This is a genomic window from Serratia quinivorans (assembly GCF_052113645.1).
Classification (GTDB): domain Bacteria; phylum Pseudomonadota; class Gammaproteobacteria; order Enterobacterales; family Enterobacteriaceae; genus Serratia; species Serratia quinivorans_B.
In genome coordinates, this window is record NZ_JBIEIU010000001.1 from 171,714 (window position 1) to 228,848 (window position 57,135).

The window sequence follows — 57,135 nt, forward strand, 5'->3', positions numbered from 1 at the left end:
GTGGTTAAAGGCGTCACCATTTACCGTTATCCGTCTTCTGTGGCGTAAGGAATCTCCATGTACCTGATATCCAACCGCGAAATGCTGCAAAAAGCGCAGCGCCAGGGTTATGCCGTGCCGGCGTTCAACGTCCATAATCTGGAAACCGTCCAGGTGGTAGCCGAGACCGCCGCCGAACTTCGCTCACCGGTGATCATGGCCGGTACCCCCGGCACCTTCAGTTATGCCGGCACCGACTATTTGATCGGCATCTGCCAGGCGGCTGCGCACCGTTACGATCTGCCGTTGGCGCTGCATCTGGATCACCACGAAGAGATGGACGATATCGAATACAAGGTCAAAAGCGGCATTCGCTCGGTGATGATCGACGGTTCACACCTGCCGTTCGAACAGAATATCGCCAAGGTTGCCGAGGCCGTAGCCTTGTGTCACCGCTATGGCGCCAGCGTTGAGGCCGAACTCGGCCGCCTCGGGGGCCAGGAAGATGACCTGATTGTCGATGCCACCGACAGCTTCTTTACCGACCCGGCCGCCGCGCGCGAATTTGTCATCGCCACCGGTATCGACTCGCTGGCGGTGGCCATTGGTTCCGCTCACGGGTTGTACCACGGCGAACCCAAGCTGGACTTCGATCGGCTGGCGTTGATCCGCGAACAAGTCGATATCCCGTTGGTGCTGCACGGCGCCTCCGGGATCCCTGAAGCCATGGTGAAACGTGCCATTTCGCTGGGCGTGTGCAAGGTCAACGTGGCGACCGAGCTGAAAATCGCCTTTGCCGACGCGGTGAAAAGCTACTTTTCCCAGCATCCGGACGCCAATGACCCGCGCAAATACATCGTGCCCGGCAAACTGGCGATGAAGGAAGTGGTGGCGGAGAAAATCCGCATCTGCGGCAGCAGCGGCATGCTGTAACTCAGCATAAACCACCAGGCCTGACCGCAGTTTCAGTTTCAACTGCGGCCAGGACCCATTTTCTAACGTGATACAGTTCACAGTAAAACCGCCGTTCCCCCTCGCGACTCATTAAGCCGACTTCACGATGATCTAAATCATGGTTTTGCCAACCCTCCCTCTCTATTATCAAATTCGCCAAGACTAGTAATTAAGAATAGTATATAAACCATTCAGTAAGGAGGACGTGACTAATTCGTATTTTGGCTATCATCAACATGTCTGAATGATCTTTGTTCAATTGGAATTTTTTATTTTCCTGTTTCATTTTAAAAAGGAATTAATAATGAACCATTCTCTCATGGCATTGACGTTATTGGCCCTGCTCCCTGCCACTTTGCAGGCCGCACAAAACACGCGCCACCACGTGGCATCCGGCATGATACGCTTTACCGGCGAGATCACGTCGCCGGCGTGTTCCATCAAGCATCGAAGTGAAGGGATCATTTCACACTGCTTTGGTCTAACATCGTCACAGGGTCAGCGGCCTATCACCACTTCATTGAACAATATGCCACCTGAATTAGTTTCCAACGTGACCACTGAGACAATCAATAATAACGAGCGGTTTAAAAACATCACGATCAGCTATAAGTAATCCGATACACCTTTTATTGTCAATTCTGGTCTGCTGGATAAAACAATATTGATATATTATAAATTTATTTTATAAATGGTTTTTATCGCTTCCCCTCTCAGTATTCCGTCCGGGCAACCCTGGGTTGCCCATCTTCATGTCCGGAATCCGCCATCGCCCCGCCGAATTTCGTGCAATAATCTGCCCATCAAACGAGAGGAGTGATCAAAATGCAGACTTTTTTTATTGATCGTATGGCGACGCCGGTAGGCGAGCTGGTGCTGATTGCCGATGAGCAGAACCGCTTACGCGCTATCGACTGGACAGAGCATGAAGCACGCCTGATGAAGCTGCTGAATACCCATTACCGGGCCGATCGTTTCCAACTGATAGACAAACGTAACCCCGGTGGCCTTACCGAGGCCATGCAACGCTATTTTTCCGGGGAACTGGACGTGATCAACGACCTGCCGGTCATGACTGCCGGTACCGAGTTCCAACGTAGCGTCTGGCAGCAACTGCGCCAAATTCCGTGCGGCGAGATCATCACCTACGGTGAACTGGCCAAGCGTATCGGACGTCCAACCGCTTCACGCGCGGTGGGTATGGCCAACGGCTCCAACCCCATCAGCATCGTAGTGCCCTGCCACCGGGTGATTGGCTCACAGGGCGCATTGACCGGCTATGCCGGTGGCGTTCAGCGCAAACAGTGGTTGTTGAAACACGAAGGTTACTTGCAGAACGATCTGCTTTAGTTCAAACAAACTGGCGGGATAACGCCGACCACTGACGTTATCCCGTCTACAGCGCGGCAAAAAGGCGCTCAAATACCAGGGTTAAATATCGCTTACTAAAAAATACGCTGCGCCAGCCCTCATTTCTTGCCGGTGCGGGGCCAATACTGCGGCCAACGCCGGCTGATGTAAGTGACAAAGAAATCAAAACATTTCAGGCAACTACAGAATAATCGGCGGTATCATTGTCTAATATTCGCACAGAATGCCCCCGTTCTTATTAATGCTACCCTTATCACCTGCCGGAAAAGATGTTAAAATTGACGCATATCAATTATTGAATGAGCGTAATCTATGATCCCGGAAAAACGCGTGATTCGTCGTATCCAGTCTGGTGGTTGTGCGATCCATTGTCAGGATTGCAGTATCAGCCAGCTGTGTATTCCTTTTACTCTTAATGCGCACGAGCTGGACCAGCTCGACAACATTATTGAAAGGAAAAAGCCTATCCAGAAGGGCCAGACCCTGTTCAAGGCAGGCGATGAACTGAAATCGCTGTACGCTATCCGCTCCGGGACCATCAAGAGCTACACCATTACCGAACAGGGCGACGAGCAGATCACCGGCTTCCACCTGGCGGGCGATCTGGTAGGTTTTGACGCTATCGGCGGACTGAAACACCCCAGCTTCGCACAGGCGCTGGAAACCTCGATGGTCTGCGAGATCCCGTTCGAAACGCTGGATGACCTGTCCGGTAAAATGCCTAACCTGCGTCAGCAAATCATGCGTCTGATGAGCGGCGAGATCAAAGGCGACCAGGACATGATCCTGCTGTTGTCGAAGAAAAATGCCGAAGAGCGTCTGGCGGCGTTCGTCTATAACCTGTCGCGCCGCTTTGCGGAACGAGGTTTCTCACCGCGTGAGTTCCGTCTGACCATGACCCGCGGCGATATCGGCAACTACCTCGGCCTGACGGTAGAAACCATCAGCCGCCTGCTGGGCCGCTTCCAGAAAAGCGAAATTCTCAGCGTCAAAGGCAAATACATCACCATCGAAAACGTCGATGCCCTGTCTGTACTGGCCGGTACGCCACGCATTAACGTGACCGTAAACGCCTGATCCTATGCTGGGTTAGTTATTCAACCGAATTATTGACCCAGCACACTTCTGCCGCTGTTCTGTTTTTCAATGTTGGGTTACTCTGTAAATTGACAGACTGTTGATTTTCAGCTGTAAGGAGGCCCTATGGCGAAGTATCAGAATCTTCTGGTGGCTATTGACCCCAATCAGGACGACCAGCCGGCGCTGCGCCGGGCGGTGTACCTGATAAAACGCAATGGCGGGCGCATTAAGGCCTTCCTGCCTATTTATGACTTCTCTTACGAGATGACGACCCTGCTCTCCCCGGACGAAAGAACGGCGATGCGACAAGGCGTTATCAGCCAACGCGCGGCCTGGATCACCGAGCAATGTCGTTTTTATCTCGACGAAGGCGTGCCCATTGAAATCAAAGTGGTCTGGCATAACCGCCCTTATGAGGCGATTATTCAGGAAGTGATCGCCGGCAAGCACGATCTGCTGCTGAAAATGGCGCATCAACACGACCGCCTGGAATCCGTCATTTTCACCCCGACCGACTGGCATCTGTTACGCAAGTGCCCTTGCCCGGTATGGATGGTCAAAGATCAGCCCTGGCAGGAAGGCAGCAAAGCGGTAGTTGCGGTTAACCTTTCCAGTGAAGAACCCTACCACGATCCTTTGAACATCAAACTGGTGCAGGAAACCGTCGAACTGGCGCACAACGTCAACCAAACGGAAGTGCATCTGGTTGGCGCCTACCCGGTTACCCCTATCAATATCGCCATCGAACTGCCTGATTTTGACCCCAGCGTCTACAACGACGCCATCCGCGGGCAACATCTGATTGCCATGAAGGCGCTAAGACAAAAATTCGGGATTAACGAAGAGTTTACCCACGTTGAAAAAGGCTTGCCGGAAGAGGTGATCCCCGACCTGGCCGAGCATCTGCAAGCGGGTGTGGTGGTGTTGGGTACGCTGGGCCGCACCGGCATCTCGGCGGCGTTTATCGGCAATACCGCTGAACATGTGATCGATCATCTGAAATGTGACCTGCTGGTGATTAAACCGGAAAACTTCAACTGCCCGATCGAGATTGACGAAGACGATGAGCACGACGACGAAGATTGATGTGTGACGCATAAAAAAACGGGCCCTCGGGCCCGTTTTTGTTCGCTTGAGCGTTACGCCTGAAGCGCACGCAAAATCGCTTCCACACTCTCTTTGGCATCGCCAAACAGCATCTGGGTGTTCTCCTTGAAGAACAGCGGATTCTGCACACCGGCATAACCGGTATTCATCGAACGCTTAAAGGCGATCACGTTCTGTGCTTTCCACACTTCCAGTACCGGCATGCCGGCGATTGGGCTGCGAGGATCTTCCAGCGCCGCCGGGTTCACCGTATCGTTAGCGCCAATCACCAGCACGGTGTCGGTATCCGCGAAATCGTCATTGATTTCGTCCATCTCCAGCACCACGTCATAAGGCACCTTGGCTTCCGCCAGCAGCACGTTCATGTGCCCAGGCAGACGCCCGGCAACCGGGTGAATACCGAAGCGCACTTTGATGCCGCGCGCACGCAGTTTTTCGGTGATTTCCGCCACCGGATACTGCGCCTGCGCTACCGCCATACCGTAGCCTGGGGTGATGATCACCGAAGTGGAGTTCTTCAACTGTTCGGCAACTTCTTCTGCGGTTGTTTCGCGATACTCGCCCATTTCTTCCGCATTGCCGGTCGAAGAACCGTCGGTACCGAAACCGCCGGCGATCACGCTGATAAACGAACGGTTCATCGCCTTACACATAATGTAAGACAGGATGGCACCCGAAGACCCCACCAACGCCCCGGTCACGATCAGCAGATCGTTGCTCAGCATGAAACCCGCCGCCGCCGCCGCCCAACCTGAATAAGAGTTAAGCATCGACACCACCACCGGCATGTCGGCACCGCCGATGGAGGCCACCAGATGCCAACCGAACGCCAGTGCAATAACGGTCATCAGCACTAATGCCACCGCCTGCCAGCCCACGCTGTCGGCGCGAACAAACACCACCAGCAACAGGAAGGAGACGACCAGTGCCGCCAGGTTCATTTTGTGGCGATTGGGCAGCGCCAAGGGTTTGGATGAGATGATGCCACGCAATTTACCGAACGCGACAATCGAACCGGTGAAGGTGACCGCACCGATAAAGATGCCGAGGAACACTTCGGTCAGATGGATATTCTCCATCACCGGCTCCATCGGCGCACCGTGATCCAGGTAGCTGTTTAACCCCACCAGCACCGCCGCCAGGCCAACAAAGCTGTGCAGCACCGCCACCAGCTCCGGCATTTCGGTCATTTCGACCTTTTTCGCCAGATAGACACCGATGGAACCACCAATAATCATCGCGATGATGATCCACCCCACGTTGCCGGAATCCGGCCCGAGGATGGTGGCGATCAGCGCGATGGCCATCCCGGCGACGCCAAACAGGTTGCCCCGCTTGGACGTTTCATGGCGCGATAAACCCGCCAGGCTGCAGATAAACAAAATAGCGGCAACAATGTATGCAGCTGTAACTAATCCTCCAGACATGTGCTACCCCTTAGTTCTTGCGGAACATCTTCAGCATGCGCTGAGTGACGGTGAATCCACCAAAAATGTTGATGCTGGCGATCAGCACGGCGATAAATGAGAGGAAACTCACCCAACCGCCGTGGCCAATCTGCAATAACGCACCGACCACGATAATCCCTGAGATCGCATTGGTGACCGACATCAACGGGGTATGCAATGCATGGCTGACGTTCCACACCACGTAGTAACCCACCACGCAGGCCAGCGCAAACACGGTAAAGTGAGACAGGAACTCTTTCGGCGCAGCGTTGGCCAACCAGCCAAACAGGATAATCGCCAACGCCATCAGGCCATATTTCAGCCAGGGTGAAACCGGTTTTGCCGCCGGTTTGGCCACCGGTGCCGCCGCCTGAGCCTGTTTCGGTTGAGCAGAAACCTGGATTGGCGGTGCCGGCCAGGTGACTTCGCCACTGCGCACCACGGTCACGCCGCGGATCACGGTATCTTCGAAGTCGACGTCGATCTCGCCATTTTTCTCTTTCGATAGCAGCTTCAACAGGTTAACCAGGTTGGTGCCGTAAAGCTGCGAGGACTGGGTCGGCAAACGGCTCGGCAGATCGGTATAGCCAATGATTTTCACGCCGTTGTCGGTCACGGTCACGCGGTCGGCCACGGTCAGCTCACAGTTGCCGCCGTTTTGCGCGGCCAGATCGACGATCACGCTGCCCGGCTTCATCGAAGCCACCATTTCTTTGGTAATCAGCTTCGGTGCCGGTTTGCCCGGGATCAGCGCGGTGGTGACGATAATGTCAACCTCCGCCGCCTGGGCGGCGAACAGCGCCATCTCTGCTTTGATAAAGGCTTCGGACATCACTTTGGCGTAGCCGTCGCCACTGCCCGCTTCTTCCTCGAAATCCAACTCGAGGAATTCCGCGCCCATGCTCTGCACCTGCTCTTTAACTTCAGGGCGGGTGTCGAAGGCACGAACAATCGCCCCCAGACTGCCGGCGGCGCCGATGGCCGCCAAACCCGCTACGCCGGCACCGATGATCATCACCTTGGCCGGCGGAACCTTGCCAGCGGCGGTGATCTGGCCGGTAAAGAAGCGGCCGAACTCGTGTGCGGCTTCAACAATCGCGCGGTAACCGGCGATGTTTGCCATAGAACTCAACGCGTCCATAGACTGTGCGCGAGAGATACGCGGCACTGAGTCCATCGCCATCGCGGTGACATTGCGTTCGGCCAGCTTCGCAATCAGTTCAGGGTTTTGCGCCGGCCAGATAAAGCTGACCAGAGTGCTTCCCTCACGCATTAACGCAATTTCGTCCTCAAGCGGCGCGTTAACTTTTAAAATCAGATCCGACTGCCAAACATCGGCAGTGTCGGCGATTGTCGACCCAGCGGCTTCATAAGCGCCATCGTCAAAACTTGCCAGTTTACCCGCCCCGCTTTCAATCGCGACGGTAAAGCCCAGCTTCAGCAGTTGTTCCACCGTTTTCGGCGTTGCTGCAACCCGGGCTTCATTGGCCAACCGTTCTCTTGGTACACCAATACGCATAATGTTCCCTTCTCACCTGTCTTTGATGATGTTTATTATCGTCTTACCCATAGCGATGGCACCGGCTGACAGGCTTTTGATAACACTTGTCGGCATCGAATTAAGGCACCATCTATAACCTACTGAAAATATGATCGATGATCCATAATTGCTTACGCATTCAGGTCTGTTTTTACATAAAAACTCAGGTAACGACATGACAAATCGCAATTTAAAGTTAAAAAGCCTGCTGGAATGCCGTTTTAGCCACCAGATTGCACTAACGGGCAGCACAGAGAAATCTGGCGCGGCGCGGCCGAGGCGCATAAAAGTTATAAAATTGTGAATAATTAACACTTATGACATCAAAGGCTTTATTATTGAAACTTATGGCGATTCTGCGCAAAATGATGAACATCATTCTTCAGGGAATTTGTCTCATGGGATAACATAAAATGCTGAGACACTGCTCGAGATTACATGTAATAATCGGCGGCTGAATTACACCTAAACAGTTCAGCACGTTATAAACGTTAATGCGCTAGGCGAAAGGATTTTTTATGAAGCTGAAGAACACGATCATCGCGTCAGCCTTGTTATCACTCACTGCGCTGTCTGCTCACGCGGCGCTTGAGTTAACTCCTGAAAAAGCAGCGGCGTTGAAGCCGTTTGATCGCATCACGATTACCGGCCGCTTTAATGCCATCAATGAAGCCGTTGATGCCGTATCCCGCCGTGCAGACAAGCTGGGTGCAGACTCCTTCTACATCCAGGACAGCAACAACAGCAACAACGGCGGCAACTGGCGCGTCACCGCAGATCTCTATCATAAAGATGCGCCGGAAGTGAGCAAAGAGCCGAAATACCGCGTGATTAACGGGGTTACCGAGCTGCCGAAAGAACAAGCCTTCCTGCTGGAGCCTTACGATACGGTGAGCGTCAGCGGTTTCTACCGCAGCCAACCGGATATCAACGACGCCATCACCAAAGAAGCGAAAAAGAAAGGCGCAGCCTCCTTCTTTATCGTGCGTCAGGTTGATGCCAACCAGGGCGGCAACCAGTTCATTACCGCTTACATCTATAAAGCCGATGCGCCCAAGCGTGCCGTTCAGAGCCCGGATGCCATCCCGGCCGATTCTGAAGCAGGCAAGGCCGCCTTGGCTGCCGGCGGTGCCGCTGCCGCCAAAGTTGAAATTCCGGGCGTAGCCTCTTCAGGCTCACCAAGCCGCGACGTAGGCCGTTTCTTCGAAACCCAGTCTTCTACCGGTAAACGTTATACTGTCACGCTGCCTAACGGCACCAAGATCCAGGAAGTGAACAACGTGACCGCCGCGCAGATGGTGCCGTTTGATTCTGTGACCTTCACCGGCCACTTCAACAGCATGACCGACGTTTCTACCGAAGTGGCGAAACGCGCGGCCGAGAAAGGCGCCAAGTTCTACCACGTGACCCGTCAGTGGCAGAACAAGAGCGGCGGTAACCTGACCGTCAGCGCCGATCTGTTCAAATAAGTTCCACTTTGCGGTTTACCAGCGGGCAGCCTTTGAGCTGCCCGTTTTTTTTGCCTCGCACCTCTCCCGCCAGTTGAATAATTTTTTGTAAAATTCGCATATTCAATCATTGCATCCACAAGGATCCATCCGTAGAATTTGCGCGAATTTTTAGGGCTATTGTCTATTTGTTCAGTAATTACCATTACGTTGTTACTGCCGAGCAGTTCCCTCCCAGTTGTTTATTCTGTGTTCAGGATCCGTCATTGGAAAAGAAACTAGGTCTTACCGCGTTAACCGCATTGGTGCTCAGCTCAATGCTGGGCGCAGGGGTTTTCAGCCTGCCGCAAAACATGGCGCAGGTCGCCAGCCCGGCCGCCCTGCTGTTGGGTTGGGCGGTTACCGGCGTCGGCATCCTGTTTCTGGCATTTGCCATGCTGTTGCTGACCCGCCTGCGGCCCGATCTGGACGGCGGTATCTTCACCTACGCGAAAGAAGGCTTCGGCGAACTGGTGGGCTTTTGCTCCGCCTGGGGCTATTGGCTGTGTGCGGTGATCGCCAATGTCTCTTACCTGGTGATCGTGTTTGCCGCACTGAGCCTGTTCACCGATCGCGGTGGCGAGGTCATTTTGGGTGACGGCAATACCTGGCAGGCTCTGCTGGCGGAGTCGCTGCTGCTGTGGATCGTACATGCGCTAGTATTGCGCGGCGTACAAACAGCGGCCAGCATCAATTTGGTCGCAACGCTGGCCAAGCTGTTGCCGCTGGGAATGTTCGCCGTATTGGCGGCGGTCGCGTTCAAAATGGACGTTTTCACGCTGGATTTCCACGGCGTCGCACTCGGCAAACCGGTGTGGGAACAGGTCAAAAATACCATGCTGATCACCCTGTGGGTGTTTATCGGCGTGGAAGGTGCCGTGGTGGTTTCGGCGCGGGCACGCCATAAAAAGGATGTCGGTCGTGCCACCATGCTGGCCGTGGTCTCCGCTTTGGCGGTTTATCTGCTGGTCACATTGCTCTCGCTGGGCGTGGTGCCGCGCAGTGAATTGGCCGAGATGCGCAACCCTTCAATGGCGGTGCTGATGGTCGATCTTATTGGCCCTTGGGGCGATGTGATTATCGCCGCCGGCCTGATCGTTTCAGTGTGCGGTGCCTACCTGAGCTGGACGATCATGGCCGCCGAAGTGCCGTTGCTGGCGGCACAACACGGCGCTTTCCCCAAAATATTCCGCAAGCAGAACAAGAATCACGCGCCTTCGGCTTCGCTATGGCTGACCAACATCGCGGTGCAGTTCGCTCTGGTGTTGATCTGGCTGACCGGCAGCAACTACAACTCGTTGCTGACTATCGCGTCAGAAATGATCCTGGTGCCCTATTTCCTGGTCGGCGCTTTCCTGTTTAAGGTGGCGATCCGTCGTCAGGACAAACGACTGATGTTTGCCGCGACCGGGGCTTGCCTGTACGGCATTTGGTTGCTCTACGCGTCAGGGTTGATGCATCTGCTGATGTCGGTGCTGCTGTATGCGCCAGGGCTGCTGGTGTTCATCTATGCACGCCGCGGACATGGTGATGTCAAATTGCTGAATCAGCTGGAGAAAGGCAGTATTTTACTGTTGCTGGTGGCCACGGTACCGGCCGGCTGGTTTATGTTGCAGTAGTGAAAACGGCCGGGTGGATACACCCGGTCAGTTACTTTGGGTCAGGCCCAGACTGATGCTCATGCGTTCACCCACCTGAGAGATAATCACACCCTCGACGCACTCTTGCCGGATGGCTGCCAACTGCTGCGTATCCAGCGCGTACGGCAGTTTGATGTCAAACACCGCCAGCCCCTGCTGCTGCGCCAGGTCAATCAGACGCACAATGTTGGTTTCGTCGCTGACCTGGGTGGAAACCACCTGCAGCGCCAACGCCTTCAACTGCTCTTTCCGCGTTTGTGAAGCGGAAACCTGCGATTTCAATACCATGCCAAAAAATGGCATCACGCCATAGATTGCATCTACAAAGCGCCAGTGCTTCTTGCACGATGCGGACAGAAAATCCATGTAATCAAAACAGATTTTCTCACTGCGGGCGACGGGTGCAAGGTGACTACTGTTCATCCCTTCCTCTCATTGCCGGTGTATTACATCCTGAAATGGATAATCGATGCGAAGCTTTAACGAATTTCCGCCGTATAATGGCATAATTCCCCTATTGTTTGCCAGTCTGTCCAGGAGCTTTAATCAATGGAACATCACAACTCAGCACCGGTACTGATCACGGGCGGCGCACGTCGGATTGGGCTGGCCTTGGCCCGCTCATTCTTGCAGCGCGATATCCCCGTGATCATTGCGTATCGCAGCACTTATCCGGCGCTGAGCGAGCTGAAAAGACTGGGGGCAACCTGCATACAGGGTGACTTTGCCACCAATGACGGCATTTACCGTTTTGCCGATCAGGTTCGCCAAACTGCCCCCAAGCTGCGCGCGGTGATCCACAACGCCAGCGCCTGGCAAGCCGAATCCCCGGAGGTAGCGCCGGAGCAGGTTATGGCGGCGATGCTGCAAATTCACGTTTATACGCCTTACCTGCTGAATCAACTGCTGGAACCCTGCCTGCTGGGCCAGGGCCAGGCCGGTGCCGATATTATTCACCTGACCGATTATGTGGTGGAAAAAGGCAGCGACAAGCATATCGCCTACGCCGCCAGTAAAGCCGCCCTGGACAATATGACCCGTTCATTTGCCCGCAAGTTGGCGCCGGAGGTCAAGGTCAACGCTATCGCGCCGGCGTTGATCATTTTCAATCCGGGCGACGACGAGCATTATCGTCAACAGGCCCTGGCAAAATCACTGATGAAAGTCGCCCCCGGCGAGAGTGAAGTGGTCAATCTGGTGAACTACTTGCTGGACAGCCGTTACGTCACCGGCCGTACCCATGGCGTGGACGGCGGAAGACCACTGCGCTAACGCATGATCTGCATGGCGTATCGCGCAGCCCCGCGCTATGCTGAATTTCGTTATTCTGATAAAACCGCTGAATATGCATAAAATTGTTTTTGTAGAAGACGATCCGGAGGTCGGCAAACTGATTGCCGCCTATCTGGGCAAACACGATATTGAAGTGTTGATTGAGCCGCGTGGCGACAGCGCGCAGGCTCGTATTGAGCTGGAACAGCCGGACTTGGTGCTACTCGACATTATGCTGCCCGGCAAAGACGGCATGACGCTGTGCCGTGATCTGCGCCCCACCTTCCCGGGCCCGATCGTGCTGCTCACCTCGCTCGACAGCGACATGAACCATATCCTTTCGCTGGAAATGGGCGCCAACGATTACATCCTGAAAACCACGCCCCCGGCGGTGTTGCTGGCACGTTTGCGTCTGCACCTGCGCCAGCACGGTCATCAGCCAAAGGAAGAATCGACCCAGCCGCTCACCCAGCACAATGCCCTGCACTTTGGTTTGTTGTGCATCGATCCGGTCAACCGCCAGGTCACGTTGGGCGAAGAAGTCATCACCCTTTCCACCTCGGATTTCGATCTGCTGTGGGAACTGGCTACCCATGCCGGGCAAATCATGGATCGCGAAGCCCTGCTGCAAAACCTGCGGGGCGTGAGTTATGACGGCCTCGACCGCAGTATCGACGTCGCGATTTCCCGCCTGCGTCGCAAACTGTACGACAACGCGCTGGAGCCCTTCCGCGTCAAAACCGTGCGCAATAAAGGTTACCTGTTCGCCCCGAATGCCTGGGAGTTCGTGCAGCAATGAGAAAGCTTTTTGTGCAGTTCTTCCTGCTGCTGTTCGTTTGCTTCCTGGTGATGGCGATGCTGGTGGGGTTGGTGTACAAAGTCACCGCCGAACGCGCCGGCCGCCAGTCGATGGACGACCTGATGAAAAGCTCACTGTACCTGATGCGCAGCGAACTGCGGGAAATCCCGCTGAAAGACTGGAACAAGACCATCGCCACGCTGGATTTGAACCTGTCGTTTAAGCTGCACATTGAGCCGCTCGGCAAACAGGATCTGAGCGAAGACCTGAAGAAACGGTTGCGCCTTGGGGAAATTATCGCGCTCGACGATCAATACACCTTTATGCAGCGCATTCCCCGCAGCCACTATGTGCTGGTAGTCGGCCCCATTCCTTACCTGTTCTATCTGCATCAAATGCGGCTGCTGGATTTGGCGCTGCTGGTGTTTATCGGCATGTCGCTGGCGCTGCCGGTGTTTTTGTGGATGCGCCCGCACTGGCAAGATTTGCTCAAGTTGGAAAATGCCGCGCAGCGTCTGGGGGCCGGGCATCTGGATGAACGCACCCATTTCGATCCCACCTCCAGCCTGAACCGGCTTGGCGTCGCGTTTAACCAGATGGCGGATAACGTCAATACGCTGATCGCCAGCAAGAAGCAGCTTATCGACGGCATCGCCCACGAGCTGCGTACGCCGCTGGTGCGGCTGCGTTACCGGCTGGCGATGAGCGATAACCTGTCCGATAGCGAGCAGCAGGCATTAAATCGCGATATTGGTCAATTGGAGTCGCTGATCGACGAACTGCTGACCTACGCACGGTTGGATCGCCCTCAGGTGGCACTCAATATAGAGCCTCTCGATTTGCCAAAATGGTTGGAAGACAAGGCGGATGACCTGCGCCTGATCCACCCGGAAAGAGAAATTCAACTGGATATCCCCCACGTCGGCGATTTTGGCGGCGTCGATTTACGGCTTATGGAGCGGGTGTTGGATAACCTGGTGAACAACGCCCTGCGTTACTCCGAGCAACGCCTGCGCATCGGCCTGTGGTTTGACGGCGACCAAGCCTGCCTGCAGGTAGAAGATGACGGGCCAGGTATTCCACTGGAAGAACGCGAACGGGTATTCGAGCCCTTTGTGCGCCTCGACCCCAGCCGCGATCGCGCCACCGGCGGCTGCGGGCTGGGCCTGGCCATTGTGCATTCCATTGCCGTGGCCTATCAGGGGCAAGTCTATGTCGATGCCAGTTCGCTCGGCGGTGCCAGCTTCCGTTTCTGTTGGCCGATCAAACCCACTTTCAATTTAAAAGCAGACCCGGTGTAACCTTGTCTCCGCGCAGCTCGAACACGCGAAAGAGTGATCCGGATTACAATAATATGGAGCTAAACGATGACATCTGCACACTCCCCATCCTCATACGACGAACTGCGCGCCATTTTCACCCGGCTGTCGCGCTTTGGTCACCTTTCCGCCATTGCCGGCTGGGACATGCAAACCATGATGCCACCGGGCGGCAGCAAAGCGCGTTCGGAAGCGCTGGCTGAACTGAGCGTACTGCAACACCAAATTTTGACGGCGGAAAAAACCGGCCGTCTGTTTGAACGCGCGCAGCAGGAAAAGCTGGATGACATTGATCAAGCCAATCTGCTGGAAATGCGCCGTCAATATGACAATGCGGTGCTGGTACCGGAGTCACTGGTCGAAGCTAAATCGCTGGCCGGCGCACGTTGCGAACATGCCTGGCGCGCCCAACGCCCGGCCAACGACTGGGAAGGCTTCGCGGAGAACCTGCGTGAAGTAGTCAAACTGAGCCGTCAGGAAGCGCAGATCCGTGCCGAAGCGGCAGGCACCAATCGCTATGACGCCCTGCTGAATCTGTACGAACCGGGCATGCGCAGCAGCGACATCGACCGCATCTTTGGTGACCTGAAAACCTGGCTGCCTGACCTGTTGCAGAAAGTAGTGGCCAAACAGGCTCAGGAACCTTGTCTGATCCCGCAGGGCCCGTTCAATGTGGATACCCAGCGTCAGTTAAGCTTGAGCGTAATGAAACTGCTCGGCTTTAATTTCGACGGCGGCCGTGTGGACGTCAGCGCGCACCCATTCTGCGGTGGCGTACCTGAAGATGTGCGTATTACCACCCGCTATAACGACAAGGAATTCCTGACCGCGCTGCTCGGTATCGTGCATGAGACCGGTCACGCCCGTTATGAACAGAACCTGCCGCGTGACTGGCTGGGCCAGCCTGTGGCGCAGGCGCGATCCACCGCCATCCATGAATCTCAAAGCCTGCTGTTTGAGATGCAACTGGCGCGCGGCAGCGACTTCCTGAAAATTCTGCGTCCGCTGGTAACCCAACAATTCGGCGAGCAACCGGCGCTGGAGGAAGCCAACTTCATCCGCCTGAATCAGCGTGTGAAACCAGGTCTGATCCGCGTAGATGCCGACGAGGTGAGCTACCCGGCGCACGTGATCCTGCGTTATGAGATCGAGAAAGCCCTGGTCGAAGGCGAGATCGAAGTGGAGGACATCCCGGCACTGTGGAACGAAAAAATAAAGGGCTACCTCGGCCTGGATACCGTAGGCAATTACCGGAATGGGTGTATGCAGGACATTCACTGGACTGACGGTGCCTTCGGCTACTTCCCGACTTACACCCTGGGTGCGATGTATGCCGCGCAACTGTTTCACAGCGCACGCGAAGCGATGCCATCATTGAGCAGTGACATTGCCGAGGGCAACCTGAGCCCAGTGTTCCATTGGCTGAAGCAGAATATCTGGCGTCACGGTAGCCGCTTCCCTACCGATACGTTGATCGCCAATGCGACCGGCGAAACGCTCAACCCGGCTTATTTCCGCAAGCATCTGGAAAGCCGCTACCTGTAATGCATTTCCCAGGCATGTCTTGCACGTGCCTGGGCCTTTTTCCCCCTGCTTCGCCAGCGCTATTCCATAACGCACTGCCCCTCCCACGACACCCTGGTCGCAGAGTGCGGGTCGACCGCGCTCCATATGTATGTTGTAACTAAAGTGCGAAAATACAGCCTCCCTGAACATCAATCGCGAACATCCTTCTCGCTTGCCGGCGCTTTGATTTGGCCCCCGCTGCCGGTTCGTACATTAGGTTACACGCCGAAACCAATCACTCACGGAAAGCATCACGGCGTTTGCCTACTATCTTTACACCGGCCCCGCAGTGGGCTTGATACATGATGAGTCATTTGAGGAATCTACAATGAAAAAAGTATTAGCTCTGGTTGTTGCCGCTGCAATGGGTCTGTCTTCTGTTGCCTTCGCTGCTGACGCTGCCACTACCCCTGCTGCTCCTGCCGCGACGGCGACCACCACCACCGCAGCTCCGGCTAAAACCACTCACGTGAAAAAACATCACGCGAAGAAAGCGCCAGTTCAAAAAGCGCAGGCGGCTAAAAAGCACCACAAAGCGACCGCCAAAAAAGCCCCGGCTCAGAAAGCCCAGGCCGCCAAGAAACACCACAAAAAAGCCAGCCATAAGAAAGCCACCAGCACGCCAGCGGCGTAACAGCACAGTGAGGCTCCCCTCACCAGTCCAGGCTTGAGTTGTCCAACACCCGGTTCGCCGGGTGTTTTTTCATCGGGGGTTCTCAACATGCTGCGTCGCTACCTATTTGAAATCATTCTGGCCAGCCTGATCCTTTGCGGGCTGATCGCCGCCTTTTTTTATCTGTAGCCGCTTAGCCCTTTGGGATGAGAAATTATCGAAAAATCAATCACTGCCCATCTACACGGCGACTAAATCAGTCTATAGTTACCATTCAGTGTGTTTATGGATGACCCGTAATTTCCAGGCAAGAAACCTATGCGCATAACCGTTTTGCTGTTGCTGTGCTCATTCCCGCTCGCACTCTCCCTCTCAGCAAGGGCCGACAGCCCTTCCGACACCTCGGCCGCTGAGCAAACCCGCTTATTTTTTGGCAAAGACGAACGCATTAAGGTCACGGAAACCCACGGCTGGCCGTGGCAGGCGATTGGGCAAGTGGAAACCGCCAGCGGCAATCTGTGCACCGCCACGCTGATCTCTCCGCATTTGGCACTCACCGCCGGCCACTGTGTTCTGGCACCACCGGGCCAATTGGACAAGGCTATCGCGTTACGCTTTGTGGCCGGCAACAAGAGCTGGCTGTACCAGACCGACAATATCGAAACGCTGGTTGACCGCAAGCTGGGTAAAAAGCTCAAGGCTGACGGCGATGGCTGGATCGTGCCGCCTGCCGCCGCGGCTTATGACTTTGCCCTGATCCGTCTGAAGGACAAAAAAGCATTACCCATTAAGCCACTGCCGCTGTGGCAAGGCGACAGCAAGGCACTGACCCAGGCGATGAAACAGGCCAAACGGCTGATTACCCAAGCCGGTTACCCGGAAGACCACCTCGACGATCTCTACAGCCATCAGAACTGTAAAGTGACGGGCTGGGCGCAACAGGGTGTGCTGTCGCACCAATGCGATACCCTGCCCGGCGATAGCGGCTCGCCGTTATTGCTGAAAACGGCCGATGGTTGGCGGCTGATCGCCATTCAAAGCTCCGCACCGGCGGCGAAGGATCGTTACCGTGCCGATAACCGCGCACTGGCGGTGACCGGTATCCGCGATGCGCTGGACGCATTGGCCGCCGGGAAATAACCGGTTATTCCCCGGCGTGGGCTCCCGCGCCGGCCTCCATTGAAAGCTTTCCTGCCATAAACCGCTGATGGGTTTGGGCGGTGCTTAACCCGAAAGCTGATCCATAGTCTGCAGGATACGCTTGTCCGAGATCGGATAAGGCGTGCCCAGTTGTTGAGCGAACAGGCTGACGCGCAGCTCTTCGATCATCCAACGTACCTCCTTCACCTCTTCATCCTGACGGCGCTTCGGCGGCAGTTTATTCAACCACTGCTGCCACGCCTGCTGTACCTGCTCCACCCGCAACATCTGCGCGCGGTCACGGTGCGGATCGGTGGCCAGCTTCTCCAGGCGACGCTCAATCGCTTGCAGATAGCGCAGCGTATCCGGCAGACGCTTCCAGCCGTTGTTGGTGACAAAGCCACGGTATACCAGGCCGCCGACCTGAGCCTTGATGTCCGACAGCGCCAACGCCAGGGAGATATCCACCCGACCCTTCAGCCGTTTGTTGATGTTGAACACCGCCGTCAGGATTTGCTCGACCTGTTTGGCGACACCCACCACCGTTTCGTTCAGCTCGCCGCGCACCCGCTCCTGCAGGCGGGCAAAATTCTCCTCCTGCCACACCGGCCCGCCATATTCGGCGATCAGTTTGTCGATACCGCACGAGATGCAGTCGTCGATCAGATCCAGCACCTTGCCATAAGGGTTAAAGTACAGCCCCAGCTTGGCTTTGTTAGGCAGCTTTTCGTGCAGATACTTGATCGGCGAAGGAATGTTCAGCAACAGCAGGCGGCGCGTACCCTGCCACATCGCCTGTTGCTGTTCCTGCTCGCTGTCGAACAGGCGGATCGCCACACTGTCTTTTTCGTCCACCAGTGCCGGATAAGCCTTCATCGAATAGCCGCCGCGTTTCTGCTCATAAAACGCCGGCAGGTTGCCGAAGCTCCAGATATGCAGATTGCTTTGCTCCAGCCCATCGTCGGCCACGGCGGACAGCGTTTCCTGCACCTTGTCCTTCAGTTGCAGCTTCAGCGCCGTCAAGCTTTTGCCTTCGAGCAGGGTTTTGTGTTTTTCCCCCACCACCCGGAAAGTCATCTTAAGGTGATCGGGCACCTGTTCCCATTGCCAGTCATCACGTGACACCGTCACGCCTGTCATACGGCGCAGTTCCCGCTCCAGCGCATCCAGCAGCGGCAATTCCAGTGCGGTCACTCGCCCCAGGAAAGCCTCGGCGTAGTTGGGTGCCGGGACAAAGTTCCGCCGCACCGGCTTAGGCAGCGACTTGATCAAGGCGATCACCAGCTCACGACGAATACCGGGGATCTGCCACTCAAAGCCCTGATCTTCGACCTGATTCAGGATCGGCAGCGGAATATGCACCGTCACGCCGTCGGCATCGGTACCCGGCTCAAACTGATAAGTCAGGCGCAGCTTGAGATTGCCCTGGTACCAGGCATTCGGGTAGTCCAGCGCGCTGACCTTATTGGCACCGTCCTTGATCAGCATCTCTTTTTCAAAGCTGAGCAAGTCCGGGTTCTGTTTAGCGGCGTTTTTCCACCAGTGGTCAAAATGACGCCCGGAGACCACCTCGCTCGGGATGCGTTGATCGTAGAAGCTGAACAGGGTTTCGTCGTCGACCAAAATGTCACGGCGACGCGATTTATGTTCCAGCTCTTCCACTTCAGCACGCAGTTTCAAATTGGCATTAAAGAAGGCATGCCGCGTCTGCCAATCGCCTTCCACCAGCGCGTGGCGGATAAACAGCTCGCGGCACAGCAGCGGATCCAGGGTGCTGTAATTGACCGGCCGCGCAGCGACGATCGGCAGCCCGAACAGCGTCACTTTTTCGGTGGCCATCACCGCCCCCTGGGATTTCGACCAGTGAGGTTCGCTGTAGCTGTGTTTCACCAAATGCTGCGCCAGCGGCTCAATCCACTCGGGTTCGATACGCGCGGCAATACGGCCCCACAGGCGACTGGTTTCCACCAGTTCGGCCACCATGGTCCATTTCGGCGGCTTCTTGAACAGGCCGGAACCGGGGAAGATGGAGAATCGCGCGTTGCGGGCGCCGGTGTACTCTTGCTTATCCGCATCTTTCTGGCCGATGTGCGACAGCAAACCGGTCAACAGCGCGGTGTGTACGCTGCGGTAATCGGAAGGCTCGCTGTTCACCGACAGCCCCAACTCTTTCACCACCTGGCGCAGTTGCGTGTAAATGTCCTGCCATTCACGCACCCGCAGATAGTTAAGGAAATCATTGCGACACAGCCGCCGGAACTGGCTGGAGGAGTGCTCTTTTTGCTGCTCTTTCAGCCAGTCCCACAGGTTTACGTAGGCCAGGAAATCCGAGTCTTTGTCGGCGAAGCGGCGATGTTTCTCGTCCGATGCCTGCTGCTTGTCCATTGGCCGTTCGCGTGGATCCTGGATCGACAGCGCGGCGGTGATGATCATCACCTCTCGCACGCTGCCGCTTTTCTGCGCCTCCAGCACCATGCGTGCCAACCGGGGGTCGATCGGCAACTGCGCCAGTTGTCGCCCCTGCGGCGTTAGCTGATAGTGACCATTCTCGGCGGTTTTAATCGCGCCCAACTCTTCCAGCAGGCGCACGCCATCGAGAATGTTGCGCTTGTCCGGCGCTTCAACGAACGGGAAAGCGGCAATGTCCCCTAACCCAAGCGACGTCATCTGCAAGATGACCGACGCCAGGTTGGTACGCAGGATCTCCGGATCGGTAAACTCCGGGCGCGACAGGAAGTCCTGTTCTGCGTACAGGCGAATACAAATACCGTCCGATACGCGCCCGCAGCGGCCCTTACGCTGATTGGCGGACGCCTGTGACACCGGTTCGATCGGCAGACGCTGCACCTTGGTGCGGAAACTGTAGCGACTGATACGCGCGGTACCGGGGTCAATCACGTACTTGATGCCAGGCACGGTCAGCGAGGTTTCCGCCACGTTGGTCGCCAGCACGATGCGCCGACCGTGATGCGACTGGAATACCCGGTTCTGTTCGCTGTTCGACAGCCGGGCATACAGCGGCAAGACTTCGGTATGCGGCAAGTTGAGGCGATTGAGCGCATCGGCGGTGTCGCGGATTTCGCGCTCACCGCTCATAAAGATCAGGATATCCCCGGGGCCTTCGCGACCCAGCTCGTCCACCGCATCGAAAATCGCCTGCAGTTGATCGCGGTCGGTATCGTCGGCGTCGTCCACCACCGGACGATAACGCACCTCTACCGGATAGGTGCGGCCGGACACTTCGATAATCGGCGCATTATTGAAATGGCGCGAGAAACGCTGCGGGTCGATCGTCGCCGAGGTGATGATGACTTTGAGATCCGGGCGCTTCGGCAGCAGCTCGCGCAGATAACCCAGGATAAAATCAATGTTCAGGCTGCGTTCATGCGCTTCATCGATGATCAGCGTGTCGTACTGCATCAACAGCCGGTCCTGCTGGATTTCCGCCAGCAGGATACCGTCGGTCATCAGCTTGACCAGGGTGTTTTCCCCGACCTGATCGTTAAAGCGCACCTTATAACCGACGCTGCCGCCCAGCGGCGTTTCCAGTTCGTCGGCAATGCGGTTGGCCACGGTACGTGCCGCCAGACGCCGAGGTTGGGTATGGCCGATCAGCCCCTTCACCCCACGCCCCAGCTCCAGGCAGATCTTCGGCAACTGGGTGGTTTTCCCCGAGCCGGTTTCACCGGCGACAATCACCACCTGGTGGTCACGGATGGCCTGCAGAATGTCCTGCTTTTTCTGGCTGACCGGCAGGTTTTCCGGGTAGCTGACTTTCGGGCAGGACGCGGCGCGCGACTGCACTTTTTGCAACGCTGTCGTTATGTCACTTTCCAGCTCGGCGGCGACGGCCAACTGAGCATCGGGATTTTTGATTTTTCGTGCGCCCTGCAGCCGACGTTGCAGACGTTGTTGATCACGGAGCATCAGCTCGCCCAGTTGGGCAGACAATGCCGCGAGCGGAGATTTCACGTTCGGTATTCCTTGTCTCATCGCTGCTGTATCAAGCTTTAGCAACGGTTTGGTAATGGGTTAGCCGGTTTTCAGCTTTAGCCGCGCAGAATATCATAAGCCGCTTTTTCCCCATAATCCCGCGGCTTAAATCCCGGCAGCTTATTCAATAAAATCGAACAAAGGTCTCGAAATATTGCGCTATCACTGCTGAAAAAATGTGAATAGAGTGTACTGCATGCAAAGGACGCGTTGTCCTGATGTCACTGTCATAACGTAAGGAATTACCGATGAGCAAAGTATTGGTTCTTAAATCAAGCATCCTGGCGGGCTACTCGCAGTCTAACCAACTGGCAGATTTCTTCGTTGAACAGTGGGCTAAAGCTCATGGCAACGACACCATCACCGTACGTGACCTGGCTGCACAGCCGATCCCGGTGCTGGACGGTGAACTGGTTGGCGCACTGCGACCTTCCGATACGCCACTGACCCCGCGTCAGACCGAAGCGCTGGCGTTGTCCGATGAACTGATCGCCGAACTGCAGGCCAATGACACTATCGTTATGGCGGCGCCAATGTATAACTTCAACATTCCTACCCAGTTGAAAAACTATTTCGACCTGATTGCCCGTGCCGGCGTCACCTTCCGCTACACCGAAAAGGGTCCGGAAGGCCTGGTGAAAGGCAAACGCGCCATCATCCTGACCAGCCGCGGTGGCATCCATAAAGATACCCCGACTGACCTGATTGAACCTTACCTGCGTCTGTTCCTGGGCTTTATCGGTATTACCGAGGTTGAGTTCGTGTTCGCTGAAGGCATCGCCTACGGCCCGGACGCAGCCACCAAAGCGCAGGCCGATGCCAAAGCCACTCTGGCACAGGTCGTTGCCGCCTGATGCCCATTGCAGGGGCCATTGCGCCCCTGCAAAGCCTCAACAGCACAAGCCAAATCCTGTCAAACCTGCACCACCCTCATAACAATCCAATGTTGTATCGCTATTGCGCGCCTTATCTGGCGCGCTTTTTTATTTCTTCAGCCACTGGCCGTTAATGCCGCGCACGTATTCCCCGGCGGATGCCCGCGCAACCAGTTTCTGCCCGGCCATGCGCGCCACATCGTCGATAGCGATATGATTGCCGTCCGCCACCTGCTGGTATTTCTCGGTACGCCCGGCGTTGATATTTTTCACCAGTGCCAGCGTTTCGGCATCCTGCTTCACCGGCGCGATATATCCGTTGAAGGTTTCCCCGACGCGGCCCTGCTGCTTGGCCTCATCAAGCGTCAGCGCCATCGCCATGCTGCTGAACAGCCAAGCGGCACCCATCAAGCCTAAATAACGTTTTTTCATGTTGGCTCCTAGAACAGACCGCTTTTGTCTTTCAGCATATTTTCGACGTCTTTATCCACTTTGATGTGAATTTCATGCTCGATCTTCACGTTCATATTGATGGTGATCGGATCTTTAGGTGTGGCGACCTCGATGCGTGGCACGCAGCCGCTCAGCATCGACGTGCCCAGCACGGCGACCAACAGTGGCCCGCTGATGATTTTCATGGTTGTTCCCCAGGTTTTGTGAGGGCCTGTTCCAGCCACTCCTGTAAATTGTCGCCAAAGCGCAGACTGCGCCAAAGCTGAAACACGTTTTCCTGATGGCTATAGTTCAGGATAACCTCTCGTTTGGCGCTTTTTTGCGGATTAACCCCGTCAATTCGCGCCTTCAGCGTCAGCTCCCCGAGGTTGTCGAGATCGACCCGGGCCTTGGAGCGGTTAATCTCCATATAGCGCAGCCAATCTATCGCAGCACCGGTCGCCAGGTTATTACTGCCGATGGCATCGGCCATGTCCTTGTCCAGGCGCAGCGTCAGCATGCCGGCGTTGGCGATCCAACCGTCGCGTACCAACCATTTGGGGTGAGTGAGGAACAACGGCAATTCGCCGTCCACCCGCCCTGACATGGCGAACTGCTTTGGCTTCAAGGCGGTAAACAAGGCGCTGAGATCCACCTTGTCCAGCTTCAACACGGCGGCGTCATGCTGCGGCATTCGCAGGGCCGACAGGCTGATGTGCCCGTTCAGTGCATCCAGCCCGACGTTGCTCAGCGTCAGCGGGGCCTGCTCGCTGTAAGGATAGGCCCCCTGCAGGTCGGCGGTGATATTCTGCATGTCAAACAGGTTGCTGAAAGACTTGATGCGCAACGTCACCGGCTGTTTCGCCCCCAACTGCCACACATGATTTTTCAGGCGGTAGGACATGACAAAATCCAGACCGCTCATCTCGCCGTCTTTCAGCCACATACCGCCATTTTTCACCACCCAGTGGCCACCGGCCTCAAAGCCTTGTACCCGGGCGGCGGAGAAGGCCGACTGGGCATAAAACTCGCCGGCACGCAGTTTGATATTGAGATCCGGCGAGATCAGCGGTTGGAACACTTCCAGCGACTGTTTCGGCCACCAGCCCTCTCCGCGCAAACGCTCGCCGTCCCAGCGACCACGCAGCGCTATCGGCCCTATCTGTTCCGCCTGCAGTTTGCCCTGTAACTGGAAATTGTCCGGTGTTTTGCCTTTCAACTGCAGTGCCAGTACCGGCGCCGGCAGGTAACCCCCGTTGGTGAAGCTGACCTTGCCCGAAAGCAGTTGCAGCTCGCCATTGAATACCGGGTTTTGCTCGTCACGCTGCCAACGCAGCGGCTGGCTGAGGCTGAGGCGCGGTGCATCCACCGTCACCATGCTGTACTTCAATTGATCAAAACCGGTGGACAGGCGATCGAGAACCAGAGTGCTGTCCTGCCAACTGCCGCTGCCGGCAACGTCCCAGGCAGCCTGCAGCGGCGGTAATTGGCCGTTGCCCCAGTAACGCCATTGCCAATGGCCGTGGTCCGGCCAAAAATCTTGCGCCTTGCCGTCCAGATGCAATTTAAAACGGCCCCAGTAACTGTCGCTGGCGTTGATAATGGCCTGCAGACGGCCGGTGATGCCGGCAGCCGTCACTTTCACGCCGGCCAACGGCAGGCGCGCCTCTTCCAGCTTCATTTCCGGCGTCGCGTTGCCCCACAGGCGCAGCAGCGAACCCGACTGCAAAACCAGCGTCGGGTTAAGAACAGTGCCGCTGATCACCCCGGGAATAGAGGCGGTCAGGGAAAAATCGGCCAGATTCGCCTGACCGGTCAGTTGGAAACGCAGATCGCTGTCGATCAGCCCGACCTTGCCCGGTCCCAGCGTCAGCACCGCGTTGCCTTTGCCATTGTGGCCGTCGGTGATGACGTTCAAACGGGCGCTGATCTGGGTTTCATCAAAGCCTTTGCTCCAGTCGTGCAGCGCAATGCTCACCCCGCCGTTAACCGGTTGCTGGCTGTACGGCCAACGCCATTCGCCCTGCTTGATGCTGACCTGCTGCGCGTTGATTTCCCAGGGGAGCGTCGCCAGCGGTTTCGCCTCGCCCTTTTCCGTCAGCGTCAGTACGCCCTGCTGCTGTTGCCAGCGCATATCCAACAGTAAGGGTTTGTCCAGATAACCGGTCTGCATTTCGCCCTGCAGCGCCCCTTGTGCCGGGATGCTGTCCAAATCGAGCGGGATGGCGATTTTGCCGGTCAGATGCAGGGGTTGCGGGCTGTTTGGCGCCCTGAGCGTCAGGCTGTTCAACGTCAATTGCTGCTGCGGATCCAACAGCGCATCGGCCTGAATATTCGGCCCCTGATACTGCAGACGCTGCCCTTCAGCGGAGGCCTGTATCTGCAATTTACCGGCGTAGTACTGCCACGGCACCACCGCGAAATCCTTGATGGTGACGTCCAGCAGCGGCAGTTGTTTTTGCAATTGGTCCAGCGCCAGTGGCGTACTGTTGGCGTCACCAGCGGGCAATTTGGATAAACAGGCGGTATCGACGTTCAGCTTGTCGCTGATCAGTTGCAAGCCGCCTTGCCGATAGGCCAATCGGGTTGGCCCGACGTCGGCAAGCAAACAATCCTGCGCCAGAAAACGGGCGCCCTCCAACTGCAACGCCCCCTGCCGCCACTGCGGTTTGCCCTGCAAAACCAACTGGCTGCCCTGCGGCAACCAGTGAGAGAGCACGCGCGGCAACCAGCGCGGCAGAGTTTGCCACAGCACCAGCAGCAGGATCACCGTACTGACCACAATCCCTATGAATACTTTCAATCGCTTAGTCATTAAATGATTGCTTCATTCCTGAGTTAGGCAGTTTTCCCGGACCAAAGGCCGTTTAGAGTAAGTCTATGCCTGAATTGGCAATAATGATGGCATGAATTTGACACAGGGTGAAGCCAGGGCCGAAGAAGATGCCCCATTCCGACCCTTTTACCGCCATTGATGTGGGTGCTGTAAGTTTTAGTTACATATTCATCACATGAATGCGACCTGTTTCAGACTTTTGTTATTGTTGTTACCTTTGATAATTAATAGTCTTGCAAGCATTCTAACAAAAGTCAGCTGCTAGCTAACTATACTAGAGAAGCCATTCCCCACACCCCCGTGGGGATTTTTTTGCCTCAGACTCAATCCCCCTCTCCGCGGCTTCCCTTTCCCAGCCCGCTGAATATTCGTCCTGTTTCGGTGTCGCCAGCTACCCTTAATCAATACCGCTCCCAGCGGGCCCAATGGCCGGTGTTTAACGCGGCCCAAACGGGCTAACCAATTGTAGAATTTACTAAAATCTGTTAAATTGATCACAAAATCACGCGGGAGAAACCACGATGAAATTGGCGATATACAGCACTAAACAGTATGACCGTAAATATCTCGAACTGGTGAACCAGCAGTTTGGTTACGAACTGGAGTTCTTCGACTTCCTGCTCAGTAAAAAAACCGCCAAAAACGCCGCCGGTTGCAAAGCCATCTGTATCTTCGTCAACGACGACGGCAGCCGTGAAGTGCTTGAAGAACTGGCGGCGTTAGGGGTGGAAATTTTGGCCCTGCGCTGCGCCGGCTTCAACAATGTCGATTTGGACGCCGCCAAAGAATTGGGTATCAAGGTGGTGCGCGTACCGGCCTACTCACCGGAAGCTGTCGCTGAACATGCTGTAGGTATGATGATGTGCCTGAACCGTCGCATTCACCGTGCCTATCAACGTACCCGCGATGCCAATTTCTCGCTCGAGGGGCTGATCGGCTTCAACATGCATAACCGCACCGCCGGGGTGATTGGCACCGGCAAGATTGGCGTCGCCACCATGCGCATTCTGAAAGGGTTCGGCATGAAGATCCTGGCCTATGATCCGTACCCAAGCGAGCAGGCACTGGAGCTGGGTGCCGAATATGTCGATCTGAAAACGCTGTACGCGCAGTCAGACGTTATTACCCTGCACTGCCCGCTGACGCCGGAAAATCACCACCTGTTGAACACCGACGCTTTTGCGGCGATGAAAGACGGCGTGATGATCATCAACACCAGCCGCGGCGGTCTGATTGACTCATCGGCCGCGATTGACGCCTTGAAACAGCAGAAAATCGGCGCTCTGGGGATGGACGTGTATGAGAACGAGCGTGATTTGTTCTTTGAAGACAAATCCAATGACGTGATCCAGGACGATATCTTCCGCCGCCTGTCAGCCTGCCATAACGTGTTGTTCACCGGTCATCAGGCTTTCCTGACCGAAGAGGCGCTGACCAGCATCTCGGAAACCACGTTGCAGAACCTGAACCAATTGGATCGCGGTGAGCCGTGCCCTAATCAGCTCAATGCCTGATTTTTCACGAGGAGAGCCGATGAACAAGTCCATCCTGGCGGCGTTAACGACGCTGCTGCTAGCAGGCTGTAGCATGAGTCAGAACGGGAAGACGGTCGCGGAAAGCGACCTGTTGCATCATAACTTTGCGCTGCAAAGCGTCGACGGCGTCGCGGTGAAGCCGGGCGTCGGTAACCGGCCCAATATCGAGTTCGGGGAAAAAATGCACGTCTCGGGCGCCATGTGTAACCGTTTCTTCGGCAACGGCCAATTGCAAGACGGCGTGCTGACGGTGAAAGGCCTGGCCACGACCCGTATGCTGTGCGCCGACCCACAACTCAACCAGTGGGACAGGACAATCGGTGATGTGCTGGGCAAAGGGGCAAAAGTCACCCTCAGCGCTCAGCAGTTAACGCTGAGCAGCGGTGACCATACCCTGGTTTATACCCTGCGAGATTGGGTGCAGTGATCCCTGTATACCAGGCTGCCCGGCGGCCTGGTGTGCTTTCATCATTAACCGGCGGAAGAGCAGGCTCCCCGACCCAGGGTTGATTCTTCGCACTGCTTGCCATTCGGCATCTGGCACATTCTGATCGCCTCGCCGTTTAAATTGTGGGTCACGGTCGTGACGCCGCCCACGATGGCGCAGTTCGCGCTGGTCTGTAAGTTATTGATTCTGGCACTGTTGCCCTGCTGGATTGGTTCTTCGTTGTTGCTGCTGCAGGCGGCCAAAAACAGTGCGCTGCCGGCCAGCAACCATTTTGATATTGTCATTAATCCACTCCTGAACCCGAAACTATGCTGTGTAAAATCGCCATTGCCGATAACTCGCGTCACTTATTGCGGACACGTTGCGTTATCTTTGATGCAAACCTGTTTAATCTAGCCTGATATATAAATAATGAAAATATATTCCTGCAATTATTTGTCGTTTATTTGCGCAGGGCCGAGATGATTAAGGTTAGCGAATTTTTCCACTCTGCTCGCTGAACAAACACCGCCCCTCCTTAAACTGTTCAGAGCGAGGGTCGGTCATAGCGGGATTAAGGGCGCGGAGACGTGTAGAGGTGCGTGAAGCGAGAGGGTATTTGTAACGGCTAAAAGGAAACGGGTAAGCCAGAGGTAATCTATTATTTTCAGTTATTTATTAATAGGCTGTTCCGCCAGCGTCACAGAATGTCACGCTGGCGTTTTACCCGTGTTAAATAAGGATCAGTGCGCCGCCGTTTTCGACAGTAAATTAATCACCAGCACGCCGGCAATAATTAATCCCATCCCCAACACGGCCGGCCAATCCAGCTTTTGTTGATAAACAAATACCGCCGCAATCGACACCAGCACAATCCCCATGCCCGACCAGATAGCGTAAACAATCCCCAATGGCATGGTTTTCACCACCATCGACAACCCCCAGAAAGCCACCGCGTAGCCGGCCACCACCACCAGCGATGGCCACAGACGGGTGAAGCCCTCAGAGGCTTTCAGCATGGTGGTGGCGATCACTTCCGCAACAATCGCCATGGTTAAATACATAAATCCGCTCATCGTTTTTTCTTCTGTAAGTTCACCTGTTCAGCAGTATGACGCGGCGGAAATAAATTGTCGTTAAACAACGATGACAATTTTTCGCCAGGGGCCTTTTAATTCAGGAAATATCCTCCTGGTGCCATTTTTGTCGATTTATCATCCGCCACACAAACGCGATAAAGGGCCAATATATCCCTCTGCTAGACTTTGTTAATTACTGCGAGAGGTAACTTTCGCAGCTTTTTGAGCAATGAAAGGTAAAGTCGATGATCACTACAGATGGTAATAATGCAGTCGCTTCCGTCGCTTATCGTGCCAGCGAAGTGATTGCCATCTACCCTATCACCCCCAGTTCGACCATGGCGGAACAGGCGGATGCCTGGTCCGGCGACGGCCGCCAGAATATCTGGGGCGACGTGCCGCGGGTGGTGGAAATGCAGTCGGAGGGCGGCGCCATTGCCACGGTGCACGGCGCGTTGCAAACCGGTGCCCTGTCGACCTCGTTTACCTCATCGCAGGGCCTGCTGCTGATGATCCCGACCCTGTACAAACTGGCCGGCGAACTGACGCCGTTTGTGCTGCACGTGGCCGCACGCACCATCGCCACTCATGCGTTGTCGATTTTCGGCGACCATTCCGACGTGATGGCCGTACGCCAGACCGGCTGCGCCATGCTGTGCGCCAGTAATGTGCAGGAGGCGCAGGATTTTGCGCTGATTTCTCAAACGGCCAGCCTCAACAGCCGTCTGCCGTTTATTCACTTTTTTGATGGTTTCCGCACCTCGCATGAAATCAACAAGATCGTGCCACTGAGCGACGATAACCTGCACCAAATGCTGCCCCAGGATGCGATTGATGCGCACCGCAGCCGTGCACTGTCGCCAGATCATCCGGTGGTGCGTGGCACCTCCGCCAACCCGGACACCTATTTCCAATCGCGTGAAGCCACCAACCCTTGGTACGACGCGGCCTGCCAGCATGTGATCGCAGCGATGGACCAGTTTGCCGAGATCACCGGTCGGGCATATCAGCCTTTCGAATATTACGGCCATCCGCAAGCCGAACGCGTGGTGATCCTGATGGGTTCCGCTATCGGCACCTGTGAAGAAGCCATCGACACCCTGCTGACCCGTGGGGAAAAAGTCGGCGTGCTGAAAGTGCGGCTGTTCCGACCTTTTTCTGCACGGCACCTGCTTAGCGTGTTGCCGGAAAGCGCGAAGAAAATCGCCGTACTGGACCGTACCAAAGAGCCCGGTGCCCTGGCGGAACCGCTGTACCTTGATGTGATGACCGCGCTGGCGGAAGCCTTCAGCCGGGGTGAGCGCGCCCATATGCCGAGGGTGATTGGCGGGCGTTATGGGCTCTCCTCGAAAGAGTTTGGCCCAGACTGCGCGTTGGCGGTGTTTAACGAACTGGCTCTGGAGCAACCGCGCCCGCGCTTTACCGTCGGTATTTTCGATGATGTGACCGGCCTTTCTCTGCCGCTCAGCGATGAAACCCTGCCGCAACGCGCCTCGCTGGAGGCGTTGTTCTACGGTTTGGGCAGCGACGGTTCCGTTTCCGCCACCAAGAACAACATCAAAATCATCGGCAACAGTACGCCGATGTACGCTCAGGGCTATTTTGTTTATGACTCGAAAAAGGCCGGTGGCCTGACGGTGTCGCATCTGCGCGTCAGCGAGCAGCCGATCAACTCGGCCTATCTGGTCAGCCGCGCCGATTTTGTCGGCTGCCACCAGTTGCAATTTATCGACACTTACCAGATGGCGGAACGCCTGAAGCCCGGCGGGATCTTCCTGCTCAATACCCCGTACAGCGCCGAAGAGGCCTGGTCACGGCTGCCGCAAGAAGTGCAGGCGGTCTTGCAACAGCGCCAGGCTCGTTTCTATATCATCAACGCGGCCAAACTGGCGCGCGAATGCCGGCTCGGCGCGCGTATCAACACCGTGATGCAGATGGCGTTTTTCCACCTGACCCAAATTCTGCCGGGCGACGTGGCGCTGCAGCAATTGCGAGATGCTATCGAACGCAGCTACAGCAACAAAGGCCAGGATATCGTTGAACGCAACTGGCAAGCGCTGGCCGCCACGCTCGACGCACTGATTGAGATCCCGCTGCAACCGGTTAACGACAGTAGCCCGATGCGACCGCCGATCGTCTCCGACGCCGCGCCCGACTTTGTCAAAACCGTGACCGCCGCCATGCTGGCCGGGCTGGGGGATGCGCTGCCGGTGTCGGCCTTCCCGCCGGATGGGACCTGGCCGGTGGGCACCACCCAGTGGGAAAAGCGCAACATCGCCGAGGAGATCCCCATTTGGCAGCCGGATCTTTGCACCCAGTGCAACCACTGCGTGGCGGCCTGCCCGCACTCCGCCATCCGTGCCAAAGTGGTTCAACCCGAGGCCATGGAACAGGCCCCTGCCTCGCTGCAGTCACTGGATGTGAAGGCGCGCGATATGCGCGGCCAGAAATACGTGCTGCAAGTCGCGCCGGAAGACTGTACCGGTTGCAACCTGTGCGTTGAGGTGTGCCCGGCGAAAGATCGCCAAAACCCGGACATCAAGGCGATCAATATGGCGTCGCGCCTTGATCACCTGGCCGAAGAAAAAGCGCATTACGACTTCTTCCTGCAACTGCCGGAAATCGATCCATCGCAGCTCGAACGGATCGACATTCGTACCTCGCAGTTGATCTCGCCGCTGTTCGAATACTCCGGTGCCTGTTCCGGCTGTGGCGAAACGCCGTACATCAAGCTGCTGACCCAGTTGTATGGCGACCGCTTGCTGATTGCCAACGCCACCGGCTGTTCGTCGATTTATGGCGGCAATCTGCCCACCACGCCATACACCACCAATGCCGAAGGTCGTGGTCCCGCCTGGGCCAACTCGTTGTTCGAGGACAATGCGGAATTCGGTCTGGGCTTCCGCTTAACCGTCGATCAGCACCGCAGTCGCGTGCTGCGTTTGCTGAACACCCTGGCGCCGCAGTTGCCGACACAGTTGGTCAATGCCCTGCAGATGACGGAGATCGCGCCAGAACCGCGGCGCAAACAGATCGCTGAGCTGCGCGGCCTGCTGGCGCAAATTGAAGGTCAGGATGCGCGCCAACTGGCAACCGACGCCGATTATCTGGTGGATAAATCGATCTGGCTGATTGGCGGCGACGGCTGGGCTTACGATATTGGCTTCGGCGGCCTGGATCACGTCCTCAGTCTGACCGAAAACGTCAACGTGCTGGTGCTGGATACCCAATGTTACTCCAACACCGGTGGCCAGCAGTCGAAAGCCACCCCGCTGGGGGCGGTGACCAAGTTCGGCGAGCACGGCAAACGCAAGGCGCGCAAGGATCTGGGCGTCAGCATGATGATGTATGGCCACGTATATGTGGCGCAGATCTCGCTGGGGGCGCAGCTTAACCAGACGGTGAAGGCCATTCAGGAAGCCGAGGCCTACCCGGGTCCGTCGCTGATCATCGCCTACAGTCCTTGTGAAGAACACGGTTACGATCTGGCGCTCAGCCACGATCAGATGAAGCAATTGACCGCCACCGGCTTCTGGCCGCTGTACCGCTTCGATCCGCGCCGTACCGATGAGGGCAAACCAGCGCTGGCACTGGATTCCCGGCCGCCAAACAGCAACCTGACCGACACGCTGCTGAAAGAACAGCGTTTCCGCCGCCTGAACTCGCAGCAGCCGGAGGTCGCCAGCGCGCTGTATCAGGCCGCCGAGAAGGAGCTGAAGGAGAAGTACGATTTCCTCAGCCTGCTGGCCGGCAAGGGGGAAACCTCCTCCACCGAGTAAACCCACGGGGCGCGACCGGTTCGCGCCCCGCTTTTCTTTTTTGCCACTGCGTAACTCTCTCCATGCCAGACGCCCTTGCGCAAGACAGTATCGAATAGCCTGAATCAGCCCTCAAAAACAGCTTGACCTTCCAAACGTGGCAAGTCCGATAAGTGCAATCAGAGCCGCTTCGGCTCAATAAATTCCACTGTCGACTTCAGCCGTGAAAGGTCAAATGATGAAAGCCAAACGTGTCACCCTAATCACTGCGGCGATAGGCGTCGCATTCACTGTCGCCGGGTGCAAGGATCCCGTGTCCTCGGCCTCTCCTGCCCCGCCCCCCAGCGTGCCCGTGGCCGAGGTGGTCGTTCGCCCGGTCACGCCCTTCGTCGAATTCACCGGCTCGCTAACCGCCGTCAAGCAGGTTGAACTGCGCCCAAGAGTCGCCGGTTACCTTCAGGACGTCAGCGTGCCCGAAGGCCACTGGGTTGAGAAAGGTCAGCGACTGTTTCTCATTGACCCCCGGGAGTTCGAAGCCGCACTGAGCGCCGCTAAAGCGCGTTTGGTCGCAGACCTTGACCTTCCCACAGTGGGAAGCTTTAAGCTTTTCGATATCCGAAACATTAAAGGAGTAGTTCAATGGCTTCCGTCTCTCTCCAACAAGGCTCCAACCCCTCTCTGGCCGCCGCTCGTCTGAGCCTGCCGGTCGACGGCATGACCTGCGCATCCTGCGTCGGCCGCGTTGAACGCGCGCTGAAAGCGGTTCCTGGCGTGCAGACGGCGGCGGTCAACCTTGCCACCGAGCGCGCCGACATCACCTTCGACGGTTTGGCCGATCCGCAGGCAGCTGTTCGCGCCATCGAGAGCGCCGGCTACGCCGTCCGTGAAGAGACTACCGAGCTCAGAATCGAAGACATGACCTGCGCCTCCTGCGTCGGCCGGGTTGAAAAAGCGCTCAAACAAATTCCGGGGGTGATCGAAGCCAATGTCAACCTGGCGACCGAGCGTGCCCGGGTGCGTCATACGGCCGGGGTCGTCACCACCGCCGATCTTGAAGCCGTGGTCGAGCAGGCAGGCTACAAGGCCCGCCGCTTGTCCGCCGAAACGGCAAGTACCGGCGATCAGGACAACCAGCGTCGCGAGAACGAAGCGCGCGGCTTGCGTCGCTCTTTGCTGATCGCCGCCCTGCTCACCTTGCCTGTGTTCGTCCTCGAAATGGGCTCGCACCTGATTCCTGCGATGCACCACTGGGTGTTGGGGGTTTTGGGGGAGCAGAGGAACGGGTATGTGCAGTTCGCGCTCACCACGCTGGTGCTGTTTGGGCCGGGTCTGCGCTTCTTCCGCAAAGGCGTTCCGGCGTTGTTGCGCGGCGCCCCTGACATGAACTCGCTGGTTTCGGTCGGTACCGCGGCGGCTTACGGCTATTCGGTGGTCGCCACTTTCATCCCCGAAGTGTTGCCGCAAGGCACCGCCAACATCTATTTCGAAGCTGCCGCGGTGATCGTCACCTTGATCCTGCTGGGCCGCACGCTGGAGGCTCGCGCCAAAGGGCGAACCTCGCAGGCGATAAAACGGCTGGTTGGGTTGCAGGCCAAAACGGCGCGCGTCGAGCGTAACGGCGAAACCCTGGAGATCCCACTCGATCAGGTGATCACCGATGACGTCGTGTTCGTTCGCCCCGGCGAGAAGATCCCGGTCGACGGCCAGGTCGTCGAGGGGGCCTCTTATGTGGATGAAAGCATGATCACCGGCGAACCGGTCCCGGTGTCCAAGGGCATTGGTGCCGAAGTGGTCGGCGGTACGATCAACAAAACCGGGGCATTCAGCTTCCGCGTCACCAAAGTCGGTGCCAATACGGTGCTGGCGCAGATTATCCGGTTGGTCGAGGAAGCTCAGGGGTCCAAATTGCCGATCCAGGCATTGGTCGACAAGGTGACCATGTGGTTCGTCCCGGCGGTGATGGCGGCGGCGACGCTGACCTTCCTGATTTGGTTGATCTTCGGGCCGGCCCCGGCGCTGACCTTCGCGCTGGTGAACGCAGTTGCCGTGCTTATTATCGCCTGCCCGTGCGCCATGGGGCTGGCCACGCCAACCTCGATCATGGTCGGTACCGGCCGCGCGGCCGAGCTCGGCGTCCTGTTCCGTAAAGGCGAAGCCTTGCAGGCACTGCGTGATGTGAGCGTTATCGCGCTCGACAAAACCGGCACCCTGACCAAAGGACGCCCGGAGTTGACCGACCTGGTGCCGGCCGAGGGCTTCGACTACGACGAGGTTCTCGCTCTGGTTGCCGCCGTTGAGACCCGCTCGGAGCACCCTATCGCCGAAGCCATCGTCGCCGCAGCAAAACAGCGCGACATCGAACTCGCCGCCATTGAAGCCTTCGATGCCACACCAGGTTTCGGCGTATCGGCCAGGGTCGGCGGCCGAACCGTTTCCGTCGGGGCCGACCGCTTCATGACGCAACTCGGCCTTGATGTGGCCAGTTTTCTGCCTGCCGCCCAACGTCTCGGCGAGCAAGGTAAGAGCCCGCTGTATGCCGCGATAGACGGCCGTTTGGCGGCAGTCATTGCCGTCGCCGACCCGATCAAAGAAACCACGCCCGAGGCGATCAAGGCGCTGCACGCACTGGGGCTTAAAGTCGCGATGATCACCGGCGATAACGCGGCCACCGCGCAGGCGATCGCCAGGCAGCTTGGGATCGATGAAGTCGCGGCTGAGGTCTTGCCCGACGGTAAGGTCGCTGCGCTGAAGCAGTTCCGCAGCAATGGCGCACGGGTCGCTTTCGTGGGTGACGGTATCAACGATGCCCCGGCGCTGGCCGAAGCGGATGTTGGGCTGGCCATTGGCACCGGCACCGATGTGGCTATCGAGGCGGCTGACGTGGTGCTGATGTCGGGTGACCTGCGTGGCGTGGCGAATGCCATCGCGCTCAGCCAGGCGACAATTCGCAATATCAAGCAAAACCTGTTCTGGGCCTTTGCCTACAACGCGGTGCTGATCCCGGTCGCGGCGGGCATGCTCTATCCGATCAACGGCACCTTGCTTTCGCCGATCTTCGCCGCCGCCGCCATGGCGCTCTCCAGCGTCTTCGTGCTCGGCAATGCGCTCCGTCTCAAGCGCTTCCAGGCGCCCATGCGGGTCGAGTCTCAATCCGTGAAGCCGTGAGAGCCGAAACGCTATGGATTGGACACTAAAACACGTTTGAGGAGGCCGTGATGGCCGGTGAATTTCATCCCCAGGTGGTCATCTACACGACGCCGACGTGCTCAGACTGCCAGGCGCTGAAGTGCTGGCTGCAAAATGAAGGGATCGCTTTCGAAGAACGCGATCTCTCCAACCCCGAGATGATGGCGGAGGCCAAGGCGCGCACCGGTATGTGCATCGCCCCCACCAACCAGGTGGGCGCGAAAACGTTCTACAGCACCTACCACCTGAATTGGTTGTGGTACTCGGTCTGCCCAGAACCGCCGGAGCGGCGGAGCCACGACGCAGCATCCCTAGGTAATTCCCCCCGTTAAGGGGGTTTAATCAAGACCCCGGAAGGAGTGAATGATGAATATCGGTCAAGCCGCCAAGTCCTCTGGCGTTTCTGCCAAGATGATCCGCTACTACGAACAAATTGGCCTGATCCCAAAGGCCCTTCGTTCTGATGCCGGCTACCGGCATTACAGCCCGCAGGACGTGCATAGCCTGCGCTTTATTCGTCGCGCGCGCGACCTGGTTTTTTCCGTCGAACAGATCTCGGCTCTGCTGATCTTGTGGAATGACCGCGACCGGGCCAGTGCCGACGTCAAGGAGATGGCACTGGCCCATGTTGCCAGACTGAAAGCCAAGATCGACGAACTGCAAGCGATGGCGCATACGCTCGAATATCTTGCCGCTCACTGTCATGGCAATGAGCGCCCGGATTGCCCGATCCTGGCGGATTTGGCTGAACCGACCGCAGCAACGGAACCCTGTTCGCAGGCCCCCCGTGAGGCGCCGCGCTTTGGCGCTTACACGCCAGTGTCGTCATTGAGTTCGAAGCAAAAATTTTTGCTGAAAAGCGTTTGACCTTGCCACGCTGTCAAACCCCAGAGTAGCCGGACACCCTAAATAATCAGGAGATTAAGATGCATAGTTTCTACATTCCCAATATGACCTGCGGCGGCTGCGCAAAATCCGTAACCCTGGCACTGCAGAGCATCGATCCACAGGCTCAGATCGCAACCGACCCGGCCGCGCGTCAAGTTCAGGTCGATAGCGCCCAGGACGAAAGTGATTTTCTCGCGGTGCTTCGCGAGGCGGGCTATCCGGCGCGAGAAGACTGATCGCCCGCGGAGTATTCTTTATAAGGGGCAAAATCAAGGTATGCCCCTTTACCGCCGACTCACACCTCGGTTAGCGGGAAGCCCCATCCTGGGTGTAAACCCGGCGGGAATGTTTAAATAGGGCTTCGTTTTCAATGATCCAGTGCCATAGCGGCAGCATATTAAGCAACATCCCTTTCCCCAGTTCGGTCAGCGTGTAATCCACACGAGGATGCGGTCTTTTCTGCTGATGATCATGACGGTCGATAAGGCCATCGCGTTCAAGCTGACGCAAGGTTCTGGTCAGCATCCGCTGTGTGACCCCAGGCAAGGCTTTCGCCAGCTCGGCATGCCTGAGTGTGCCCTGTGTCCCCAAAATATAGATAACCCCCAGCGACCAGCGGTTTCCGGTATGCGTCAGGATCTCCCTTTTTAGCGTGTCAGATTCGTCACTGAGCGCCTCGCAGATTGCTGAGAATGTCTTTATTTGCTCGTCATCTAATGTCATTACGCATCCAGGTATCAACAGTGTGCCTGATTGTTATCCCCGTTCTGAGCGGGCAGGATTAGGGACAACCAAAGGGGAAAAATATGCACAATAATGTAATGAGTCAATGCCGTAACATTCTGATCCTGGGCGCCGGTGAGTTGGGTATGGCGATGATTGAAGGTTTTATTAAACAACGTCAGACGAACCCAGACATGCGACTGACCGTTTTATTACGCGCCTCATCGCTGCAGCGCAATGCTTCGCCGGCGCAAGCGGACAGGCTGAAAAAACTGACTGACTGGGGCGTCGAAACGGTTGCCGCAGATTTCAACGTACTGACGGTCGAAGCACTGGCGCAGGTTTTTGCGCCTTACGATGCCATCGTCAACTGCAGCGGTTTTGTCGGCGGGCCGGGAACTCAACTCAAAATAACCCGTGCTGTCTTGCTGGCAAATATCGCCCGCTATTTTCCTTGGCAGTTTGGCGTCGACTATGACCGTATTGGCATGGGCAGCGGCCAGCCGGTCTGGGATGAACAATGGGCCGTTCGGCAGCTGTTACGCAGCCAACAGCAAACCAGGTGGGTGATTGTCTCGACCGGCATGTTTACGAGTTTCCTTTTTGAAGCGAGTTTTGGCCTGGTCGATGTGCCCGCGCGTAAAGTGCACGCCTTGGGTGATGCAAACTATGCGCTAACCCTGACCACGCCCGAAGATATCGGCACGCTGACGGCGATGATTTTTTTCCATTCCCCGGTCATAGAAAATGAGGTTGTTTATCTCGCAGGCGATACGATCACCTATCGGCAACTGGCCGATCTGTTGAGCCGACATTACCATACCCCCTTTTCGCTTGACGTGAACGACAAGGCTTTTCTTGCAGCTGCGGTCGAAAATTCACCTGATGACCTTTCTGCAGCTTACCGGCTGGCGTTTGCCAGACCTGACGGCGTGGCATGGCAAAAAGCCGAGACTTACAATGCCCGCCATCAGATTGAAGTCAAAGACGTAAAAGCCTGGCTGGCAGAACACAAGACCCCCGGCTGACGCAGCAAAACGGGCGGTATCGGGATTGAGCCAGGGTACCGCCCCCCCTTTGCTAAGCCTGTTGCCGACTATCTTTTTTTCCTTCGGGAATTCCGGCAATCAAGCGAAATAGTTAGCAACAGCCTTTCAAAAACCATACAATTAGCGCGTCATATTACTGAGCATATAAGGACATGATGAAAATACTAATTATTAGACGTGAAAATATTGGTGACTTAATTCTTACAACACCTCTTATTGCCCAGTTAAGCAGAGACCATCAAGTTGATATTTTGGTAAATACGTATAACAGTCAGGTGATAGACGAAAACCCGCATCTCAATAAAATTCATCTTTATACGAAACTGCACCATGAAACATCACTGAAAGGCAAGGTTGGCGCAATATTACTGCGCATAAAGACGTCTTTTAATATTTGGCGTGAACGCTACGATGTTGCCATTGTAGCCGGTAGCTGGGATAAGCGCCCCTTGCAGTGGGCTAAGCTATCTCGCGCCACACGCATCATTGCAATAGGCGAAGATGCCCCCAATGCTGTCACCGATAAGGTGCCATATATGCATGGACATAGACATATAGTTGAAGAGCTTAGCCAATTAGCCAAACCACTAGGGTATGATGAGGCTCCTGGAAAGCTTGAGCTCTACTTAAAAAAATCCGAAATTATGCAGGCCTCTGCTAAGTTGGGCGAAGGAACTGGAGTGCCAGTTTATGGGTTACAGATAAGCTCAAGAAAGGAAAAGCAACGCTGGCCTGCTGAAAAATTCATTTCACTTGCGCATAACTTATCAGCGAGAGAGAAGTGTAAAATTATCTTATTTTGGTCTCCGGGTGCAAGTGATAACCCCACGCATCCTGGCGATGATGAAAAAGCGAAACAAATAGTCAGCCAATGCAAAGACTTGCCATTACTTCCTTTTGAAACGAAAAGTATTCGTGATCTTATGGCGGGAATGTCACTTTGCGATCAAATTATAACAAGTGATGGTGGTGCGCTACACGTAGCTGCTGGCGTCGAACGCCCAGTTGTTGCCCTATTCGGTAATAGTGATGCTTTCTTTTGGAGTCCCTGGAAGGTGCCAGCACGTGTACTCGAAGCGCCAAACGAAGATGTATCTAACCTGACAGTGCCTGAAGTGTTAGATGCTTTTATTTCATTAAGGACTGAAATACTTGCTAGTAAAAAACCACTTTCATAGAAGGTGGTATTCTCCGAGTTCTCACTTTATCTGCGAATTTTCATTACTTACGGTTATAAGTGTTAATTGCCTTAAGGGAGTTATCAGTCAATGATATTCTGTAAAGTATGTGGACTCTGGATTGTAGAAACGACTACTTGGGTAAATGCTGAGCCCGGATATTGTGATAAATGCAAGCCGGCACCGGCTTTTAAAAATACAATAAAAAGTATTTTGCAATTCACTTGTGCCGTTTTTATTAGTCGCACAAAGAAAACGTAGAGGCTCACCAACACCGAGAGCCTAAAAAAGAAACCCGCTATATTCACGGGTTTCTTTTTTAGCTAGGTGGATCACATGATATCAGGGGGTGCGCCAGTATCAATGCAATTCACCTGCACACAATAAACCATCCATTCTTTAATTAGCGGCGTCAGCCCGGGAGGATGTAGATCTCGATGCAGGAACAGTGAAGGCAAGCCGCAACCTGAACACCTTAGGTATGTCCGGGCCGGGCGCCTAAAACCCTGGCGGGTAAGCGCACGATCACCCTTCTGGCTCCGGCATTGGAAGCGCTGCGCGCCCAACGGTTATTAACGGTGCTACAACCTAAGACGGAAATCACCTTTCATCACCGCGAATACGGCAAAACAGAGAAGCAGCGGCTACATTTTGTTTTTATGCCGCGCACGGCCAAAGATGAGCAAAAAGCCTACTATTCTCTGTCGACGCACGGGGCTCGCTGGAATGCTGCTGCAAAACTCGCTGGCATTCGGCGGCGTAATCCGTACCATACGCGACATACTTTCGCTTGTTGGTTGTTAACGGCGGGCGCTAACCCGTCTTTCATCGTCGCTCAGATGGGACACGACAACGCGCAAATGGTCTACGAAATATACGGGAAGTGGATCGAAGAAATGAACGGGGAGCAGGTGAACATGCTAAACGACAGGCTGGCTATTTAATGTACTTTGCCTCAATTTTGCCCCTTTTTATGTTTTACGGAAAATAAAATGCAAGAAAATCAGTCAATTAATCCTAAAGAGCAGTACAACCTGAACAAATTGCACAAGCGTCTGCGTCGTAACGTGGGCGAGGCGATTGCCGACTTCAACATGATTGAAGAAGGCGACCGCATCATGGTCTGCCTGTCCGGCGGCAAAGACAGCTACACCATGCTGGAGATCCTGCGCAATCTGCAGCAAAGCGCCCCGGTCAATTTCTCGCTGATTGCGGTGAACCTCGATCAGAAACAGCCTGGCTTCCCGGAGCATATCCTGCCGGCCTATCTGGAAAACCTGGGGGTGGAATACAAGATCGTTGAGGAAAACACCTACAGCATCGTCAAGGACAAGATCCCCGAGGGCAAAACCACCTGCTCCCTGTGCTCACGCCTGCGCCGCGGCATTCTTTACCGCACCGCCACCGAACTGGGTGCCACCAAAATTGCCCTTGGCCACCACCGTGACGATATCCTGCAGACCCTGTTCCTCAACATGTTCTACGGCGGCAAGCTGAAAGGAATGCCACCTAAACTGATGAGCGACGATGGCAAGCACGTGGTGATTCGCCCGCTGGCTTATTGCCGTGAAAAAGACATTCAGCGTTTTTCGATCGCGAAAGCATTCCCGATTATCCCGTGCAACCTGTGCGGTTCGCAGCCTAACCTGCAACGCCAGGTGATCGGCGACATGCTGCGCGACTGGGATAAACGTTATCCAGGCCGCCTGGAAACCATGTTCAGCGCCATGCAGAACGTGGTGCCTTCGCACCTGAGCGACTATAATCTGTTTGATTTTAAAGGCATTCACCACGGCAGCGAAGTCGTTGACGGTGGCGATCTGGCCTTTGACCGCGAAGACATTCCGATGCAACCGGTCGGCTGGCAGCCGGAAGAGACGGATGAACCCGCCCCGGCACGTTTGGACGTGCTCGAAATCAAGTAAGTCGCTGTTCCGCCCGCACCCTGCGGGCGGCTCTTTTCTCCCCTCATCAGTTGTCGATCCCGCTCGCAATTTCAGCAGAATTCACCGGACAGTGCCGTTTTTATCCTATACTGTGTTTTTATACAGTCACCAGGAGAGTACCGATGAACATCACACCCTGCTTATCTCACGTTTCTCTCGGCAGCAACGATTTTGACGCCGCAGCGGATTTTTACGATCGCACCCTCGCCGCCTTAGGCTGCCGTCGGGTGTTGGAACACCCTGGCGCCATTGGCTATGGCCGCGATTATCCGGAGTTCTGGTTGCAGCTGCCGAACGACGGTAAACTGGCCACGACCGGCAACGGGGTGCATGTGGGGTTTTTCGCCACCAGCAAACAGCAGGTCGATGACTTCTACCGGCAGGCGCTGCTGGCCGGTGCGACCGATGAAGGCGCCCCCGGTTCACGGCCACACTACGGCGAAGCCTATTACGGCTGCTTTGTTCGCGACCTGGACGGTCATAAGATTGAGGCCAGTTTTTGGGATGAGAGCGCCGCCTGAAGGGGCAAATAACGGACAAAAAAATGCCGGTGATTAAACCGGCATTGTATGAATCAATGTGCTATGCAGTAATTCTAAATATAAGAAAGTAAGACAATTATGGAGCGCAACGCCCATCGCTTGACGTTGCATTCACCTGCGAGATAGATCATGCCCCATTTCTCCCCGGTAAAAGTTGATATCGCTCAATGTTAACCGGGTTTTTACCTCTTTTTGGCTACAGCCAGCGGCGGCGCTTCAGCCACCAGCCCACGCCGAACACCAATCCGAGCAGCATCAGGCAAAATGCCGCGAAACCGAATGGGTTGCTGCCGCCAGGGATCCCGCCCAGGTTAACGCCGAACAACCCGGTCAAAAAGGTCGTGGGTAAAAACACCATCGCCAATAGCGACATGGTGTAAGTGCGGCGGTTCATGGCGTCGGCCATCACGGTGGTGATTTCGTCGGAAAGGATCGCGGTGCGGGCAATGCTGCCGTCCAGATCATCCAGCCCGCGCCCCAAGCGATCGGCGATATCCTGCATGCGACGACGATCGTCGTCATTCATCCAGGGCAGGCGATCGCTGGCCAACCGCGAGAATACATCGCGCTGTGGCGCCATATAACGGCGTAGCACAATCAGTTGCTTGCGGATCAGCGCCAACTGCCCGCGTTCGGGGACTTGCTGCTCCAGCAGCGAATCTTCCAGATCGATGATTTTATCGTGCAGATCCTCGATAAACTCGCTGGCGTGGTCGGTCAGCGCGTCCGATATTTCCACCAGCCAGTTGCCGCTGTTGGTCGGCCCGCTGCCGCTTTGCAGATCGTTCACCACCTGATCGATGGAGTACACTTTGCGATGACGGGTGGAAACGATCAGTTTATCGGTCATGTAGACGCGAATGGTCACCAACTGATCCGGCCGCGAGTTGGCGTTAAAATTGATGCTGCGCAGCGTGATCATGGTGCCGTCGCCCACCTTGGTGACGCGCGGTCGGGAACTCTCCCCGGATAAGGCTTCTCTTACCGCATCCGGCAACAGCGGCGTCGTGGTCAGCCACTGGGCGCTGGCGGGGTGCGCATAATCAAGATGCAGCCAGCAAGGCTCGTCGCAGGTGACTTTATCATCGTAATCAATCGACGTAACACCGCCCTTACCATCGAGCTGGTAGGCATAGACTGCGTCAGGAACCTGTAACTCGCGCCCCTCAATGACTTCCATTCCTCATCCCCTTTGCTTTTCAGTTATCCCAGAGTCTAGCGTTAATGCCAGGCGGATCAAAGATGAAGCCGTGCGAATGCTACGCCCGGAACGGCCTTATACGCTAACATGGAGCAATAATGCACAACCCATGCCGCTGGTGCCCAATGATACCGATTCAGACATGCCTGTTAGCCTCGGTTTTGGCGCTCGTCCTGACCCCCGTTAATCCGTTGTTTGCCGCCGATAACTCACTTAACACTGTCGCCGACGCATACCGGGTCAAGCTGGGGCCGGCGGCGGGTGATTTGCCCTACTTTGTCGCAAAAAACCAGGTCGCCACACCGCATAGCGCATTGATCGTGATACACGGCTATCCCAGAGATGCAGGAAAAACCTTGGCCGCCGCAGTAAAAGCGGCTCAACTTACCGCCGGAACCGAAGGGACGTTGTTGATCGCCCCGCTGTTTCCGGTCAGCGATGCCCAGGCCGAGCGCTGCCACTCACCCGGCGTGCCGCAGGCGCGGGCCGGTGACGCGCTGTGGCGCTGTAGTTCCTGGATCGAAGGCGGTCTGGACACCCAGGGGCAAACCAACTCGTTTGCCGCGCTTGATCGTCTGGTTGCCGAATTGAAAGTAAAATGGCCGCAGATACATGAGGTCACCGTGGCCGGATTCTCTGCAGGTGCGCAGTTTGTGCAGCACTACGTCGGATTCGCTCACCCACCTGCCGGCGTGAAAGTGCGTTATGTCATATCCGACCCCGGCAGTTGGCTCTATTTTGATGGCCATCGGCCGCTGCCGGTCAAAAACGACCGCCCTGCCGACTGGCGCGACTGTCAGCCACAGGGGAACTGTCACTTTGAGTGGGTGGAGGTAACCAGTGCCGCCTGCCCGGACGTCAATCGCTGGAAATACGGCGTTGAGGCTGTCCCGACCTTGCTCGATCAAAACCATCAATCGGTGCGCCAACGCTATGCCGCGGCGGATATCACCTACATGGCCGGCGAGCAGGATACCGGCAAGGCTCCCGGCAGCTTCTACAAAATTCTCGACAAATCCTGCGCGGCGCAGGCTCAAGGCCCCTATCGACTGCAACGCGGCATGGCCTATGCGGCTTACGATCGACGTTTTATTGCCCCGCATGCCAAACGCGATTTACTGATCGTTCCCGGCTGCGCACACGACGTAGCCTGCGTATTTCCCTCCGCCGTTGGGCGTCAGGCATTATTTAAGAAAAATGCAGACTAATAATAACGGAGATGAAATAAAACAGGGCTGACAAAGACAAATATAACGGAATAAAGCGCTGGCTATCGTGCCATTATTATGACTTAACATATTCACAGCAATTTTAATTCATAATAACAATAAAAAATTAACACAAAGCTGTTCCAGCTCAAAATTGAGAGGCATATACTTCCCTCACTACGAGGAGGTAGTTATGTTACGCGACCATTTAAAATTAAACGACAACGATACGCTGGAGAAAATCCGCAGCGTTAATTTTCAAAACCAGGGCCAGGAAGAAATCAGTGAGTTTATCGTGAAGAATGCCAGCGGCACACCGGTTGGCAAGGTCTCGGTCCACGACCATCTGAGCACCCGCCGCTCCTACCCAACCAGCTATCGCATTACCCAGACGGATATGGCCGGCCGCATCCTGGTTGATGCCATGCGGGACAGCTTATAAACAATAAATAACCACCGGCTTCATCCCACACTCCATTGCCGAAATAAAGACCGCCCCTGTTCTCTTTAACAGGTCGCATCGTCACGACTAAAATAAGCCCGCAGGGTTTATTTTAGTCTTCGGCAAATATAAAAAACCCGGCCGCGAATTAACGGGGCCGGGTTAGACGTGGTTATTTATTTATGTTTGATAATATACATCGTCTGGCTGTAAGCCACGTCTTCCGGATTGGTGATCGGGTAGCCTTTTACCCAGGGCTTGATCAACCGACCATTGGTGTATTGGTAAATCGGGGCTATCGGCGCCTGTTCAGCGATGATCTGCTCCAACTTGTTGTAGTCGGCGGTCAAGGCCGCGGCACTGGTTTCACGGCTGGCCTGCGCCAACAGCTTGTCGTAATCCGCGCTCTTGAATTTGGCGATATTACCGCTGTGGGTCGAGCTTAAAAGCGACAGGAAAGTCGAGGCTTCGTTATAATCGCCGACCCAGGAAGCCCGCACCACGTCGAAATTGCCGGTATTGCGGCTGTCGATATAAGTTTTCCATTCCTGATTCTGCAACTTAACGTCGATCCCAAGCGTTTTCTTCCACATTGAGGCCACGGCGATGGCGATTTTCTGGTGGCTTTCCGACGTGTTATACAGCAGCGTCAGCTTCAACGGATTGTTCGGACCATAGCCGGCCGCCTGCATCAGTGCCTTGGCCTGTGCATCCAACTCCGCCTGCGGTTGCTGCTGCAACAGACTCACTTCCGGTTTATAGCCGGCGGTGACATCCGGCGTGAAGTGGTAGGCCGGTTTCTCGCCGGTGCCCAGCACTTTCTCGGCGATAATTTTGCGATCGATCGCATACGACAATGCCTTGCGCACCCGAACATCGTTGGTCGGCGCCCGTTGGGTGTTGAACGCATAATAATAGGTCCCGAGCTGATCCGGGGTATAAACCTGGTCAGGAATGTCCTTCAGCAATTTTTGGTACATGTTTTTAGGGAAGGATTCAGTGATATCGATATCACCGGCCAGATAACGTTTGGTGGCGTTGGATTCCTGGTTAATCGGCACAAAGGTCACTTTAGTCAAAACGGTATGCGCGTGATCCCAATAGTGTTCGTTTGGCGTCAGCACCAGCTTCTCGTTGACCACCCGCTCCTGCAGTTTAAACGCGCCGTTGCCCACCAGGTTACCGACCTTGGTCCAGTCATTGCCGTATTTTTCCACCACGGCCTTGTTCACCGGGAACAGGCTGAAGTTGGCCGTCAGACTGACAAAATAGGGTACCGGTTTGTTCAACTGGACTTTAAAGGTGTAATCATCCAGCGCCGTGACGCCCAGCTTATCTGCGGGTAATTTGCCGGTAATGATCTCATCGGCGTTCTGTATACCCGCCAGTTGGGCAAACCAGGCGAAGGGGGACAGATTCTTCGGTTCGACCAGGCGCTGCCAACTATAAACAAAGTCTTTTGCCGTGACAGGGTCACCGTTTGACCAGCGTGCATCTTTACGCAGCGTGAAAATATAGGTTTGGTTATCCGTCGTTTGCCAACGGGTGGCGACGCCGGGGATCACTTTGCCGTTGGCATCCTGATTCACCAGGCCTTCAAACAGATCGCGCGCCAATTGCGCTTCCGGCAGCCCTACCGCTTTGATGGGATCAAGCGAAGCGGGTTCATCTTTGATGTGGCGAACAATTTCCTGTTTTTCCGCCAGAGAAGTACCCGGGGGAACCTGCGCTGCCATTGCGCTGCTCAACCCTGCGCCAATCGCCACGGCACACAGCGCCAAACGAAAACCTTGTTGAATTTTTTTTCTGGTCATTCTGATTCATCCCCGTTAACCATCTGAATTTTTTATCTTATAGCACAAGATTAGTCTCACCTAGAGTTCCAGGCGGACAAGATGTAAAAACTGGGGGCCAGGCAATAAAAAATGCCCGCGCGACGAGGCCGACACGGGCATTTTTATCTGGACGAAGATCAGTCGTACAGGTGAATGCTGTTGATGCGGTAGCTGAACTCCTCGCCCTCTTCTTCATCAAAGATGGTGAAGAAACCTTTTTCTGCCAACGGCTTGGCATGAATATCGGTCTTTTGCATCTGGCGCGACTCGGCATCGTCATAACCATAGTCGAGATAGAAGCTGTTTTTCTGATAGTCGACGTGCAAGGTGAACGGATAGTTGGACTCATCGCCACGCCCATCGTCGTTCTTCACCACGCCGAACCATTCACCCTGACGGATCTGGTTCTCTTCGTCCACGCCGCACAGCAGCGTGATGGTATCTTTTTCATTTTCGCTATAGCTGGCAACTATTCTGGCTACTGGCATGTTAAATCCCCTGTTTGGTTATTGGGTTAGCTTTGCCGATAGTATAACAACAGCGAATTAACCGGCGGGGTTTTATTGTTGCCTGCGCTAACGCACCGTTCACATATCAAGCGATGGCCGAACAATAGCTCTGGGAAAGTTAAGCTAAAGCGTAATACACTGAATAAAATGATAATCACTCTCGACCTTTAAATCAGGGACCGCATCATGATCCAGCATCGACCGCGCAGTGAACGTGGCCAATTGGCCGTTGCAGGAGAGAATTACGGCAGTTCGCTGCTGGGCGCGCCGCTACTCTATTTTCCGGCGGCCATCACTGGCCCGGAAACCGGGCTGATCATCGCAGGCACTCACGGTGACGAGGGCGCCGCTATCGTCACCCTGTCCTGTGCGCTGCGCAGTATCGCGCCTGACCAACTGCGCCACCATGTGGTGCTGGCCGTCAACCCCGATGGTTGCCAACTTGGGCTGCGTGCCAATGCTAACGGGGTCGATTTGAACCGCAATTTCCCGGCGGCCAACTGGCGCTCCGGCGATACGGTTTATCGCTGGAACAGCGCGGCGCAGGCGCGGGACGTTAAACTTTCAACCGGTGGGCGCCCTGGTTCCGAGCCGGAAACCCAGGCACTGTGCCACCTGATCCATCGCCTGAAACCGCGCTGGGTGGTCTCCTTCCACGAGCCGCTGGCCTGCATCGAAGATCCAGCCAGCTCCCAGCTCGGCGTCTGGCTTTCGCACAAATTTGCTCTGCCGCTGGTCACCAGCGTCGGTTACGAGACGCCGGGATCGTTCGGCAGTTGGTGCGCCGATTTGTCGCTGCCCTGCATTACCGCAGAATTCCCGCCAATCTCTGCCGATGCAGCCAGTGAAAGCTATCTTGATGCCATGGTGGAATTGCTGACTTATCCGGACTAAGCCGGTTATGGGGCGAGATTAATCGCCCCGCATTCAAAAGCCAATCCCGCTTCTACGTCCTTCGCCAACCAGGTTGGCCCATCCAAATCGACGAAACGCGCCCCCGGTGCCAACGGCAATGCGGCATTGATCGCCCGTGAAGTACACAGCATGCAGCCAAGCATGATGGCGAACCCCTGTTCCCGCGCCAACGCCGCCAACGCCAATGCTTCCGTCAGACCGCCAGTCTTATCCAGTTTGATATTGACCATCTGATAACGGCCGGCCAACCTGGGCAGATCGCTACGGGTGTGGCAGCTCTCGTCGGCGCAGATCGGTAGCGGATGAATAAAGTTTTCCAGTGCGCTGTCATCCGTTGCCGGCAGCGGTTGCTCCAGCATCGCCACCCCCAGATCTGCCAACAGTTGGCAGCGTGCCGCCAACCCCTCCGCCTGCCAGGACTCATTGGCATCGACGACCAACGTCGCCTCCGGCACTGCCGCGCGGATCGCCACCAGCCGTTCGCTGATCAGATGGTTATCCAGTTTGATTTTCAGCAACCGCGCCCCTTGCTGTTCCAGCTCGCGCGCGGCGAATGCCATCGCCTCCGGCGAACCGATACTGACGGTCTGCGCCATCAGAATACGCTCCGGCGCCGCCACCCCGCTGCGTTGCCAGAGGTTCTGACCGTTCAGCCGACACTCCAGATCCCACAGAGCAGAATCCAGCGCATTGCGCGCCGCGCCTGCTGGCATCAGCTGTTGCAGTTGCTCGCGCGTCACGCCCTGTTCGACAGCCGACGCCACCTCTGCCAACTGCGCCATCACCGAGGCTTCACTTTCGCCGTAACGCGGGTATGGCGTACATTCACCGCTTCCGCGCACCCCCTGCTGTTCAATTTCAACCACCACCACTTTGGCTTCGGTACGACTACCGCGAGCAATAACAAAGGCGGTATGCAACGGCCAGGCTTCTGGGTAAAAACGCATGCTTCTCATCACGGCTCCTGAGGCGGAAATTGCGCATAAAATCGGTAGACCAGAGGGATAAACCCTGGATACAACCTAATATATACAAGTATTTAGCAAACTTTACCTATCCAACCCGCATTTGTTGACATAAACTGATGCCAGGGTGTGAACCTAATGTTAAATGCGGCCAAAAGCCATTTTCATTAGGCTTATGCCCTTTGTATAAACACCTGTAAAAGGAATCAAACCCAATGACTCAGACCGTACATTTTAAAGACAACCCGGTAAGCGTTGCAGGCCACCTGCCACAGTCCGGCGAACAAGCCAAAGCCTTCTCGCTGGTTGCCAGCGACCTGTCAGACGTAGCGCTGAGCAGCTTCGCGGGTCAACGCAAAGTTCTGAACATTTTCCCAAGCATCGATACCGGCGTTTGCGCTGCCTCAGTACGTAAATTCAACGAGCTGGCCAGCGGCCTGGAAAACACCGTGGTGCTGTGCATTTCATCCGATCTGCCGTTCGCCCAATCCCGTTTCTGCGGCGCGGAAGGCCTGAGCAACGTAGTGACCCTGTCCACTCTGCGTGGTGCAGAGTTCAAACAGGCCTACGGCGTAGAAATCGCTGACGGCCCGTTGGCCGGTCTGACTGCGCGTGCGGTCGTGGTGCTGGACGGTCAGGATAACGTGTTGTACAGCGAGCTGGTGAATGAAATCACCAACGAGCCTGACTACGATGCGGCACTGGCTGCCCTGAAATAATGTCACGAGGCCGGCGAATGCCGGCCTCTGATAGCTAAATGTTGAAAGAGTTTGATGACAAAGTTGTTTTGGAACCCGAGATACCCGGGCCTAGCGCCCCGAGGGGCACTCCGGCGGACAAGCCGCTACGACCCCTTCGGCACGCTCTCCCTAATAACGAGCTTTGTCAGCAGTCTAAAACGGGCGCCCAGGCGCCCGTTTTTTATTACTCTTCGCTTTCCCCAGCCGGCTTACGGCTGCTGAGACCATATTCACGCAGCTTATTGGCGATCGCGGTATGCGAAACCCCCAAGCGCTTCGCCAATTTTCGCGTACTTGGGTAAGTGCGGTACAACCGCGTCAGCACTGAGCGCTCGAAACGCTTGCTGATATCGTCAAGCGAACCGTCCAGCACCTCATCGCCCAATGACATTTCAACCTCAAACTCCGGCAGCACAATGTCCTGCGGGCGAAGTTCGAACCCTTCCGTTTGGGTCAACGCGCGATAAATGGCGTTTTTCAACTGCCGCACATTGCCCGGCCAGCCGTATTTGCTGAGGAAACTGCCCAGATCGTTGGACAACTTCGGCCGCGCCACGCCCTGCTCATCGGCAAAGCGCGCCACAAACAGTTCGGTCAGCGGCATGATGTCCTGCGGACGCTCACGCAGCGGCGGAAGGGTAATGGTCAGCACATTAAGCCGATAATACAGATCCTCACGGAACTCGCCGCGTTGCACCAGTTCAATCAGGTTCTTTTGCGTCGCGCAGATCACGCGGACATCGACATGCACTTCGTGTTCTTCACCCACCCGGCGGAAAGTGCCATCGTTGATAAAGCGCAGCAGTTTGGTCTGCATGCGCGGCGACATTTCCCCGATTTCATCGAGCAGCACCGACCCACCTTGCGCCTGCTCGAAGAAGCCCTTCTTGCCTTCCAGCGCATTGGGATAAGCCCCCGGCGCATGGCCGAACAGCTCGCTTTCCGCTACGTCGTCCGGTAAGGCGGCGCAGTTCAGCGCCAGGAATGGCTGTTTGCCGCGCGGGCTGCGCAGGTGGCAGGCCCGGGCCAGTATGTCCTTGCCGGTGCCGGTGTCGCCCACGATCAGCAGCGGCGCATCCAGCATCGCCAGCTTGCGCGCCTGTTCCAACACGTGACGCATTTTCGGGCTGGCAGCGACAATATGATCAAATTCGGTATCGTCGTTTACCGACAGGTTCTGTAGCTGACGTCCCATACGCGCGGTGGACTTCAGCATCACAACCGCGCCAACGGTATCTTGTTGCTGGTTTTCGTCTTCCAGATAGATGGGCGTGATATCCATCAGGAAATCCTGACTGCGGATCACTACCCGCTCGGACTGTGGCGTGGTTTGCTCGCTCTCCAGCCAGCGACTGAAGTTATAACCGCCAATCAACGCGGCGGCGGTCTGGTTGCGGATTTTGTCCTCGCTGAAGCCGAACAGCGCCTGCGCCGCCGGGTTAGCCAATTCGACCTTGCCCTTCATATCGATCGAAAATACCGGTTCCGGCATCGACTCCAGCAACGCCCGCAATGCGCGGTGCTCACGTTCGGACGGCATGAAATTCACGGTGCGCACGTCGGTCACGCCGGCAATGCGACGGATCTCCGCCATCAAGGCGCGGAAGGTATCGAAATCCAACTGGGAAAAATTGAGGTAAATGCGGCCGATGGGATCGATTTCGATGCCACGTAAATCTATGCTGCGCAATACCAAAAGATCGAGTAACTCTCGAGTCAGACCGAGCCGGTCTTCGCAAAAAACTTCCAAACGCATCAGTATTGGCCTTATCTCTGCAGGTGCGGGGATGACTGGCAATGATGATACTCTCTCACCCCGAGCGGTAGAAGCAATCTGTCAGCAAAAGTTGACAGAACTCTGATTTATCGCTGTTGTTGATGATTTTAAACGCAAGTGAATAACACCATCGGCGTCATTTTAGCTTATTGGCAGAGAGTTATCACAACCGACAATAAATTTTCAGATAAATATAAGGTATTTGCAGGGGGATCGTCTTTCGTCAAGCGAGGGTTACGTTTGGGCGTTAGCGAGGCACGTTAGCGGCAGAAATGAACACGGCGCCCGATGGACGCCGTGGGATGTTATTTGGCTTTGCTGTCGCTTTTTTTCAGGGTCTCTTTCAGTTGGCCAATCAATTGGCTGCGGAAATCGCCCAGTTTGGGTTTCTCCCCCTCCAGCCAGGGCAACGGACGGCACAGCTCCATGGCCTTGATACCGAGCCGGGCAGTCAGCAACCCGGCACCGATACCCTGTGCCGCACGGGCGGAAAGTCGAGCCGCCAAATCTTGCGACATCCAGTCCATCCCCACTTCACGCACCAGTTCAGATGCGCCGGCAAAAGCGATATTCAACAGCACCAGGCGGAATAACCGCAGGCGGCTAAAGTAACCCAGTTCGATGCCGTACAGCGCCGCGATGCGCTTGATAAGACGAATGTTGCGCCAGGCAATGAATGCCATATCCACCAGCGCCAGCGGGCTGACGGCGATCATTAACGTGGACTCCGCAGCCGAACGGCTGATTTCACGCCGGGCCTGGTTGTCCAATACCGGCTGCACCAGCTTGGCGTACAACGCCACCACTTCACGATCGTTTTGGGTTTCATGCAGCGAAGCCTGCCAGCGTTGCAACGCCGGATGCCCCTGATCAAGACCGGCCTGGCGCGCCAGCTTCTCGCAGAATTCCCGCCCTTTGCCCAAACCGTGGCTGTGCAATAACTCTCTGGCCACATCGCGTTCTTCCGCGCGTTGGCGCAGACGATACAACCGGCGCCATTCGGTGACCACCGACCCCACCCCGGCGAAGACAATCAAACCGCCCGCCACGCCGCCGCCCAGGGCGATCCAATCCTGCTGTACCCAGGCGGTATGCACCCACTGCACGCCCTGCGCGACCACGCTGACGCCAAACAACGCCAGCCCGGCAGTGACCATTTTGCGCCACAGGCTGCGTTTGGGTTTCAGCGCCGCGTTGATAATGCCTTCGGCGCGTCCCTCTTCCTCTTCCTGTTGCAGCTCTGGCGCCGCCGGGAAAAAACTTTCCGCCTGCTGTTCATCAAAGGCGACGTTGGCGCGCAGTACCGGTTCCTGCGGTGGCTGCAGCGGTTGTTCAAAATCGATACGCGGTTTTATCGGCTCGCTCATCGCAATTTATCTCCCAGTAAAAACTCCATCACCGCGTCCAGGCGAATATGCGGCAACGGGCTGTCCACACTCATGGCTCGTGGACGAAACTCATCGAAATGGAAGCCCTGATTTTGCCAAAACGTCGGCCCGGGCAAACGCGCCGGCACTTCGCCGGGGAACACCGTCAGCGGTGCGCCGTCATTGAGACGATTGCCTTTCAACGCCGGGATCCGCTGCCCCTGATGGTCAACGATACCGCTCTCGGTGGCCTGCACCGAAGCCAGCCCGACGCAGTCCATGCTGATGCCTTCAAACGCGGCGTTCTGCCAGGCTTCCTGCACCAATTGCTGCAGCAATGACACCAGATTGGCATGCTGATCGGCAGTAATGTGATCGGCCTTGGTGGCGGCGAACATCAGTTTATCGATGGTCGGTGAAAACAACCGACGAAACAGCGTGCGCTTGCCATAGTGGAAGCTCTGCATCAACTGGGTCAGCGCCAGGCGCATATCGTTAAACGCCTGCGGGCCGCTATTGAGCGGTTGCAGGCAATCCACCAGCACAATCTGGCGATCGAAGCGGACAAAATGTTCTTTATAAAAGTTTTTGACGATCGACTGGCAGTAATAATTGAACCGCGCACGCAACATGCCGATGTTGCTGTGCTTATCTGCCTGCGCCAACTTCGACTCGCCGAGAGCGTCTACATTGGGCCACGGGAAAAACTGCAACGCCGGGGCCCCGGCCAGATCGCCCGGCAGCACAAAGCGGCCCGGCTGAATAAAATGCAGCCCCTCGCTTTTGCAACGCAGCAGATAGTCGGTGTAAGCCTGGGCGATGGCCGCCAGTTTGTTTTCATCGGCCGGTGCCAGCGGATCGCAGCTTTTGCACAGCTCCAGCCAGGGCTTGGCCCATTCGGCACGATCGCCCTGCAACAGGCCGGCCATTTGCCGCGACCAGGCCAGATAATCCTGTTCCAGCATCGGCAAGTCCAGCAACCACTCGCCGGGATAATCGACAATTTCCAGGTACAGGGTCGACGTGTCTTTGAAATGACGCAGCAGCGAATCGTTGGAACGGTAGCGCAGCGCCAGACGGATCTCGCTGACACCACGCGTCGGCGTCGGCCAGCTCGGCGGGGTGCCGTACAGCTGCGCCAGCCCTTCATCATAGGTAAAACGCTGAATGCCGAGATCGCGTTGCGGAATGCGCTTCACGCCCAGCAGACGTTCTTCACGCACCGGCGAGAACAGCGGCATGCGCGCACCGCTGTGAACGTGCAGCAATTGGTTGACGAAAGCGGTGATAAAGGCGGTCTTTCCGCTACGGCTAAGGCCGGTCACCGCCAGGCGCAGATGGCGATCCATTCCGCGGTTGACCAGCGACGTTAACTCATTTTGCAGTCGTTTCATTGTTCTCCTTGGCATAACGCCCAAATACCTTGTTCAGGCCTTTGCGGAACAGCGGTTCCAGCACCAGTGCCAGGACAAAGCGAATCGGTTTGCGGCCCACGGTCCGCAGCAGCCAGCCGGCCGCCCCTGCCGGGCCGTAATTCAGTAACGCTATGATGATGACTTTAGACAATGTCTTCAACATTGCACCTGCTCCTTGTTTAAATCCACCGGATTTAACGGCGTTTGCGGCATAGGTTTTGTTCATTATCAATGCCCTCCGGCAAAGTTTGGGTCAAAAAAGGATGATGGCGGGTGCAATGCCTGACCTGCGCCCGGCGCAGGCCATAGCACGCGAGGCGGGTTATAGCTTGCGGAAACGACTCTGTACGCCGAAGGTGTCCGACGTCACGTAACGCTCAACCTGGCGCAGTTGCTGCTCACCACTGCCCAGTTGATATTCAAGCTGGTCGAGCAACTGACGCGGCGTTTTTTGCTGTTCGTCGTCAAAGCGGCTGGCCGGTGCTTCGTCCAGCACGAACACCAGCGCGAAATAAGCAATCAGGGTAAAGAAAAACAGCCCGAAGAACATCGACAGCACCACCATCACCCGGATCAGGCGCACCGGCACGTCGAAATAATGGGCCAGACCGGCGCAAACGCCCTTCAGCATGCCTTCTTCAGGGACGCGATAAAGCTTTTTACTGCCCAGAGTGTTGTTCATCAAGACTGTCTCCAGTTCGGGTGTTCTGCATCGAGGATCTCTTCCAGCGCCTGAATACGTTCACGCATGCGCTTGGCGTCTTCGGCCAACTGGGCCAGACGCTGCATTTCCTGATGGCTCAGTTGAATGCCGTTTTGTTGCCGATTGCTGTAATGCAGCCAAAGCCAAATCGGTGCGACAAACAACACAAAGATTGTCAACGGAATGGCAAGTAATAGAGCACTCATTTCTTTTCCTTCTTAATGCGTCTTTGGTGGGCGGCCACACCACCGTGGCCGCCCAGGTTATTGACAAAGGGGGATAAAAGCGTGGTTTTTCCCCCTTTGTGTTATCAGCCGAAAATCAATAAATTGATTTTCCTGATTTATTTTCAAAACCTTTATTGCCTTACTCAGAGCGATTCATTTTGGCTTTCAGTGCCGCCAGCTGCTCGCTGATGGCGTCGTCGGCTTTCAGCTCGGCAAACTCTTGATCCAGAGACTTCTTTTTACCGATGCTGACGCTTTCCGCCTCGGCTTCCATGTGATCAATGCGGCGTTCGAACTGCTCGAAACGCGCCATCGCCTCATCCAGTTTGCCGCTGTCGAGCTGACGACGCACTTCGCGGGAAGACGACGCCGCCTGATGACGCAATGTCAGCGCCTGCTGGCGAGCGCGAGTTTCGGTGAGCTTGTTTTCCAGTTCTCCGATTTCGCTTTTCATGCGGGCCAGCGTTTCTTCAACCGTCGACACTTCATGAGTCAGCGTGGTGATCAGGTCGGCCACTTTTTGTTTTTCGATCAATGCCGCACGGGCCAGATCTTCTTTATCTTTACGCAGCGCCAGTTCGGCTTTGTCCTGCCAGTCGCTAAGCTGGTTTTCACCCTGCTCGATACGACGCAGCAACTGCTTTTTCTCCGCCAGCGCACGCGCTGAGGTAGAACGGACTTCGACCAGCGTGTCTTCCATCTCTTGGATCATCAAACGCACCAGCTTTTGCGGATCTTCCGCCTTGTCCAGCAGCGTATTAATGTTGGCGTTCACGATGTCGGCAAAACGAGAAAAAATACCCATAATTCACTTCCTCTTGGTTCTGATGGCGTCTGAAGCGCCGTGTTAAATCATACAGATTGCCCAAAGACTTAATCAAAACCCGTGCCAACTTTTATTTCATTGAATAACAACGACTATTTATTTTTGACTCTCTGTCCGCATCCTGTAGAGTGATTATTTTCACCAAACATTGGCGAATTTCATCATGAGCGAACAGTTAGAAAACCTGCTGGGCGAAGCGAACGCCTTTGTCGAAGTATTGGAGCAAGTCTCGCAACTGGCAAAGTTGAACAAGCCGGTGTTGGTGATCGGGGAGCGCGGGACCGGTAAAGAACTGATAGCCCACCGGTTGCATTATCTGTCCAACCGTTGGCAGGGGCCTTTTATCTCGCTTAACTGCGCGGCCCTGAATGAAAACCTGCTGGATTCCGAGCTGTTCGGCCACGAAGCCGGCGCTTTTACCGGTGCGCAGAAGCGCCACCTGGGCCGCTTTGAACGGGCCGACGGCGGCACCTTGTTTCTCGACGAATTGGCGACCGCGCCAATGCTGGTACAGGAAAAATTGCTGCGGGTGATTGAATACGGCCATCTGGAGCGCGTCGGCGGTAGCCAGCCGCTGCAGGTCGATGTCCGGCTGGTGTGTGCCACCAACGACGACTTGCCCGCGCTGGCGGCGGCGGGAAAGTTTCGCGCCGATCTGCTGGACCGGCTGGCGTTCGACGTGGTGCAGTTGCCGCCTTTGCGTCGGCGTCAGCAAGACATCATGTTGCTGGCCGAACATTTTGCGATCCAGATGTGTCGTGAGCTGTCGTTGTCGCTGTTCCCCGGCTTTACCGAGCGCGCCAGGGATACCCTGCTCGGCTATCATTGGCCGGGCAATGTGCGCGAGTTGAAAAACGTGGTGGAACGTTCAGTGTACCGCCACGGCACCAGCGCCGAGGCGCTGGATAACATCGTCATCAATCCGTTTGCCCAGCGGGAAACTGCGCCATTGCCTTCAGAAGCGGGATCGAGTGAGGGCCTGCCGGTCTTGCCGCTGGATTTAAAAACCTGGCAATTGGCACAGGAAAAATCGTTGATCGAGGCGGCGCTGCAGCAGGGAAGATTTAACCAACGGAAAGCGGCAGAGTTGCTGGGACTGACCTACCACCAGTTACGCGGCATGCTGAAAAAGCACGCGTTGCTGCAAAATGGCGAGGCGGACGAAGAATAACAGGCAAAAAAAAAGCCAGCACCCGAGCTGGCTTAAAAAACACTGGAAGCAATGTGAGCAATGTCGTGCCTT

Annotated in this window: 53 protein-coding genes and 1 pseudogene (1 of these 54 cut by a window edge); 33 read left to right on the plus strand and 21 right to left on the minus strand. The window is 55.9% G+C overall.

All coding sequences use genetic code 11. The annotated features are described in order from the left end of the window. From ACGS9J_RS00735 to uspE, 6 genes are all read left to right on the plus strand, one after another. Positions 1-48, plus strand: the 3' portion of a protein-coding gene (locus tag ACGS9J_RS00735; RefSeq protein ID WP_442229206.1) for an SIS domain-containing protein. It extends 1,119 nt beyond the left edge of the window; 48 of the gene's 1,167 nt are visible here — the last part of the coding sequence; the start codon falls outside the window, past its left edge; its stop codon occupies positions 46-48. A 9-nt stretch (positions 49-57) separates the two neighbouring features. Further along, positions 58-912, plus strand: coding sequence for a tagatose bisphosphate family class II aldolase (locus ACGS9J_RS00740; RefSeq protein ID WP_442229207.1), 855 nt, complete (start codon positions 58-60; stop codon positions 910-912). A gap of 325 nt (positions 913-1,237) precedes the next feature. Beyond that, positions 1,238-1,549, plus strand: a complete 312-nt coding sequence (locus tag ACGS9J_RS00745; protein ID WP_442229208.1) for a hypothetical protein — start codon at positions 1,238-1,240, stop codon at positions 1,547-1,549. A gap of 209 nt (positions 1,550-1,758) precedes the next feature. Beyond that, positions 1,759-2,283 carry a methylated-DNA--[protein]-cysteine S-methyltransferase gene (ogt, locus tag ACGS9J_RS00750; RefSeq protein WP_442229209.1) on the plus strand — a complete coding sequence of 175 codons (525 nt, stop codon included), beginning with the start codon at positions 1,759-1,761 and terminating at the stop codon, positions 2,281-2,283. Positions 2,284-2,616: 333 nt separating this feature from the next. Continuing rightward, positions 2,617-3,381: an FNR family transcription factor gene (locus ACGS9J_RS00755; protein ID WP_012145310.1), complete on the plus strand. Its 765-nt coding sequence runs from the start codon at positions 2,617-2,619 to the stop codon at positions 3,379-3,381. A 126-nt stretch (positions 3,382-3,507) separates the two neighbouring features. Further along, positions 3,508-4,470, plus strand: coding sequence for a universal stress protein UspE (gene uspE / locus ACGS9J_RS00760; RefSeq protein ID WP_442229210.1), 963 nt, complete (start codon positions 3,508-3,510; stop codon positions 4,468-4,470). Between the two features lie 53 nt (positions 4,471-4,523). Here uspE and pntB read toward each other — a convergent pair whose 3' ends face one another. Beyond that, positions 4,524-5,918 (minus strand): Re/Si-specific NAD(P)(+) transhydrogenase subunit beta, encoded by a 1,395-nt coding sequence (pntB, locus tag ACGS9J_RS00765; protein WP_261087576.1) that lies wholly within the window; start codon positions 5,916-5,918, stop codon positions 4,524-4,526. A 10-nt stretch (positions 5,919-5,928) separates the two neighbouring features. Then, positions 5,929-7,458, minus strand: a complete 1,530-nt coding sequence (pntA, locus tag ACGS9J_RS00770; RefSeq protein ID WP_442229211.1) for a Re/Si-specific NAD(P)(+) transhydrogenase subunit alpha — start codon at positions 7,456-7,458, stop codon at positions 5,929-5,931. A gap of 539 nt (positions 7,459-7,997) precedes the next feature. Here pntA and ydgH point away from each other — a divergent pair. Both ydgH and ACGS9J_RS00780 read left to right on the plus strand, forming a co-directional pair. Then, positions 7,998-8,948, plus strand: coding sequence for a DUF1471 family protein YdgH (gene ydgH / locus ACGS9J_RS00775; protein ID WP_442229212.1), 951 nt, complete (start codon positions 7,998-8,000; stop codon positions 8,946-8,948). A 245-nt stretch (positions 8,949-9,193) separates the two neighbouring features. After that, positions 9,194-10,585, plus strand: coding sequence for an amino acid permease (locus tag ACGS9J_RS00780; RefSeq protein WP_442229213.1), 1,392 nt, complete (start codon positions 9,194-9,196; stop codon positions 10,583-10,585). Positions 10,586-10,612: 27 nt separating this feature from the next. On the opposite strand, the gene ACGS9J_RS00785 is transcribed toward ACGS9J_RS00780, so the two are convergent. Further along, positions 10,613-11,029: a hypothetical protein gene (locus ACGS9J_RS00785; RefSeq protein WP_442229214.1), complete on the minus strand. Its 417-nt coding sequence runs from the start codon at positions 11,027-11,029 to the stop codon at positions 10,613-10,615. A gap of 126 nt (positions 11,030-11,155) precedes the next feature. Between ACGS9J_RS00785 and folM the strand changes: the two genes are divergently transcribed. From folM to ACGS9J_RS00815, 6 genes are all read left to right on the plus strand, one after another. Next, on the plus strand, positions 11,156-11,878 hold the full coding sequence (folM, locus tag ACGS9J_RS00790; RefSeq protein WP_442229215.1) for a dihydromonapterin reductase: 723 nt from the start codon (positions 11,156-11,158) through the stop codon (positions 11,876-11,878). A 73-nt stretch (positions 11,879-11,951) separates the two neighbouring features. After that, positions 11,952-12,677, plus strand: coding sequence for a two-component system response regulator RstA (rstA, locus tag ACGS9J_RS00795; protein ID WP_442229216.1), 726 nt, complete (start codon positions 11,952-11,954; stop codon positions 12,675-12,677). After that, the gene (gene rstB, locus ACGS9J_RS00800; protein WP_442229217.1) at positions 12,674-13,978 is read left to right on the plus strand and encodes a two-component system sensor histidine kinase RstB; all 1,305 of its coding nucleotides are present in this window, start codon (positions 12,674-12,676) and stop codon (positions 13,976-13,978) included. Before rstA ends, rstB begins: the two co-directional genes overlap by 4 nt. 66 nt (positions 13,979-14,044) lie before the next feature. Beyond that, positions 14,045-15,541, plus strand: coding sequence for a carboxypeptidase M32 (locus tag ACGS9J_RS00805; RefSeq protein ID WP_442229218.1), 1,497 nt, complete (start codon positions 14,045-14,047; stop codon positions 15,539-15,541). A 349-nt stretch (positions 15,542-15,890) separates the two neighbouring features. Further along, positions 15,891-16,196 carry an acid resistance repetitive basic protein Asr gene (asr, locus tag ACGS9J_RS00810; protein WP_442229219.1) on the plus strand — a complete coding sequence of 102 codons (306 nt, stop codon included), beginning with the start codon at positions 15,891-15,893 and terminating at the stop codon, positions 16,194-16,196. A gap of 297 nt (positions 16,197-16,493) precedes the next feature. Then, the gene (locus ACGS9J_RS00815; protein WP_442229220.1) at positions 16,494-17,315 is read left to right on the plus strand and encodes a trypsin-like serine peptidase; all 822 of its coding nucleotides are present in this window, start codon (positions 16,494-16,496) and stop codon (positions 17,313-17,315) included. Positions 17,316-17,399: 84 nt separating this feature from the next. Here ACGS9J_RS00815 and hrpA read toward each other — a convergent pair whose 3' ends face one another. Further along, complete coding sequence (gene hrpA / locus ACGS9J_RS00820; RefSeq protein ID WP_442229221.1) at positions 17,400-21,287, minus strand: ATP-dependent RNA helicase HrpA; 3,888 nt, start codon at positions 21,285-21,287, stop codon at positions 17,400-17,402. A 269-nt stretch (positions 21,288-21,556) separates the two neighbouring features. Here hrpA and azoR point away from each other — a divergent pair, with 269 nt between their 5' ends. Continuing rightward, positions 21,557-22,162, plus strand: coding sequence for an FMN-dependent NADH-azoreductase (gene azoR, locus ACGS9J_RS00825; RefSeq protein WP_442229222.1), 606 nt, complete (start codon positions 21,557-21,559; stop codon positions 22,160-22,162). 129 nt (positions 22,163-22,291) lie between these two features. Here the strand turns inward: azoR and ACGS9J_RS00830 are convergent, their stop codons facing one another. From ACGS9J_RS00830 to ACGS9J_RS00840, 3 genes are read right to left on the minus strand one after another with little or no spacing between them, the layout of a single operon-like run. Beyond that, entirely contained in the window at positions 22,292-22,615 is a 324-nt protein-coding gene (locus ACGS9J_RS00830; RefSeq protein ID WP_442229223.1) for a YdbL family protein, read from the minus strand. 8 nt (positions 22,616-22,623) lie between these two features. Continuing rightward, positions 22,624-22,821 (minus strand): YnbE family lipoprotein, encoded by a 198-nt coding sequence (locus ACGS9J_RS00835; protein WP_442229224.1) that lies wholly within the window; start codon positions 22,819-22,821, stop codon positions 22,624-22,626. Beyond that, positions 22,818-25,430 carry a YdbH family protein gene (locus tag ACGS9J_RS00840; protein WP_442229225.1) on the minus strand — a complete coding sequence of 871 codons (2,613 nt, stop codon included), beginning with the start codon at positions 25,428-25,430 and terminating at the stop codon, positions 22,818-22,820. The genes ACGS9J_RS00835 and ACGS9J_RS00840 overlap by 4 nt, the downstream gene beginning before the upstream one ends. A gap of 542 nt (positions 25,431-25,972) precedes the next feature. On the opposite strand from ACGS9J_RS00840, the gene ACGS9J_RS00845 reads away from it, so the two are divergent. Continuing rightward, on the plus strand, positions 25,973-26,965 hold the full coding sequence (locus ACGS9J_RS00845; protein WP_442229226.1) for a 2-hydroxyacid dehydrogenase: 993 nt from the start codon (positions 25,973-25,975) through the stop codon (positions 26,963-26,965). A 19-nt stretch (positions 26,966-26,984) separates the two neighbouring features. Next, positions 26,985-27,413 (plus strand): heat shock protein HslJ, encoded by a 429-nt coding sequence (gene hslJ / locus ACGS9J_RS00850; protein ID WP_442229227.1) that lies wholly within the window; start codon positions 26,985-26,987, stop codon positions 27,411-27,413. A 44-nt stretch (positions 27,414-27,457) separates the two neighbouring features. Here hslJ and ACGS9J_RS00855 read toward each other — a convergent pair whose 3' ends face one another. Both ACGS9J_RS00855 and ACGS9J_RS00860 read right to left on the minus strand, forming a co-directional pair. Next, positions 27,458-27,718, minus strand: coding sequence for a putative hemolysin (locus ACGS9J_RS00855; protein ID WP_442229228.1), 261 nt, complete (start codon positions 27,716-27,718; stop codon positions 27,458-27,460). Between the two features lie 438 nt (positions 27,719-28,156). Next, on the minus strand, positions 28,157-28,489 hold the full coding sequence (locus tag ACGS9J_RS00860) for an SMR family transporter (RefSeq protein WP_442229229.1): 333 nt from the start codon (positions 28,487-28,489) through the stop codon (positions 28,157-28,159). Positions 28,490-28,737: 248 nt separating this feature from the next. Between ACGS9J_RS00860 and nifJ the strand changes: the two genes are divergently transcribed. The 6 genes from nifJ to ACGS9J_RS00890 all read left to right on the plus strand — a co-directional run bounded on the left by nifJ (position 28,738) and on the right by ACGS9J_RS00890 (position 36,560). Beyond that, the gene (nifJ, locus tag ACGS9J_RS00865; protein WP_442229230.1) at positions 28,738-32,271 is read left to right on the plus strand and encodes a pyruvate:ferredoxin (flavodoxin) oxidoreductase; all 3,534 of its coding nucleotides are present in this window, start codon (positions 28,738-28,740) and stop codon (positions 32,269-32,271) included. A gap of 214 nt (positions 32,272-32,485) precedes the next feature. After that, positions 32,486-32,947 carry a hypothetical protein gene (locus tag ACGS9J_RS00870; protein WP_442229231.1) on the plus strand — a complete coding sequence of 154 codons (462 nt, stop codon included), beginning with the start codon at positions 32,486-32,488 and terminating at the stop codon, positions 32,945-32,947. After that, entirely contained in the window at positions 32,890-35,415 is a 2,526-nt protein-coding gene (locus ACGS9J_RS00875) for a heavy metal translocating P-type ATPase (protein ID WP_442229232.1), read from the plus strand. The genes ACGS9J_RS00870 and ACGS9J_RS00875 overlap by 58 nt, the downstream gene beginning before the upstream one ends. 50 nt (positions 35,416-35,465) lie before the next feature. Beyond that, on the plus strand, positions 35,466-35,768 hold the full coding sequence (locus ACGS9J_RS00880) for a glutaredoxin family protein (protein WP_442229233.1): 303 nt from the start codon (positions 35,466-35,468) through the stop codon (positions 35,766-35,768). Between the two features lie 34 nt (positions 35,769-35,802). Next, positions 35,803-36,303: a Cu(I)-responsive transcriptional regulator gene (gene cueR / locus ACGS9J_RS00885; RefSeq protein ID WP_442229953.1), complete on the plus strand. Its 501-nt coding sequence runs from the start codon at positions 35,803-35,805 to the stop codon at positions 36,301-36,303. Between the two features lie 59 nt (positions 36,304-36,362). Next, positions 36,363-36,560: a heavy-metal-associated domain-containing protein gene (locus ACGS9J_RS00890; RefSeq protein ID WP_442229234.1), complete on the plus strand. Its 198-nt coding sequence runs from the start codon at positions 36,363-36,365 to the stop codon at positions 36,558-36,560. 70 nt (positions 36,561-36,630) lie between these two features. Here the strand turns inward: ACGS9J_RS00890 and ACGS9J_RS00895 are convergent, their stop codons facing one another. Further along, positions 36,631-37,047, minus strand: a complete 417-nt coding sequence (locus ACGS9J_RS00895) for a winged helix-turn-helix transcriptional regulator (protein WP_442229235.1) — start codon at positions 37,045-37,047, stop codon at positions 36,631-36,633. Between the two features lie 98 nt (positions 37,048-37,145). Here ACGS9J_RS00895 and ACGS9J_RS00900 point away from each other — a divergent pair, with 98 nt between their 5' ends. The 5 genes and pseudogenes from ACGS9J_RS00900 (at position 37,146) to ACGS9J_RS00920 (ending at position 41,741) form a co-directional block, all read left to right on the plus strand. After that, entirely contained in the window at positions 37,146-38,075 is a 930-nt protein-coding gene (locus ACGS9J_RS00900; RefSeq protein WP_442229954.1) for an aromatic alcohol reductase, read from the plus strand. Between the two features lie 173 nt (positions 38,076-38,248). Then, positions 38,249-39,274, plus strand: coding sequence for a glycosyltransferase family 9 protein (locus ACGS9J_RS00905; RefSeq protein WP_442229236.1), 1,026 nt, complete (start codon positions 38,249-38,251; stop codon positions 39,272-39,274). 403 nt (positions 39,275-39,677) lie between these two features. Next, positions 39,678-40,218: pseudogene (locus ACGS9J_RS00910) on the plus strand (tyrosine-type recombinase/integrase); the annotation flags it as partial. Between the two features lie 48 nt (positions 40,219-40,266). After that, complete coding sequence (gene ttcA, locus ACGS9J_RS00915) at positions 40,267-41,199, plus strand: tRNA 2-thiocytidine(32) synthetase TtcA (protein ID WP_442229237.1); 933 nt, start codon at positions 40,267-40,269, stop codon at positions 41,197-41,199. 143 nt (positions 41,200-41,342) lie between these two features. Continuing rightward, on the plus strand, positions 41,343-41,741 hold the full coding sequence (locus ACGS9J_RS00920; RefSeq protein ID WP_442229238.1) for a VOC family protein: 399 nt from the start codon (positions 41,343-41,345) through the stop codon (positions 41,739-41,741). Between the two features lie 217 nt (positions 41,742-41,958). Here ACGS9J_RS00920 and zntB read toward each other — a convergent pair whose 3' ends face one another. Beyond that, positions 41,959-42,942 carry a zinc transporter ZntB gene (gene zntB, locus ACGS9J_RS00925; RefSeq protein ID WP_442229239.1) on the minus strand — a complete coding sequence of 328 codons (984 nt, stop codon included), beginning with the start codon at positions 42,940-42,942 and terminating at the stop codon, positions 41,959-41,961. Positions 42,943-43,061: 119 nt separating this feature from the next. On the opposite strand from zntB, the gene ACGS9J_RS00930 reads away from it, so the two are divergent. After that, complete coding sequence (locus ACGS9J_RS00930) at positions 43,062-44,171, plus strand: hypothetical protein (protein ID WP_442229240.1); 1,110 nt, start codon at positions 43,062-43,064, stop codon at positions 44,169-44,171. A gap of 193 nt (positions 44,172-44,364) precedes the next feature. Continuing rightward, positions 44,365-44,613, plus strand: a complete 249-nt coding sequence (locus ACGS9J_RS00935) for a hypothetical protein (protein WP_442229241.1) — start codon at positions 44,365-44,367, stop codon at positions 44,611-44,613. 176 nt (positions 44,614-44,789) lie between these two features. Here ACGS9J_RS00935 and ACGS9J_RS00940 read toward each other — a convergent pair whose 3' ends face one another. Next, on the minus strand, positions 44,790-46,427 hold the full coding sequence (locus ACGS9J_RS00940) for a peptide ABC transporter substrate-binding protein (protein WP_442229242.1): 1,638 nt from the start codon (positions 46,425-46,427) through the stop codon (positions 44,790-44,792). A gap of 158 nt (positions 46,428-46,585) precedes the next feature. Then, entirely contained in the window at positions 46,586-46,936 is a 351-nt protein-coding gene (locus ACGS9J_RS00945) for a hypothetical protein (RefSeq protein WP_442229243.1), read from the minus strand. A 207-nt stretch (positions 46,937-47,143) separates the two neighbouring features. On the opposite strand from ACGS9J_RS00945, the gene mpaA reads away from it, so the two are divergent. Beyond that, on the plus strand, positions 47,144-47,851 hold the full coding sequence (gene mpaA / locus ACGS9J_RS00950) for a murein tripeptide amidase MpaA (protein ID WP_442229244.1): 708 nt from the start codon (positions 47,144-47,146) through the stop codon (positions 47,849-47,851). Positions 47,852-47,856: 5 nt separating this feature from the next. Here mpaA and ycjG read toward each other — a convergent pair whose 3' ends face one another. Then, positions 47,857-48,828, minus strand: a complete 972-nt coding sequence (gene ycjG, locus ACGS9J_RS00955; RefSeq protein ID WP_442229245.1) for an L-Ala-D/L-Glu epimerase — start codon at positions 48,826-48,828, stop codon at positions 47,857-47,859. 224 nt (positions 48,829-49,052) lie between these two features. Between ycjG and tpx the strand changes: the two genes are divergently transcribed. Next, on the plus strand, positions 49,053-49,556 hold the full coding sequence (gene tpx, locus ACGS9J_RS00960) for a thiol peroxidase (RefSeq protein WP_442229246.1): 504 nt from the start codon (positions 49,053-49,055) through the stop codon (positions 49,554-49,556). A gap of 205 nt (positions 49,557-49,761) precedes the next feature. On the opposite strand, the gene tyrR is transcribed toward tpx, so the two are convergent. The 7 genes from tyrR to pspA all read right to left on the minus strand — a co-directional run bounded on the left by tyrR (position 49,762) and on the right by pspA (position 55,871). Continuing rightward, positions 49,762-51,333 (minus strand): transcriptional regulator TyrR, encoded by a 1,572-nt coding sequence (gene tyrR, locus ACGS9J_RS00965; RefSeq protein ID WP_442229247.1) that lies wholly within the window; start codon positions 51,331-51,333, stop codon positions 49,762-49,764. Between the two features lie 326 nt (positions 51,334-51,659). Beyond that, entirely contained in the window at positions 51,660-52,721 is a 1,062-nt protein-coding gene (locus ACGS9J_RS00970; protein ID WP_442229248.1) for a TIGR01620 family protein, read from the minus strand. Beyond that, on the minus strand, positions 52,718-54,115 hold the full coding sequence (locus ACGS9J_RS00975; protein ID WP_442229249.1) for a YcjX family protein: 1,398 nt from the start codon (positions 54,113-54,115) through the stop codon (positions 52,718-52,720). Before ACGS9J_RS00975 ends, ACGS9J_RS00970 begins: the two co-directional genes overlap by 4 nt. Continuing rightward, positions 54,096-54,362 (minus strand): phage shock protein PspD, encoded by a 267-nt coding sequence (gene pspD / locus ACGS9J_RS00980; protein ID WP_442229250.1) that lies wholly within the window; start codon positions 54,360-54,362, stop codon positions 54,096-54,098. The genes ACGS9J_RS00975 and pspD overlap by 20 nt, the downstream gene beginning before the upstream one ends. A 96-nt stretch (positions 54,363-54,458) precedes the next feature. Beyond that, on the minus strand, positions 54,459-54,818 hold the full coding sequence (pspC, locus tag ACGS9J_RS00985; RefSeq protein ID WP_442229251.1) for an envelope stress response membrane protein PspC: 360 nt from the start codon (positions 54,816-54,818) through the stop codon (positions 54,459-54,461). Beyond that, complete coding sequence (gene pspB / locus ACGS9J_RS00990) at positions 54,818-55,045, minus strand: envelope stress response membrane protein PspB (protein WP_012145351.1); 228 nt, start codon at positions 55,043-55,045, stop codon at positions 54,818-54,820. Before pspB ends, pspC begins: the two co-directional genes overlap by 1 nt. 160 nt (positions 55,046-55,205) lie before the next feature. After that, the gene (pspA, locus tag ACGS9J_RS00995; RefSeq protein ID WP_442229252.1) at positions 55,206-55,871 is read right to left on the minus strand and encodes a phage shock protein PspA; all 666 of its coding nucleotides are present in this window, start codon (positions 55,869-55,871) and stop codon (positions 55,206-55,208) included. 184 nt (positions 55,872-56,055) lie between these two features. Here pspA and pspF point away from each other — a divergent pair, with 184 nt between their 5' ends. Continuing rightward, on the plus strand, positions 56,056-57,063 hold the full coding sequence (pspF, locus tag ACGS9J_RS01000) for a phage shock protein operon transcriptional activator (protein WP_442229253.1): 1,008 nt from the start codon (positions 56,056-56,058) through the stop codon (positions 57,061-57,063). The last annotated feature ends 72 nt before the right edge of the window (positions 57,064-57,135 follow it).

Excerpts from the sequence above, each read along its gene's own strand:
- ACGS9J_RS00740 (WP_442229207.1), top strand. The coding sequence starts at position 58 with ATGTACCTGATATCCAACCGCGAAATGCTGCAAAAAGCGCAGCGCCAG.
- ACGS9J_RS00745 (WP_442229208.1), top strand. The coding sequence starts at position 1,238 with ATGAACCATTCTCTCATGGCATTGACGTTATTGGCCCTGCTCCCTGCC.
- ogt (WP_442229209.1), top strand. The coding sequence starts at position 1,759 with ATGCAGACTTTTTTTATTGATCGTATGGCGACGCCGGTAGGCGAGCTG.
- ACGS9J_RS00755 (WP_012145310.1), top strand. The coding sequence starts at position 2,617 with ATGATCCCGGAAAAACGCGTGATTCGTCGTATCCAGTCTGGTGGTTGT.
- uspE (WP_442229210.1), top strand. The coding sequence starts at position 3,508 with ATGGCGAAGTATCAGAATCTTCTGGTGGCTATTGACCCCAATCAGGAC.
- pntB (WP_261087576.1), bottom strand. The coding sequence starts at position 5,918 with ATGTCTGGAGGATTAGTTACAGCTGCATACATTGTTGCCGCTATTTTG.
- pntA (WP_442229211.1), bottom strand. The coding sequence starts at position 7,458 with ATGCGTATTGGTGTACCAAGAGAACGGTTGGCCAATGAAGCCCGGGTT.
- ydgH (WP_442229212.1), top strand. The coding sequence starts at position 7,998 with ATGAAGCTGAAGAACACGATCATCGCGTCAGCCTTGTTATCACTCACT.
- ACGS9J_RS00785 (WP_442229214.1), bottom strand. The coding sequence starts at position 11,029 with ATGAACAGTAGTCACCTTGCACCCGTCGCCCGCAGTGAGAAAATCTGT.
- folM (WP_442229215.1), top strand. The coding sequence starts at position 11,156 with ATGGAACATCACAACTCAGCACCGGTACTGATCACGGGCGGCGCACGT.
- rstA (WP_442229216.1), top strand. The coding sequence starts at position 11,952 with ATGCATAAAATTGTTTTTGTAGAAGACGATCCGGAGGTCGGCAAACTG.
- rstB (WP_442229217.1), top strand. The coding sequence starts at position 12,674 with ATGAGAAAGCTTTTTGTGCAGTTCTTCCTGCTGCTGTTCGTTTGCTTC.
- ACGS9J_RS00805 (WP_442229218.1), top strand. The coding sequence starts at position 14,045 with ATGACATCTGCACACTCCCCATCCTCATACGACGAACTGCGCGCCATT.
- asr (WP_442229219.1), top strand. The coding sequence starts at position 15,891 with ATGAAAAAAGTATTAGCTCTGGTTGTTGCCGCTGCAATGGGTCTGTCT.
- ACGS9J_RS00815 (WP_442229220.1), top strand. The coding sequence starts at position 16,494 with ATGCGCATAACCGTTTTGCTGTTGCTGTGCTCATTCCCGCTCGCACTC.
- azoR (WP_442229222.1), top strand. The coding sequence starts at position 21,557 with ATGAGCAAAGTATTGGTTCTTAAATCAAGCATCCTGGCGGGCTACTCG.
- ACGS9J_RS00830 (WP_442229223.1), bottom strand. The coding sequence starts at position 22,615 with ATGAAAAAACGTTATTTAGGCTTGATGGGTGCCGCTTGGCTGTTCAGC.
- ACGS9J_RS00835 (WP_442229224.1), bottom strand. The coding sequence starts at position 22,821 with ATGAAAATCATCAGCGGGCCACTGTTGGTCGCCGTGCTGGGCACGTCG.
- ACGS9J_RS00840 (WP_442229225.1), bottom strand. The coding sequence starts at position 25,430 with ATGACTAAGCGATTGAAAGTATTCATAGGGATTGTGGTCAGTACGGTG.
- ACGS9J_RS00845 (WP_442229226.1), top strand. The coding sequence starts at position 25,973 with ATGAAATTGGCGATATACAGCACTAAACAGTATGACCGTAAATATCTC.
- hslJ (WP_442229227.1), top strand. The coding sequence starts at position 26,985 with ATGAACAAGTCCATCCTGGCGGCGTTAACGACGCTGCTGCTAGCAGGC.
- ACGS9J_RS00855 (WP_442229228.1), bottom strand. The coding sequence starts at position 27,718 with ATGACAATATCAAAATGGTTGCTGGCCGGCAGCGCACTGTTTTTGGCC.
- ACGS9J_RS00860 (WP_442229229.1), bottom strand. The coding sequence starts at position 28,489 with ATGAGCGGATTTATGTATTTAACCATGGCGATTGTTGCGGAAGTGATC.
- nifJ (WP_442229230.1), top strand. The coding sequence starts at position 28,738 with ATGATCACTACAGATGGTAATAATGCAGTCGCTTCCGTCGCTTATCGT.
- ACGS9J_RS00870 (WP_442229231.1), top strand. The coding sequence starts at position 32,486 with ATGATGAAAGCCAAACGTGTCACCCTAATCACTGCGGCGATAGGCGTC.
- ACGS9J_RS00875 (WP_442229232.1), top strand. The coding sequence starts at position 32,890 with ATGGCTTCCGTCTCTCTCCAACAAGGCTCCAACCCCTCTCTGGCCGCC.
- ACGS9J_RS00880 (WP_442229233.1), top strand. The coding sequence starts at position 35,466 with ATGGCCGGTGAATTTCATCCCCAGGTGGTCATCTACACGACGCCGACG.
- cueR (WP_442229953.1), top strand. The coding sequence starts at position 35,803 with ATGAATATCGGTCAAGCCGCCAAGTCCTCTGGCGTTTCTGCCAAGATG.
- ACGS9J_RS00890 (WP_442229234.1), top strand. The coding sequence starts at position 36,363 with ATGCATAGTTTCTACATTCCCAATATGACCTGCGGCGGCTGCGCAAAA.
- ACGS9J_RS00895 (WP_442229235.1), bottom strand. The coding sequence starts at position 37,047 with ATGACATTAGATGACGAGCAAATAAAGACATTCTCAGCAATCTGCGAG.
- ACGS9J_RS00900 (WP_442229954.1), top strand. The coding sequence starts at position 37,146 with ATGAGTCAATGCCGTAACATTCTGATCCTGGGCGCCGGTGAGTTGGGT.
- ACGS9J_RS00905 (WP_442229236.1), top strand. The coding sequence starts at position 38,249 with ATGATGAAAATACTAATTATTAGACGTGAAAATATTGGTGACTTAATT.
- ttcA (WP_442229237.1), top strand. The coding sequence starts at position 40,267 with ATGCAAGAAAATCAGTCAATTAATCCTAAAGAGCAGTACAACCTGAAC.
- ACGS9J_RS00920 (WP_442229238.1), top strand. The coding sequence starts at position 41,343 with ATGAACATCACACCCTGCTTATCTCACGTTTCTCTCGGCAGCAACGAT.
- zntB (WP_442229239.1), bottom strand. The coding sequence starts at position 42,942 with ATGGAAGTCATTGAGGGGCGCGAGTTACAGGTTCCTGACGCAGTCTAT.
- ACGS9J_RS00930 (WP_442229240.1), top strand. The coding sequence starts at position 43,062 with ATGCACAACCCATGCCGCTGGTGCCCAATGATACCGATTCAGACATGC.
- ACGS9J_RS00935 (WP_442229241.1), top strand. The coding sequence starts at position 44,365 with ATGTTACGCGACCATTTAAAATTAAACGACAACGATACGCTGGAGAAA.
- ACGS9J_RS00940 (WP_442229242.1), bottom strand. The coding sequence starts at position 46,427 with ATGACCAGAAAAAAAATTCAACAAGGTTTTCGTTTGGCGCTGTGTGCC.
- ACGS9J_RS00945 (WP_442229243.1), bottom strand. The coding sequence starts at position 46,936 with ATGCCAGTAGCCAGAATAGTTGCCAGCTATAGCGAAAATGAAAAAGAT.
- mpaA (WP_442229244.1), top strand. The coding sequence starts at position 47,144 with ATGATCCAGCATCGACCGCGCAGTGAACGTGGCCAATTGGCCGTTGCA.
- ycjG (WP_442229245.1), bottom strand. The coding sequence starts at position 48,828 with ATGAGAAGCATGCGTTTTTACCCAGAAGCCTGGCCGTTGCATACCGCC.
- tpx (WP_442229246.1), top strand. The coding sequence starts at position 49,053 with ATGACTCAGACCGTACATTTTAAAGACAACCCGGTAAGCGTTGCAGGC.
- tyrR (WP_442229247.1), bottom strand. The coding sequence starts at position 51,333 with ATGCGTTTGGAAGTTTTTTGCGAAGACCGGCTCGGTCTGACTCGAGAG.
- ACGS9J_RS00970 (WP_442229248.1), bottom strand. The coding sequence starts at position 52,721 with ATGAGCGAGCCGATAAAACCGCGTATCGATTTTGAACAACCGCTGCAG.
- ACGS9J_RS00975 (WP_442229249.1), bottom strand. The coding sequence starts at position 54,115 with ATGAAACGACTGCAAAATGAGTTAACGTCGCTGGTCAACCGCGGAATG.
- pspD (WP_442229250.1), bottom strand. The coding sequence starts at position 54,362 with ATGAACAAAACCTATGCCGCAAACGCCGTTAAATCCGGTGGATTTAAA.
- pspC (WP_442229251.1), bottom strand. The coding sequence starts at position 54,818 with ATGAACAACACTCTGGGCAGTAAAAAGCTTTATCGCGTCCCTGAAGAA.
- pspB (WP_012145351.1), bottom strand. The coding sequence starts at position 55,045 with ATGAGTGCTCTATTACTTGCCATTCCGTTGACAATCTTTGTGTTGTTT.
- pspA (WP_442229252.1), bottom strand. The coding sequence starts at position 55,871 with ATGGGTATTTTTTCTCGTTTTGCCGACATCGTGAACGCCAACATTAAT.
- pspF (WP_442229253.1), top strand. The coding sequence starts at position 56,056 with ATGAGCGAACAGTTAGAAAACCTGCTGGGCGAAGCGAACGCCTTTGTC.